Origin of the sequence: uncultured Tateyamaria sp. (assembly GCF_947503705.1) — a bacterium.
In the GTDB taxonomy this organism is placed as follows: domain Bacteria; phylum Pseudomonadota; class Alphaproteobacteria; order Rhodobacterales; family Rhodobacteraceae; genus Tateyamaria.
In genome coordinates this window covers 812,501-869,298 of the sequence record NZ_CANNES010000001.1, presented here as the reverse complement: position 1 = coordinate 869,298, position 56,798 = coordinate 812,501, and the positions used below count along the sequence as shown (strand labels likewise).

Genomic DNA, 56,798 nt, shown 5'->3' with positions numbered 1-56,798 from the left:
TCTCAAGCGCATCAAGGCAAATCTGGACCTCGTTCACACCAAGGCCGATGGCTTTGATCCGGCCCGCTGCGCGCAGCTCATCCAATGCGCGATAGCCGCCGTCAGCAAGGTCCTTGAAGTGTTTTGCATTGTCCGCGCCCAGGGTCATTTCGCCGATGTCGTGGACATAGAGGATATCGACCCGGTCAAGGCCAAGCCGTTGTAAGGAATGGTCAAACGACCGCATCACACCGTCATAGGTATAGTCGTGTACCGGGTGAAAGGGCAGCGCATCGGGCCACCCCATTTCAGCAGGATCGGGCACCGGGCCGGGCTCCAGCAACCGGCCTACTTTGGTCGAGATCAGATGGGGGCGGCCCCGCAATTGGTCGCCCACCCGCCGCTCCGACAGGCCAAAGCCATAAAATGGCGCGGTATCCACGTAACCCATGCCGGTGGCGAGTGCCTCGGCCAGCGTCAGCCCAGCCTCGGTCCCGTTCACTGCATCAAAAAGGCCGCCCAAGGGGGCCGTGCCAAAGCCCAGCGTGGGCAGCCGCAGGGATGTTTGCCCGACGGGCCGCGTGGTGAAGTGCATGGCCTAGTCCTCGTTTGCGTAAGGGTTGGTGCCACCATAGATCGCCGTAAGCTCATCGGCGAGGGCGCGGCACATCTCGACCACCTCGTCCAGCGATGGCACCTCAAGCGCGTCGGTGCGTTCCAGATAAGGGCAGCTTAGCGCGGCCACGACGGCACCCGAGGGGCTGAAGATCGGGAAGGCAATGTTGGTGACGCCGACCGTAGTGGCCGATGGCATCTGTTCAAAGCCGACGCGGCGGATGCGGGCCAGATCAGCCTCGAACGCGGCACGGTCAAGGGCTGGCTCGCCCAGCGCGGGACGGTGCCGGGCGATCAGGTCATCGACCTCTTGATCTGTGCGAAAGGCCGCCAAAACCCGGCCCGTCCCGGTGTTCCAAAGCCCCACCACAGTGCCCATTTTCAGGGCCAACCCCCAGTTGCCGGGCGATTCCGCCGTGGCCACGACCACGATATCCCCGTTGCTTTCCATGCCGATATGGCACGATTGCCAGGCTTGCCGGGTCAGCGCGCGCATGCGCGGCAGGGCCATCTCGATCACCCGGCCAATGGGTGGGTGCCGTTGACTGATCGAAAACATCTTGAGGCTGAGCGAATAGCGATCCCCAGAAGCCGAGCGCAGCACATATCCGCGCCGCACCAGGGTCGAGAGCATCCGGTAAATCTCGCTTGGCGAACGATCCAGTGCCTTGGCCACCTCGCCTTGGCTCAGCCCCTCGCCGCTATTGGCCAGCAACTCGATGATATCGAGGCCTTTTTCCAAAGCCGGGGCCCGGTATTTGCCGTTTGGATCGTCCATCTATCGTCCTTCAAAGCCGCGGTCTGCGTAACCTTTGGAGCAGAACCCAGCCCTGGGCACCAGTCTCGCCATGTTCCGGCTTATGTCAAGATTGATTTATAAATGAATAAATGATTTACATACGAACAGAACGGCCGACGATTTACGAGCCCGTTCTTCATCGCACCAAGGGAGGACACGATGAAAAAGATGAATGTTTTGGGAGCTTTGCTCGCCAGTTCAGCCCTCGTCGCATCGGCCGAATCATCAGCAGCGCAGGACTATGGCAGCTTTGATGGCGTGACCGTCGAGGCAAAATTGATCGGCGGCCAGCAATACGAGGCCCTTTATGGCCGCATTGCGGAGTGGGAGGCCGCGACCGGTGCCAGCGTCGAGATCATTTCAAAGAAGAGCCACTTTGAGATCGACAAGGAAATCAAGTCGGACATGGCCGCAGGCACGACCGACTGGTGCGTGGGGTCGAATCATTCGTCCTTTGCCCCGCAATACGAGGGGCTATACGCGGACCTGAGCGATCTGGTCCCTGCGGACGAGATTGCCGCCTTTGTACCCGGCAATATCGGGGCCTCGACCGTTGGCGGCGAACTCTTGATGCTGCCCCGCGCGCAGTTCGATGTGTCGGTTCTCTACTATCTGAAATCCAACTACGAAGACGCGGAAAGGGCCGCTGCGTTCGAGGCGGAATATGGCTATGCCCTCGCCGTGCCCGAAACCTGGGATCAGGTCCGTGATCAGGCGATCTTTTTTGCCGATCCGCCGAATTTCTATGGCACGCAATATGCGGGCAAGGACGAGGCCATCGTGGGCCGCTTCTATGAGATGGTGGTGGCTGAGGGCGGCAATTATTTGGACGAAGACAAGCGCCCGGTTTTCAATTCCGAGGCGGGCCAACGCGCGTTGCAGTGGTTTGTCGACCTTTATGAGGCCCAGGCCGTGCCCGCAGGCACCATCAGCTATGTCTGGGACGATCTGGGCCAGGGATTTGCCAGTGGCACGGTTGCGCTGAACCTGGATTGGCCCGGTTGGGCAGGGTTCTTTAACGATCCCGACAGCTCAAAGGCCGCGGGCAATGTGGGCGTCGCGATCCAGCCCATGGGGTCGGTTACGCGCACGGGTTGGTCCGGGCATCACGGCTTTTCCGTTACGAATGACTGCGTCAACCAGGATGCTGCCGTGTCCTTGGTCCGCTTTCTGACCAGCGAGGAAAGCCAACTGGCCGAAAGCTCTGGCGGGTCCCTGCCCACACGCAGCGCGGTGTGGGAGGCGAACGTGGCCGCCGCACAGGCGGGTGATGATCCGTTCCGGGCAGAGGCGCTGGCCGCCTTTGCGGCGGGGGCCGAATATGCCTTTGCCGTGCCACCCGTGCCGGAATGGGGCGAAAGCACCAACATCGTCTTCCCCGAGCTTCAGGCAGCCATCGTCGGTGACAAGACCGTCGAGCAGGCGCTGAACGATGCCGCCGAGGCGGTGGACGAGCTGATGCGCGAGTCCGGCTACTACTAAGAAAACCTTCCTGGGGGCGCGGCACCGCTCGCGCCCCCGACCTGCCCCAGAACCCCGAGAGGTGACCCATGTTCCGCCGCCGCTTGCCCGAGTGGTTGGTTCTCTTGCTGCCTGCTTTCATCGTGATTGCGGCCGTGGTGCTGATCCCCCTCATCTTCTCGCTGTATTCAAGCTTTACGCCCTACAAGCTGACCCGCCCCTCGACCCTGTGGCGCTGGATCGGAACGGCAAATTACGAACGCATTCTGACAGACGCCAAATTCTGGGCAGCCTTTGGGCGGACTGTTCTGTTCCTGACTATCGTGCTGAACCTCGAACTGATCCTGGGCCTGTGCATCGCCCTGATGATGAACAAGGTCACATGGGGGCAACGCACCCTGCGCACCATCCTGATGTTCCCGATGATGTTTTCGCCGATCCTGGTCGGTTTTCAGTTCAAGTTCATTTTCAACGACAATATCGGGCTGGTGAACAACGCGCTGCAATCCATGGGATTTGACGTAGCCCTGCCCTGGCTGGTGGATGGCAAGCTGGCGATGTTCTCCATCATCTTTGCCGAAGTGTGGATGAGCACGTCAGTCTTTGCCATTCTGATCCTTGCGGGCCTCTTTGCCATGCCCCGTGACCCGTTGGAGGCGGCCAAAGTCGATGGCTGCACCCCGTGGCAGACGTTTCGGCACATCACGCTGCCCTTCCTCATGCCGTTCATTTACATCGCCATGACCATCCGGTCGCTCGACGTGGCCCGCGCCTATGACATCGTGCAGATCATGACGGGGGGCGGACCCGCGCGGCGGACCGAACTGCTTTGGACCCTGATGAGCCGCACAGGCTATGTCGATGCCCGCATGGGGCTGGCCAATGCGATGGGCTATGTGTCGATCCTGCTGTCGATCGCCTTCACCGTCTATTTCTTCCGCAAGCTTAGCGCCGCGCGCGCCGAACTGGGCATGGGAGGGTAGCGCGATGGACCGCAATCAAGCACACCGCAACCGCAAACGGGGCCTGAAGGCTTTGCACTTTCTGGCGCTGTTCCTGACCATGTCGATCATCTGCATTCCGGGGCTGTGGATCGTGCTGAACTCGTTCCGCCCCACGGTCGAGATTATGGCCAAGCCTGCGGTCTGGATCCCTTCGTTCACCCTTGACCATTACCGCGCGATGTTTGGCGGTGCGGGCGAGGGCGGCGTGCCCGTCCTGTCCTATTTCCGCAACTCGCTGATCGTGTCGGTGGTGTCCACGGCCATCGCCATCCTGATCGGCATGTCGGGCGGATACGCCTTTGCCCGCTACCGGTTTCGGGGCAAATCGAGCTACTTCGTGGGCCTGATGCTGTTTCGGGCGGTGCCGGGCGTGGCGCTGTCGCTGCCCTTGTTCATCGTCTTTGCCAAAGTGGGGATCATCGACACCCATTTCGGCCTGATCCTCGTCTATGTGGCATTGAACGTGCCCTTTACCATCTGGCTAACCGACGGGTTTTTCCGTCAAATCCCAAAGGAATTGCACGAGGCCGCCGAAATTGACGGCTGCACCCGATGGCAGGCGTTTTGGAAGGTGGAATTTCCGGTCGCACGCTCTGGCGTGGCCTCGGCGGCGATCTTTGCCTTTCTCACCTCTTGGAACGAATTTGCGCTGGCCTCGCAACTGACCCGGTCGGTGGGGTCCAAGACGATGCCCGTGGGTCTGTTGGATTTCACGGCAGAGTTCACCATCAACTGGGGCGGGATGTGCGCGCTGGCGGTTCTGATGATCCTGCCCGCACTGATCCTCACCTTTATCGTACAGAAACACCTGATTGCCGGCCTCACCTTCGGCGGCGTCAAAGGATAAGTCCCATGAGCCAAGTCACCCTGTCCAACGTCGTCAAATATTACGGCAAATCGCGCGCGGTGCATGGCATCGGCCTCGACATTGCCGATGGCGAATTTGTGGTGCTGGTGGGCCCGTCCGGCTGCGGCAAATCCACAACCTTGCGGATGATCGCGGGGCTAGAGGCGATTTCGGATGGCGAGGTTCGCATCGGTGGCCGCGTCGTCAATGATCTGCCCCCGCGCGAGCGCAACATCTCGATGGTGTTTCAGAATTACGCCCTTTATCCGCACATGACCGTGCGCGAGAACCTTGGGTTTTCGTTGAAAGTGGCCAAGGTGGACGAGGCCGCGATTGTTCGCGCGGTGGACGAGGCGGCGGGCATCCTGGGACTGGCCGAGTTGATGGACCGCAAGCCAGCCGAACTGTCGGGTGGTCAGCGCCAGCGTGTCGCCATGGGCCGTGCCATTGTGCGCCAGCCGGATGTGTTTCTCTTTGACGAACCGCTGTCCAATCTGGATGCCAAGCTGCGCACGCAGATGCGCGTCGAGATCAAGAAGCTGCACCAGCGCGTCGGCAACACCATCATCTATGTGACCCATGATCAGGTCGAGGCGATGACTCTGGCCGACCGTATCGTGCTGATGCAGGACGGCCATATCGTGCAGGTGGGCACGCCGCTTGAGCTATTTAACACGCCCGTAAACACCTTTGTGGCGACGTTCATCGGCTCGCCCCCCATGAACCTGATTGATGGGGTGGTGGATGGTGAGACCATTGCGCTCGATGGCGGGCTGACGGTGCCGGTGCCCCTACAGGCGCAAGGCCGCGTGCAGGACGGCCAAATGGTCCACTTCGGATTTCGCGCTGACAACCTGATGCCCGAGGGGCACGGGGTGTTTGAGGGCGGCGCGGTGGCTACGCTGGAGCTGCCAGTGATCCTGACCGAGCCCTTGGGAACCGAGACGGTGCTCTTTACCGAGATGGCGGGCACCGAGGTGCAGGCCAAGATGCTGAACCCCCGCCCTGTGCGCCCGGGCGAGACCCTGAAGTTCCAACTGATGATCGACAAATGCCACGTCTTTGACGCGGCCACGTCCAACGCGATCCGGGTGTAGGACATGGCCCATATCACACGCATTGACCTGGCGATGGTCGACCTGGTGCCCGCGACCAAACGGGTCGACGCCATCCAGAGCTTTGTCTCGCAGGAAACCCCGATGGTGACGGTTCATGACAGCGACGGGGCCACCGGATTTGGCTATAGCTATACCATCGGCACCGGCGGGCCGTCGGTCATGGCGCTCTTGGAACACACGCTGGCCCCCGCCCTCATTGGCCGTGACCCTGCGCGGATCGACGGCATCTGGCGCGATCTGTTGTTCCTGACCCATGCCACGTCCGTGGGCGCAATCACCTCGCTGGCCTTGGCCGCCATCGACACGGCGCTCTGGGATCTGCACTGCAAAAAGGCGGGCCTGCCTCTTTGGAAGGCTGCGGGCGGCAGTCGCGACCGCATCCCGCTTTATACGACCGAGGGCGGTTGGCTGCACCTTGAGATCGGGGCGCTGGTCGATGACGCGCTGGCGATGCAGACCAAGGGGTTTCGCGGCTCCAAGATCAAAATCGGGTCGGAGCATATCAGCCAGGATGCCACTCGCCTGAGCGCGGTCAGGGACGCGGTGGGCGAAAGTTATGAGATCATGACCGACGCCAATCAGGGCTTTACCCTGTCAGAAGCGATCCGCCGGGCCCGCGTACTGGAAGAGCACAATATCGGATGGTTCGAAGAACCCCTGCCCGCTGACGACGTGGCCGGGCACACCGAACTGGCCCGGCGCACATCCGTGCCCATCGCGGTGGGGGAAAGCATGTATTCGCTGAGCCAGTTCAAGGACTACCTGCAAGCAGGCGCCGCCAGCGTCGTGCAGGTCGACGTGGCCCGGATCGGGGGGATCACCCCCTGGCTCAAGGTCGCGCATCTGGCCGAGGCGTTCAACGTCATGGTCTGCCCGCATTTCCTGATGGAACTGCACTTGCCGCTGGTCTGTGCGGTGCCCAACGCGAAATGGTTGGAATATATCCCACAGCTTGACACCATCACCGGCGCGCCCATGCGGATGGAGGGGGGCTTTGCCATCCCCTCTGATGTGCCGGGTCTGGGTATTGACTGGGACACAGACGCAATCACCGCCAAATCGGTCTTTTCCAAATCCATCACGGAGGGCGCTTAATGCAACGCATGGGCATGGTGATCGGGATCAAACCCGAGATGATCGACACGTATAAACGCCTGCACGCCGCCACCTGGCCCGAGGTTCTGGCCCAGATCAAGGGCAGCAATATTCGCAACTATTCGATCTTTCTGCGTGAGCCGGAAAACCTGCTGTTCGGCTATTGGGAATATCACGGAGACGACTTTGCCGCGGATATGGCGCGCATGGCCAAAGACCCGAAAACCCGCGAATGGTGGACCCATACGGACCCCTGCCAGACGCCGCTGGCGACACGGGCGGCGGGTGAACAGTGGTCGATGATGGAAGAGGTGTTTCATGCCGACTGAAACGGGCACACAGGCCATGGCCGCCCTATGACCAAAATCACCGACATCACCACCCACGATCTGCGCTTTCCCACCTCGCAAGCGCTGGATGGGTCAGACGCGATGAACCCGGATCCGGACTATTCGGCGGCCTATGTGGTGCTGCACACCGATGGCGCGCATCAGGGCCACGGGCTGACCTTTACCATCGGGCGCGGGACGGAAATTTGCGTGGCCGCGATCAAGGCGATGCGGCATCTGGTGGTGGGTCTTGATCTGGATTGGGTGCGCGCCGATCCGGGCCGGTTTTGGCGGCACATAACGGGCGACAGCCAACTGCGCTGGATCGGACCGGACAAGGGCGCAATCCATCTGGCAACGGGGGCCCTGGTCAATGCGGTCTGGGATCTGCTGGCCAAAGAGGCGGGAAAACCGGTCTGGCAATTGGTGGCAGATATGCCGCCGGAAGAGATCGTGCGCCTTGTCGATTTCCGCTATATGACCGACGTGCTGACCCACGATGAAGCGCTGGAGATTTTGCGGGCGGCAGAGCCGGGCAAGGCCCAGCGCATCGCGACGCTCAAGGCCGAAGGATACCCGTGCTACACCACCTCGGCCGGTTGGTTGGGCTACTCTGATGACAAACTGCGGCGGCTCTGCCGCGAGGCCAGAGCGGCCGGCTTTACCCACACCAAGTTCAAGGTGGGGCGTGATCTGGACGATGATATTCGCCGTTTGACCATCGCTCGCGAAGAACTTGGCGAAGATATGAACATCATGATCGACGCCAATCAGGTCTGGGAGGTGGATCAGGCGATTGCCTGGGTCAAGGCGCTCGCTTTTGCCCGGCCCCTGTTCATCGAAGAACCGACCAGCCCCGATGACGTGATCGGCCACCGCACCATCCGAGAGGCCGTTAAGCCAATCAAGGTCGCCACGGGCGAAATGTGTCAAAACCGCATTCTTTTCAAACAGTTCATCGCCAACGGGGCCATTGATGTTGTCCAAATCGACAGCTGCCGCCTAGGCGGATTAAACGAAGTGTTGGCGGTGCAGTTGATGGCCGCCAAATACGGATTGCCGGTCTGGCCCCATGCGGGCGGTGTGGGCCTGTGCGAATATGTGCAACACCTGTCGATGATCGACTTCGTCGCGATCACCGGCGAAAAGGACAGCAAGCGCATCGAATATGTGGATCACCTGCACGAACATTTCGTTGACCCCTGCATCGTCCAGAACGGTGCTTATCAGGTGCCCACGGCCCCCGGTTTCTCGATCGAGATGAAGGCGGCGACGCTGCGCGATTTCCGATTTGAGCCACTATAAGCGGGGTGCTAGACCGGCTCTACCCTTTGTGCGGTGAGAAGATGCCTAGCCAGATGGTCGTGGATTTTTTGCCGTGTCAGTGCCTCATCCCCTGCCATGGCGGCATCCAGAATCTGCTGATGATGCTTGATGTTTTCCGAGATGTAATCGAACGCGCGATCCTCGACCATCAGTTGCTGCCGGAAGCGGCAATAGACCTGGTGATGCGTCTCGATCAGCGCGTCAGAGCCGCAGGCAGAGATCAGGGTTTCGTGAAATTGCCGCTCTGCATTGAACCACAAGTCGACAAATGGCTCGGAATCGGTGGTCGTCTGCAGGCGCATCTCAAGATGGCTGAGTTGGTGGTGGGCGGCGGTCAATCGGGCCTCCCAGGCGACACCGCCGCGGCGAATCGACATGGCCGTGCCTTCGGCCTCTAGCAGAACGCGAAGATGCGTCAGGTCATGCACCATTTGGGCGGATTTTTCCGGCACACGAAAGCCGCGTTGTTCCTGAAACTGGACCAAACCGAGGGTCGACAAGCGAAACAGAACTTCGCGTATGGTACTGGCAGAACAGCCAAATTCGACGCGAAGATGTTCCGCCCGGACTTTGTCACCGTGGGAAAACCCATTGGTCATCAGGCGGTGGCGCAATGTCTCGAAAATGTCGGTGTCATAAGGCATCGGGGGCCATTCGGGTCTTGGGTTTTGTAAAATCAGTAGATCACAAAATCTCGAAATTCCATCATAATCACGAAATTCCGCATAATTTCATTTTTTTGTTGTCGTGTGGAACATCTGCGCCTAGCCTCAAATCACTTCGCGTCAAAGAAGGGTAAAAAGCCCCATCGACTTGTACGCCAATATGTCTGGGAGGATACTATGACATTCATGAAGAAGGCGGCATCCGTCGCCGTCGCTGCGACGCTTGCAGCAAGCACGGCGATGTCCGTGAGCGCGCAGGAAACAAAACTGCGCATCCAAACGCACTACGCCCCTGAAACCGTTTCCGGTCGTCTGGCAGCGCAATATGTCGAAGACATCCAAACAATGTCCGGCGGTGGCATCCAGGTCGAGATGTTCTACAGCTCGTCCGTTGTGAAGTCGGTGGAAACATTCGACGCGGCAGCCACGGGCATCCTGGACTGTGACATGACGGGTGGCGGTTATCAGACCGGCAAGAACTCGGCGTTCCAGTTCGTGGGCGACATCATGGGCGGCTACGAGACGCCGTATCAGCAGCTGAGCTGGCTGTACTTCGGTGGCGGTCGCGAAGCGGCGGCACCCCTGTACAACAAGTACGGCATGGAGCTGATCGGCTGGTGGGTCTACGGCCAGGAGTCGTTCGCCTCGTCCAAGCCCATCGAAAAGGTTGCCGACTTCAAGGACTGGAAATTCCGTTCGCCCCCCGGCATGGAAACCAAGATCTTTGAAAAGCTGGGCGCTTCGCCCATCGTGATGGACTTCACAGAGATCTTTACCGCCCTGGAAACTGGCATCATCGACGGCGCGGACGCATCGGGCCTGGCCAACAACGTCGGCCTGGGTCTGTATGACATCGTCAAATACGCCAACTTCCCCGGCTTCCACTCGATGCCTTCGGACCACCTGGCGTGCAACAAGGCCGTGTTTGACGCGATGCCAGAAGCACACCAGACCATCATGAAGGTCGCCATGGAAGCGCTGGCCCTACGCACCGCCCTGACGTTCGAGAAAAAGAACGCCGAAGCGGCTGCTCAGCTGCGTGCCGATGGTGTGACCCTGTCGCAGTGGGCGCCTGAGGAACTGCAGAAGTTCCGTGACGCGGCACAGGCCACATGGCCCGAGTTCGCCGACACGCCAGAAGCCAAGGCGCTGGTCGAAGCGCACCTGAGCTATCTGCGTCAGCTGGGCCTCGTGTCTCAGTAAGCTAACTTTGGGGCCCTGCACAGGCGGGGCCCCAACCACCCGGCGATGCGCAATTCACGCGCCCGGGACATTTCAAATTTTCGGAACATGGGGGATATGATGATGCAGGTGCGCTCCGGCTCTCCGGTGGAATGGCTTGTACCTTTGGCCTTCATCTTGTGTGCAGGTTGGGTGACCTGGCACTTGCCCGCCTTCACCCTCGACTTTGTTCCGCCCACCGACCCGTCACAATTCGACAAACTGTCGGCACTGTTCAAGCGCAATGATGTGAGCGCGGGCCTCAGCGGCCTCTTTGGCGGCTTTGCCGACATCATAGACTGGCTGGCCCTGATCGGGATGCCCGTCTTTGCCTTTATCGGCGTCCGCACCGTCCAACGCGCAGGGATGGAATTCGAAAGCTGGAAACCAGCCGACCGCCTTGCCGTTTTCATCGGCCGCGTCACCATGATGCTGATCGTCCTTTTGACCGGTGTGATGCTCTACGAGGTGCTGCTGCGCTACGTATTCGAAGCGCCAACGCTCTGGGCCAACGAAATGTCGCTCTGGCTGGCGGGGTTCGTCTTCCTCTGCGCGGGCCTCTACGCCATGCAACAGCGCAGCCACATCCGCATCGTCCTGCTTTACGACGCCGTGCCCCGCTGGGCGCAGCGCATCTTTGACGTGATCTCGACCTCGTGCATCTGCATCTTCGCCTTCTTCCTCTGCTATGGCGGCTATGGCGAGGCCTTTGACAAATTCTATCGGTGGGAAACCTTTGGCACGGCCTTTGACCCGCCGATCCCCGCCACAATGAAGCCCCTCGTGCTGATCATCGTGTCGCTGGTCGCGCTTCAGGCCGTGGTCAACCTGATCTCTGACTGGAGCAAGGAAGAAGTGCATTACGGCGGCGAGGACCTCGACCAAGAGGAAATCGAACGCATCAAGGCCCAGGTCGGAACCGAAGGCGTCAGCGATATCGACGTCACCGGCCAACACACGTCGACAAAGGACTAAGCACATGGATGTCGGAACGATTTCACTGGTCCTGATGCTTGGACTGATGCTGCTCCTGGCGATCGGGATGCCGCTGGGCTTTGCCTCTGCCTTTATGGCGGTCGTGGTGCTGTTCATGAAATTCGAGCCTGCCTTGCTCATGAACCCATCGCTTTGGGGTGAAGGGTTGCTGACCGGCAGGCCCGGATCGGGGCCGCTCAACATCCTGCCCCAGCGAATATACGGGGACGTTTTAACCAGTTACGTTCTCATATCCATTCCGCTTTTCATCTTCATGGCGGCCCTGCTGGAACGCTCCGGCATTGCCAAGGAAATGTATTCCTCGCTGAACGTCTGGCTGAACCGGACACGGGGCGGGATTGCCATCGTGACGTCCATCATGGCCGTGATCATGGCCGCCATGTCCGGCATCATCGGGGGCGAGGTGGTCCTTTTGGGCCTGATCGCGCTGCCGCAAATGCTGCGGCTGGGCTATAACCAGAACCTCGCCATCGGTGTGATCTGTGCCAGCGGCTCGCTTGGCACCATGATCCCGCCGTCCATCGTTTTGATCATCTACGGACTGATCACCGAAACCTCGATCAAGGCGCTCTTTACGGCGGCCTTTATCCCCGGCTTCATGCTGGCCTCGTTCATCATCATCTACATCATCATCCGCACGACCCTGAAACCCGAGGACGCGCCTCTGCCGGAAGAGCGCATTGCCAAGCGCATGGGCGAGTTGGACGCGATTGCAGAGTTGACGAGCGAAGAGACCGCAGAGCGGGACGCCCTGATCCTGGAACGCGACGATCTGGAATCCCAACCACGTGGCGGAGCGAAATGGATGCTCTTTGGGGCGTTCCTGAACGTGGTGCTGGCAGGCTTTACTGCCGCGCTGTTCCTGCGCGCGTCCTTCTTTGAATTCTCCGGCTCGAACGCGGCCAATACCGGGGCCGACGCCTTTTGGGGCACCGCCGAATTCATCGGCATCTTTGCCGGAATGTTTGCAGTGTCCATGGCCCTGATGTTCTTTGTCTTTGGCCGCGAACGCACCGCCACGGGCTGGTCCATGGGCAAGGGCCTTGTGCCGCCTATCGTGGTAATCGGTGTTGTCATGGGGTCCATCTATGGCGGGATCACCGGCATCACCGAGGCGGCGGGCATGGGGGCCATGGCGGTCTTTGTCATCGCTCTTTTGCGCGGCGAGGCGTCGCCCGAATTGGTCTGGGATTCGCTGATGCGGACGTTGAAATCCACCGGCACCATCGTCTGGGTGACCATCGGGGCCACGGCCCTTGCGGGTGCTTACACCATCGCGGGCGGGCCCAACTATGTGGCCGATTTCATTGTTGGCTCTGAACTGCCCACCATGGCCGTGATCCTCTTCATGATGCTGATCCTCTTGTTCATGGGCGCCTTCATGGATTGGGTGGGTATCGTGCTGCTGATCATCCCGGTGTTCCTGCCGATCGTGCTGAAGCTGCCCATCGACGAGATTGGCCTGCTGGGCGAACTGAACCCGCGTCATGTGGCGATCTGGTTTGGCGTTGTGTTCTGTATGAACATGCAGGTGTCGTTCCTGTCGCCCCCCTTTGGCCCTGCCGCCTTCTACCTCAAATCAGTGGCCCCGCCGCACATCTCGCTCACGGATATCTTCAAAGGGTTCCTGCCCTTTATCGGTATTCAGTTGATCGCTTTGTCGGTTCTGTTGATCTATCCGCCCATCATCTCGATCCTGCTGTAAAGGTGCGCCATGCTGACCGCAGACCAGGTTTCGGAGTTCCGAACGCAGGGCTATCTGGTTGTTGACGATGTTCTGCCCAGCGCCGTTCTGGACGGCGTCCGGGCAGAGTATGCGGGGCTGATGGACGACCTCTATGCCGATTGGCAGGCCGAGGGGCGTGTGTCCGATGGTACCGGCATGGATTTTTGGGCCAAGCTCGGCGCGTCTTATGCCGCCGGGTGCGACTGGTTCCAACCGATGGACATCAGCCTGCCCGGCGACGCGATTGCCCCCGATTGCCCGATGCATTTCGGCCCGGCTATCTTTGATCTGGTGGTGCATGAGCGGCTTTTGGACCTGATCGAGGTCTTGATCGGGCCAGAGATCACCTCGAACCCGATTCAGCATGTGCGCATCAAACCGCCCAGCACCCGACTGGCCGCGGATGAGGTGCGCGCCCATATCACCCGCACCGACTGGCATCAGGATCGCGGCGTAGGCCACGCCGACGCCGACCAGACCGACATGATCACCGCCTGGGTCGCGATCACCGATGCAACGGTTGAAAACGGCTGCTTGCAAGTGGTGCCGGGGATCGACGACGGCCTCTTGCCTCATTGCCCCCAAGTGCAGACGGCGATTGCGCCTGCGCATCTGGATACTGCGCGCGCCGTGCCACTGCCCGTCAAGGCGGGCGGCGTTGTGCTCTTTCATCCGTTGGTGCCGCACGCGTCTTTGCCGAACGTCTCTGACGGGTTCCGCTGGTCTTTTGATCTACGCTATAACGTAACGGGCCAGCCCACGGGTCGCGATCATTTCCCCAGCTTTGTCGCCCGCAGCCGTGCCGCGCCGGAAACCGAGCTACGCGATTGGCGGGGCTGGCGCGATGCGTGGTACGTTGCACGCGCGCGGTTATCGACTACGCCGCACATCCCAATCCACCGCTGGGCGTCCGACGCCCCCTTTTGCGCCTGAGGCCTCATGGATTTTCTGCGTCTTGACCCAACCGACACTGTCGTGACCGCCACCCGCGCCTTGCAAGCGGGTGTGCCGATTGAAGGTTTCAAAACCCGCGCCCTGATCCCCTCGGGCCACAAGATCGCTGCCTGCGACATGGCAGTGGGCGACGTGGTGCGTAAATACGCGCAAGTGATCGGCTATGCCGCAACACCAATTCTAGCAGGCGACCACGTCCACACGCACAACGTAGAGTTCCGCGCCACTGATGCGGCCTATGAATTCGCCACGAACCTGCGCCCTGTCCCCGCGGGGACAACCGACACCTTCATGGGCTACCGCCGCGAAAACGGGTCGGTTGGTACGCGCAATTACATCGCCATCGTCACTTCGGTGAACTGCTCTGCCACCGCCGCGCGAATGATTGCCGCGCATTTCACCCCCGACGTCCTCTCCGACTATCCCAATGTCGACGGCGTTGTCGCATTTGTTCACGGCACCGGCTGCGGCATGGCTGACAGCGGCGACGGGTTCGAGGCGCTGCAACGCGTCATGTGGGGCTATGCCCGGCATCCCAATCATGCGGGTGTTTTGATGGTGGGTCTGGGCTGTGAGATGAACCAGATTGACTGGTTGCTGGACGCCTGGGGGCTCAAGCAGGGGCCGCTTTTCCAAACAATGAACATCCAGTCTGTCGCGGGCCTGCGCCGGACGGTGGAAAAGGGTATCGAGAAGGTGGCGGCGATGCTGCCGCTGGCCAATGAATGCACCCGCGAACCCTGCCCCGCGTCCGAGTTGAAAGTGGCCCTGCAATGCGGCGGTTCGGATGCATGGTCAGGGATCACGGCGAACCCGGCCTTGGGTTACGCAACGGATCTTCTGGTGGCCCAAGGCGGCACCGGTGTACTGGCCGAAACACCCGAGATTTATGGTGCCGAACACCTTTTGACCGCCCGCGCCAAGGATCAAGCCACGGGCGAGCGTCTCATTGATCTCATCCGCTGGTGGGAGGACTATACCGCCCGCAACAAGGGGTCGATGGACAATAATCCGAGCCCCGGCAACAAGGCCGGGGGGCTGACAACGATCCTTGAGAAATCCCTCGGCGCTGCGGCCAAGGGGGGGACGACGCCCCTGACGGGTGTCTACAAATACGCAGAGATTGTGCGAGCGCGTGGCTTCACCTTTATGGACAGCCCCGGCTATGACCCGGCGTCGGTCACGGGCCAGATCGCGGGCGGGTGCAATCTGGTGTGCTTTACCACCGGGCGCGGCTCGGCATTTGGCTCAAAGCCCAGCCCAACGATCAAGGTCGCGACGAATACCGAAATGTACAATCGCATGACCGAAGACATGGACGTGAATGCAGGCGCCATGATGACTGACGGCGTCACGCTGGAGGAAAAGGGGCGCGAGATTTACGAACTGTTTTTGCGCGTGGCCTCGGGCGAGATGAGCAAGTCGGAAGCGCAGGGCCTTGGAGATTACGAATTCGTGCCCTGGCAGATCGGTGCGGTCATGTGATGGAAACCCTTAGTCCGGCGCAAAAGGCGCATTTCGACGAACACGGATATCTGCTGATCGAAAACCAGGTTCCGGCCGATTGGTTGACCAAAATCCGGGACGAGATCGCGCGGTTCGAGGGCGAGGCCGCGACCATGACCGCCAGCAACGACCGCCTGGATCTGGAGGACAGCCATAGCGCCGAAGACCCACGCCTGCGCCGGATCAAGCTGCCGCACATGATTTCGGATGTGATGCGCGAATTGATGTATTCGGACCATGTTCTGGCCCCGGCCCGCGATCTGATTGGGCCAAACCTGCGCCTGCACACCACCAAGCTGAACATGAAATCAGCCGGGTACGGGGCCGCCGTCGAGTGGCATCAGGACTATGCGTTTTACCCGCATACCAATGACGACATTCTGGCCATCGGGATTTGCATCGACGATATGGCCCCGGAAAACGGACCGCTGATGGTTTATCCCGGCAGTCACAAAGGGCCGGTGTTTGACCACCATGTCGATGGTGTCTTTGCCGGCGCACTGTTGCCCGAAGAAAATGGGCTCGACCCCGCTGATGCAGTGCAACTGACTGGCCCTGCGGGTTCGATCAGCATTCACCATGGGCGGATCGTGCATGGCTCTGCCCTTAACACCAGCGACCGTGCGCGGCGCATCCTGTTCTATGAGATGATGGCGGCAGATGCCTTTCCCATCATGGGTAGCATGACGAAATGGGACGGGATCGCAGATTACAACTCGCGGATGTTGTGCGGTGAGCCGACCCTGACGCCCCGCCTTAAGGACATTCCCATTCGCATCCCGCAACCGCAACCGGATGTACCGATCTCGATCTACGAAATTCAGAAGGGCCTGAAAAAGCGCGCCTTTGACACCATTCCCTTGAAGGAGACATAACATGAGTAAACCAACAATCGGATTTATTGGCCTGGGGCTAATGGGCGGTGCCATGGTCGGCCGCTTGCAGGATCAGGGCTATGACCTGACCGTGATTGCAAATCGCACCCGGACCTATGTGGATCAGGCCGTCGCGCGCGGTGCGACCGAGGTGACATCGGCCAAGGCCGTGGCCGAAGCGTCGGACATCGTGATGCTGTGCATGGATACGTCCGCGAATGTTGAGGCACGGATGCATGGGGATGAGGGCGTGATCGCCGGGCTGAAACCCGGCGCGATTGTCGTTGATTTTGGCACATCGCTGCCCGGTTCCACCCGCGCTTTGGGTGATGCGGTTGCGACGGCAGGTGGCCGTTATCTCGATGCGCCTTTGGGACGGACACCCGCCCATGCGGTAGACGGCTTGCTGAACATCATGTGTTCGGGCGATGAAGGTGCGTTCGCTACCGTACGGCCCGTCCTGGATGATCTGGGCGAAAACGTGTTCCATCTGGGCGCGCTTGGGTCGGGCCACACCATCAAGCTGATCAATAACTTTTTCGGGATGACAGTGGCCAATGCGATGGCCGAAGCCTTTGCCATGGCCGACGTGGCGGGCGTGGACCGCAAGGACCTTTACGACGTTATGGCGGCCGGACCGCTGAAATCGGGAATGATGGATTTCGTCAAGGGCTATGGCGTGGACGGCGATCCGAACCAATTGGCCTTTGCCATCAAGAATGCGGCCAAAGACGTGGGTTATTATTCGCAAATGGCATCAGACGCGGGCATCACGTCGATCATGTCAAAATGCGCGCTGGCGGCCCTGACCGAAGCCCGCGACGCGGGCCGGGGTGACGACATGGTCTCGCAAATGGTCGACTTCTACGCCGACAAGTTCAAAGGGTAAGACATTGGCCATCGCAGCCCAAGCCACGCAAGATCGCGCCTCGCTTGGGATTGCGATGACATTGGCCGCTTATGCGTTCTTTTCGCTGGTCGATACGTCGGTCAAGTGGCTGGTTCTGGCGGGGCTGCCGGCGTTTCAATTGGCGTTTATGCGGTATCTGCCGCATTTCATCATCTCGACCGTGCTGCTTTTGCGCAAGGGCGACGGCTGGAACAGCTTTCAATCGGCGCATATGGGGCTGGTCCTGTTTCGGGCCTTTTTGCTGGCCTCGGCCACGCTGTTCAACTTTATCACCTTGAATTATCTGTCTCTGACGGTCACCGGGTCGATCATGTTCTCGACGCCTATCATCGTCTGCGCCTTGTCCTGGCCTCTGCTGGGTGAGCGGGTGGGGCCGTGGCGGTGGTTTGCGATTATCTTGGGGTTCATGGGGGTTTTGGTGGTCATCCGGCCCTTTGACGCGGACTTTCATTGGATTGCCTTGCTCAACGTCTACAACGCGTTTTCGCTGGCGCTCTATTCGATCATCACGCGCAAAATCTCGGGCGTGGTGGCTGCGGAGACGATGCAGTTTTACATGGGGGCCTTTGGGGCGATCACGTTGTTTCCCTTTGCCTTTTGGGTCTGGATCCCACCCGCGAACGGGCTGGAGTGGTCGCTGATGATTGCGCTTGGCGTCTGGGGTTGGGCCGGTCACGAGGTATTCTCGCGGGCGCATTCCTATGCTCCGGCCAACACACTTATGCCTTACACGTATAGCTTTTTGCTCTACCTCGCGGTGGCCAGCTATATCGTTTTCAACGACGTGCCGGATGGCTGGACCCTGATTGGGGCAAGTATCATCGTGGTGTCGGGTTTGATCATTTGGCGGCGCACCGCCAGGAAGGAAACACCATGAAAGTTGCCGCCATAGGCGAGGCGATGATCGAATTGTCCATAGACGGCGACAGCGCTTCTGTCGGCGTTGCCGGGGACACGTTGAACACCGCCATTTACTTGAAACGCTGCGCGCCCGATCTGCACGTCGATTATGTGACCCGTTTGGGGGTTGAGCCGTTTTCCAACAAGATCGCAGACTTCATTGCCGCCCAAGGTGTCGGGACCGCCGCGATTGAGCGTGATCCGGATGGCACGCCTGGCCTTTACGCCATCACCACGGATGCCGAAGGCGAGCGGTCATTCACCTATTGGCGCGATGCGGCGGCGGCGCGGTCAGTATTTATGGGTGATGATGCGCCTGATTTTTCGGGACTTGCCGGATATGACGTTTTGTATCTGTCGGGCATTTCGCTGGCCATTCTGCCTCACGCGACGCGGCTGGCCTTGATTGAGTGGCTGGCAGAGTTCCGGGGCGGCGGCGGGCGCGTGGTTTATGACAGCAATTATCGCCCCCGGTTATGGGAGGATGCCGCCACCGCCCGTGCCGTGAATGCTCAGCTGTGGGCGCTCAGCGATATTGCCCTGCCCTCGATTGATGATGAACAGGCGATGACGGGTGAAACTGGCGAAGAGGTGGCCCAACGCTTCGGCGCGATAGGCAGGACTGGCGCGTTGAAGCGGGGGCCGGTTGGCCCGCTGTGTTTGCAGACGGGTACGTCTGGCCAATACGCTGCCGCAACCCGTGTGGTGGATACGACCGCGGCGGGGGATAGTTTCAACGGCGCCTATCTGGGCGCAGTGTTGACCGGTCAGGATCAGGCGACCGCTTTGCGTGCAGGCCATGACCTGGCGGCCCGAGTGATCGGGCACAAGGGCGCGATCCTGCCTGCCTAGTTTGCGCCGATGAGCACGCGCAGGGCTGTTTCTGGATCATCTGTTGCGCACGCGCTGGCCAGCGCATCGACCATCGGATCATCAAGTTGCCTGCCGGCCGCAACCTCTGCCTGGACAAAGTGCAACCAGGCATCAACGGCAGCGTTCAGCGCCGGGCTGGCCTGGCCCTTGCGGTCCGCCATTGTGGCAAGGATGCGGATGGGGAGCTTTTGGCTCCCGTCCATGGCAATCTGGCGCAGGCGGTGATTCAGGTTGGGGTTCTCGAACCGGGTGATGAGGGCGTCGGCATAGTCGGCGGCCTGCGTCTGGACTTGTTCGGGCAGGGTCGTCGCCGCCTCTGCCATGATCCCGCGCGCACCCGCCCGCAGGACGGGATCAGCAATCGCCTCGTGCACAAATTCATGGCCCCGCAACGTGCCTGCATAGGCCAGATAGGAATGCGCCCCGTTCAGCATCCGCAGCTTGCGCATCTCGTGCGGGGCCACGTTCTGTACCCATTGCACGCCGGGCCAGTTGGGGCGGGGGCCTGCAAATTCATCTTCGATCACCCATTCGGTGAAAGCCTCGGTGGGGACGGCCATCGGGTCTTGGGCTTCGGCCCGGATGTCGTCTGTCGTGGCGGGCGTGATCCGGTCAACCATGCAAGAAGGAAACGCCACGTCGGGCGGAATGGTGAGGCTCGCGGCATCGGCAAATGCAGCGACCGCCTGTCCCAGCTTGCGCCCGTTATCCGGCAAGTTATCGCAGGACAGAACCGTCACGGGCGTTCTGCGCATCGCTAGGCCGCGGGCCAAAGCGCCTACGGGCGTGACCGCACCACCGCGCAAGTCATCTTGGATCGCCCGGTCGGACATGTCCAACGTGCCGTCTGGCCCCAAGCGATATCCTTTCTCGGTCACGGTGAGCGTGATAACCGAGATGGCCGCATCCGCAATCTCGGCCAGGAGAGCGCCCGGGTTCTCGGCCACGACAAGCATCCGGTCCATGCACGTGATCCGGTTGATTTGCGTGCCTGCGGCGTCCTTGATCACCAGAGCGTAGTTATAGCCGCGCGCAGACAGACGGTCTCGTATGTCAGGCGATCGGAAACTGACACCAGTGATCCGCCAGCCCGGGCACGATTGCGTGTACCAAGCGTGATGGGCGCGAAAGAAGTTGCCGACACCGAGGTGCAAGATGCGCTGGGTCATGCGCCCAACCGATATGTTGTACGAGCCAGATCGGTGGCGAGCAGGTGCGCCAATTCTTCGGCCGTGGTGACCGAGAAATACCCGCGCCCCACCTGCTCTGCCAAATGAAGGCCAACGGCGCGCCGCCACAGATCGTGCCGCGCAGGAATTGACAAAAAGGCACGCGTGTCATCGTTGAAACCCGCCAGATTCCAATACCCCGCCGTCTCGACGACCTGATCAAAATAGCGCGCAATGCCCGCAGCACTGTCATGGAACCACCAGGGAGGCCCAATGCGCAGGCACGGCCAATGCCCGGCCATTGGGGCCAGTTCGCGGGCGTAAGTGGTCTCGTCCAAAGTAAAGAGGATGAGGGTTAGCGCAGGGTTGTTACCCACCCGGTTCAACAACGGTTCAAGCCCCCTGACCCAGTCGACGGCGATGGGAATGTCGGCCCCTTTGTCGCGGCCAAACCCATCCAAAACGGCATGGTTCGTGTTCCGCCTGCTGCCTGCATGAAGCTGCATGACCAGCCCGTCCTCGATCGACATTTGAGCCATCTCGATCAGCATATGGCCATGAAAGGCATCCGCGTGTGTCATATCCCCGGCAACGAGTTGGTCGTAAACTGCGGCGGGCGCGTCGAGCCAGCAGGTATTTGGTACTTCGATGGCGTGATCCGTAGCGGTGGCCCCCATTGCCTTGAAAGCGGCACGCCGGATGCGCAGCGCCTCAAGATAGCCCGCGAAACCCTGCACATCCTGCCCGGTGATCCGGCCCATTTGCGCAACCGCATCGCCCCAGTCGGGGCTGTTGGGATCAAGGACGGCATCGGGCCGGAAAGTGGGCACGACCCTGCCCTGCCAGCCGGATTGACGGATGGTTTCATGGTCATTCAACGGATCAAGCGCGCCATCCGTGGTCGCCAGAACGTCAATGTTAAACCGATCAAAGAGTGCGCGGGGGCAATGCGCGGGGTCTTTGAGCCAATCGTCGATATGATCATAGATGGCGGGGGCCGTATCAGGCCCAAGCGGGATGTCGCACCCAATCGTGTTTTCAAGAACATAGGTCATCCAACCGTGACTGGGCGTGCCCAGAAACAAGTGCCAGTGATCCGCAAAAATCTGGAAGATGCGGCGCGCGTCACGCTCTGCCGTCGGCACGCCAATGCCCAGATCGCGCAAGCTGATCCCTTGGGAATAGAGCATCCGAAATACATAGTGATCTGGGATCACCAACAGCTCTGCCGGGTCGGAGAAAGCAGCATTATGCGCGAACCATGCCGGGTCGCAATGACCGTGTGGTGACACGATGGGTGCATCCTTGACTGCCTCGTAAAGCGTCGCCGCAACCCCTGATAATTGCCTGACCATATCTGCCCCCGTGATTTGCCGCCAACCTAGCACGAATGCCCCTTGGCGCATCTGTAAAATACCGCCAAGCTGGCGCTTGGGAGGACAGTGATGAACGTGCTGATGATCGGGATGGGGATGGTGGCCCAGACCCACGTGATGGCCTTGCGCGACAACACGTCCAGCCTGCGCCTTGGCGCCGTTTTGGGACGGGATGCGGCGCGGACTGAAGCGTTTTGTGATGAGGCTGGCCTCATGTTGGGTTATGACGTCGCAGCACATGTGTCGTTGGATGATGCCTTGGTGGCGCGCCCTGATCTGGCCCTCGTTCTGACCCCACCCAATGCCCGGCTCGACTACGCCCGAAGTTTGGCCACCGCCGGTATTCCAACCCTGTTCGAGAAACCGCTGGAGCGGACGATGGACGGCGCGCGCGCGGTTCTGACCTGCTTTGAAACGGCGGGCGTTCCAATGGCACTGTGCTTTCAACATCGCACTCGAGCAGCGGCACAGGCGCTGAAGGCGCAACTGGATTCAGGGGCGCTTGGCGAGGTTGTGCATGTCGAAATGCGCGTGCCGTGGTGGCGTGACCAGAGTTACTATGACGTGCCCGGTCGCGGAACTTTTGCCCGAGACGGCGGTGGGGTGATGATCAATCAGGCGATCCATACCCTTGATCTGGGGCTTTGGCTGGTTGGGTCGGTGGTGCAGGTGCAAGCGCTGATGCGCACCAGCCCGTTGCACCGGATGGAGGCCGAGGATATCGCCGTCGGCCTTTTGGAATTTGCCTGCGGAGCGTCGGGGGTGTTGAGCGCGTCGACGGTGGCCTATCCCGGCGGCGCCGAGAGCATCAGCATCACGACGACGCGCGCGCAAGTGACCCTGGCCGGTGATGACCTGACGATTGCCTGGATGGATGGGCGCGTCAGTACGCATACGGATGGCAAAGGTGCCGCGACTGGCGGTGGCGCGGATCCCATGGCCTTTACTCACGCTTGGCATCAGGCCGTGATCGAAGGTTTTGCACAGGCTGTGAGAGCGGGCACTGCTCCCTTGGCTACCGGGCACGAGGCACTCCATGTCCACGCCGTCATAGGCGCGATGGAACGCGCCGCCCGCACTGGAACCAAAGCGGAGGTCGGATCATGAGCATCGCCTTTGTAGCCCTTGGTCTGGATCACCGGCATATCTATGGGATGACTGAAAACATGGTGCGGATCGGTGCTTGCTGCCTTGGATATTGGACCGAAGGAAGCCCGCAGCCCCTTGAAGGGTATGTGAAAAGGTTCCCTGATCTGCACCGGTTTGAAACCCTGGACGCTGCTTTGGCGGCGGGGGCAAACCTTGCGCTGGTCTCGGCCATTCCCGCAGATCGGGCCGCACTGGCGATCCGCGCGATGCACGCCGGGCATGATATTATGACGGACAAGCCGGGGTGTACTGACCTTGCACAACTGACGGCCATCCGGGCCGCGGTGGCGGAAACAGGGCGCATCTGGTCCATCAATTTTTCTGAGCGGTTTGAGGTGCCTTGTGTGACGCTCGCTGACGACCTGATCGCGGACGGGGCCATTGGTCGCGTTATTCACACAACCGGCCTTGGGCCGCATCGGTTGAACCGTGCAACCCGCCCGGACTGGTTCTTCGAACGCGACAGGTACGGTGGCGTATTGGCCGATATCGGAGTGCACCAAATTGACCAGTTTTTGCACTTCACCGGGTCAAAGACAGCACAGATTACCATGGCTCATGTGGCCAATCATGCCAATCCAAGCGATCCCGGCTTGCAGGATTTTGGCGAGATCGCGCTGCGCTCTGACACGGCGTCGGGGTACATTCGGGTGGACTGGTATACGCCGGAAGCGCTGCCCAATTGGGGCGATGGGCGACTGACCTTGTTGGGGACGGACGGCTATATAGAGCTGCGCAAATATGTCGATGTGGGCGGGCGCGCGGGTACGGATCATCTGGTGTTGGTGAACGGATCGCGCTGTGAAACCATTGACGCGCGGGATGCGGGCCTGCCCTATTTCGACCGATTGGCCCACGATATTGCGCACCGGACAGAGACGGCGATGCGGCAAAGCCATTGCTTTGAGGTGATGGAACTGGCCCTGCGGGCGCAGGCCATGGCAGAGGGGCGGTCCACATGATCCGGGTGGCGGTTTTGGGCGGCGGGATCGGGGCGCAGCATCTGGACGCTTATCGGGCACTGCCCGGATTCGAAGTCAGCATGTTGGTTGATCAGGATCCTGCCCGGCTGGCCGCGCTAGCGGTGGATGGCATCCGCGGCGAGACGGACCTTGAGGCCGCATTGAACGCGGATGTGGACCTCATCGATATTTGCCTGCCGCCGCACCTGCATGCCCCCGTGACCATTGCTGCCCTCAAGGCAGGCAAACACGTCATATGCGAGAAACCTTTGGCCACATCGCTGGCCCAGATTGATGCGATCCGTGGCGCAATGGATGCCGCCGACCGGCATGTTTTTCCCGTGTTTCAGTACCGGTTCGGGACTGGCTCTTCCCAATTGCAGGCGTTGCGCGAAGCAGGGCTATGCGGTGCGCCGCGTATGGCGGCGCTTGAGACGCACTGGAATCGTGGCGCAGAGTATTATGCAGTGCCGTGGCGTGGAACATGGGCAGGTGAGCAAGGCGGTGCAATTCTGGGCCATGCGATCCACAGCCACGATCTGCTGTCGCACTTCATGGCGCCAATCTGCGCCGTGACCGCCCGGCTCGGGACCCTGATCAACCCGATTGAAACCGATGACAGTGCGGCACTGATCTTTGACCTTGAGGGCGGTGGATTGGCGACGAGTTCGGTCACGCTGGGTGCGGCACGGGATGAAACGCGACTGCGTTTTGTCTATGAAGACCTGACGGCGACGTCGGGTACGCTCCCGTATGCTCCGGCGGAGGGGAAATGGACATTCACAGCGCGCGACCCCGAAAAACAGAAGGCCGTGGATGCAGTGGTTGCGGGTACTGTGCCCCGATTGTCTGGTTTCGCCGGGTTTCTGGATGAGGTTGCAAGGGCCCTGACAGACCAACCCAACCGGGCGGTGGGTTTGGACGATGGCGCGGCATCCATAGCGCTGGTCACAGCCATCTATCAGTCGCATCGCAGCGGCGCGCGCGTCGTCCTGCCGCTGTCTGCAAACAGCCCGCTTGGGCAAGGATGGCAACCATGATCGAATGCTGGCGCTGGTTTGGCCCTGATGACCCGACACATTTGTCGGACCTGCCGCAAGTGGGTGCAACTGGCGTCGTCACGGCGCTGCATCAGCACGCACCCGGTTTGCCTTGGACCGACGCGGACATCTCTGAGCGCAAGGCGATGATCGAGGCGGCTGGGTTGAGCTGGGAGGTTGTCGAAAGCTTGCCCGTTTCGGAGGCCATCAAGACCCAAGGCCCTGAGATGGCCGACCATTTGCGCCACTACGTGGCAAGCATGGAGGCGTTGGCGCGACACGGGGTTTCGACGATATGCTATAACTTCATGCCGATCCTCGATTGGACACGAACGCAAACCCATGCACCTCAGCCTCATGGGGGCACGGCGATGCGCTTTGATTTGACCGATTTCGCAGCCTTTGATCTGCATATCCTGCAACGCCCGGGCGCGGTCGACGACTATGCGGCGGCGCTTCAAGACGCAGCAGCAATGGCTTTTGCGGACATGAATGATACGGCACGGGATCGTCTGACCCGGACCGTCATTGCGGGCCTGCCCGGTGCCAATGACGGATGGACATTGGATGATGTGCGTGCGCGCTTGAAGACCTATGACGGCATCAACGCAGCGCGCCTGCGTCAGAATCTGATCGACTTCCTGAGCGAGGTGACTCCGGTTGCCGAACGGCTGGATATGCGTCTGTGTTGCCACCCGGACGACCCGCCCTTTTCCCTATTGGGCCTGCCGCGCGTGATGTCATCGGCCGATGATTACGGCCACGTTCTTGACGCGGTAGATACAGTCGCGAATGGAGCGACCCTGTGTACCGGATCGCTGGGCGTGGATGCCAGTTTCGACGCGCCTGGTTTCGTCCGCAGCTTTGGCCCGCGCATTCATTTTGCCCACTTGCGAAATACCAAGCGGCTGCCGTCGCCCGATCCGGCCCGCCCCGGATTCCTGGAGGCCCCGCATTTGGAGGGAGACACAGATATGGTTGCCACGATCGCCGCCTTGATGGACGAAGAGGCCCGCCGGCGCGCAGAAGGTCGCGCCGATCATGCCATCCCGATGCGCCCCGATCATGGTCAAGAGTTGCTGGGCGATCGCGACCGCGAGAGCTTGCCAGGCTATCCCCTGATCGGGCGGATGCGCGGGTTGGCCGAGCTGCGCGGTATCATGGCCGCCGTTGAGGCGCGGGCATGATGCGCATCGGTGTTGCAGGAGCCGGGTTGATCGGCAAGCGCCACATAAAGGCGATTGGCCGCGTGCCGGGCGTTCAGTTGTCTGGCGTACTGGACCCCGCCGTTACAGCGCCAAGCGACCTACCCATGGTGGCCGATATCGAGGCGTTGGCAGCCTGTTCTGATGGCGTAATCCTCGCCGTGCCAAACGCGTTGCACAGGCCCATGGCTGTTGCGTTGGTCAAGGCACATTGCCCCGTGTTGGTCGAAAAGCCATTGGCAGGGACAGCCGCCGAGGGGGCCGAGATGGTGAGCGCGGCCGACCGCGTTGGGGTCCCGTTGCTCGTTGGGCATCACCGCCGCCACAACCCGTTGATTGCCAAGGCCAAAGAGATCATTGACAGCGGTTCGCTCGGGCCCATCACAGCCGTTCATGGCCACTGTTGGCTGCCCAAGCCGGATCGCTATTATGCCAATGCCTGGCGGCAGGGCGCGGGGGCCGGGCCGCTCTTTATCAACCTCATTCACGACGTGGATGTTTTGATGCATCTGTGCGGACCGATTACCGAAGTACAGGCCTTTGAAAGTAATGCCATCCGGGGCGCGGAAGCCGAAGAGGTCAGCGTGGCCATCCTGCGCTTTGCAAGCGGTGCGCTGGGAACCGTGAACCTGAGCGACGTGTCATTGGGCCCGTGGAGTTGGGAGCTGACCGCCGGCGAAAACCCGGCCTATCCGGCAACCGATCAAAGCAGCTATGTGATCGGGGGCCGCAACGGATCGCTGGCCTTGCCGAACCTGACGCTGTGGCATCAGGAGGATGGTCCGGATTGGTGGGCCCCGATGTCGACCACCCGCGTGCCTTTGGATCAGGTCGATCCGCTGGAAGCGCAGATCGCCCACTTTGCGGATGTGATAAGGGGCGATGCACAGCCTATCGTGACCGGTCAGGACGGGCTGCGCGCGGTGCAGGTGGTCGAGGCCATCAAGCAAGCCGCCCAAACCGGGCAGGCCGTCGCAATCGACACCTGATTTTTCCCTCTCGCCCCATTTTAAACCTGTGCTAGCCTTTTGCTGCGTCATCCGTCGGGGTGCGCCGCGATACGGCAGGGGGTGTCTTTTGGACCTGCCGGGCGCCCGCGTATGGTGTGAAACCCCGTCAATGACCGTAACACGAGAGAGGAGCAGCTGATGACGTCAGTTGGTGTTGTAGGATTGGGGGACATGGGCAGCGGGATTGCCAGGAACCTGATTGCAAATGGGTTTGAAACCTGGGGCCGTGACCTGATCGCAGACCGTCACCGGGCCTTTGGCGAGATGGGTGGCCAAATGGCCGCGAGCACGGCCGAGGTGGGCCGGAATGCGCAATACGTCTTTGTTATGGTGATGAAAGGGACCGAAGCGCATGAGGTGATCCTGGGTGAGGGTGGCCTAGCAGAAACGATGGCCCCCGGGGGGACCATTCTGCTGACCTCGACCATCAAACCGGCCGAAGCGCGGACAATAGGGGACGGATTGCGCGGTTCTGGCCTGCATCTGATCGACAGCCCGGTGTCGGGGGGCTACCCCGGCGCACAGGGCGGAACGCTGACGTTGATGGCGGCCGCCTCCGATAACGTGCTGGGCGACGCAAAACCGGTGATGGAGGCGGTGTCGTCCTCGATCCACCATGTGGGCACCGCACCTGGCGATGGGCAGGTTGTGAAGGCCTGTCTGCAATCACTCATCGGTTCAATCTTTTCCGCCACGTTTGAGGCGGCAGCCCTGGCCGCCAAGGCGGGGGTGCCGGGTCAAGTCATTCTGGACGTGTTTTCAACCTCGTCCGCCGGATCTGGCATCACCAATAACGCGCTGGAAAAGATCATTGATCGCCAGTTTGAGGGCACCGGCAGTCACATCAACACAATGCACAAGGATCTCACCATTTCGATGGCTTTGGGCGAGGAATTGGGCGTGCCCCTACACACTGCCGCCGCAGCGATGCAGATTTTTCATGCAGGCCGTACCCGCCATCCGGAGGGTGACAATTGGGTCGCGACCCGCGTGATCGAAGAGATCGTAGGCGCAGAACTGCACCGCGACGCGGCCAAGGTGACGCGATGAAATTGGGTGTGATCTGTGATGGGATCAGCCGCGATCTGCGCCATGCCGTTGATGTGATGGATGACTTTGGCCTCGACTATGCCGAGTTGCAATTTGTGGGCGACACCGAGGTGGGCGATCACAGCGCGCAGGAGGTGCGAGAGATTGACGCCCTCCTGCGGGATCGGGGCAAGCCCGTCAGTTGCCTCAGCCGCCATGTCTTTGCCGGGATGACTGTTGCCAACCGCCCGGGTGATGCCTTGCATCAACGGCATATGGACGCGCTGAGGCGCGTCATTGACATGGCCCATGTGGTAGGCAGCCCTTTGGTGCGCATCATGACCCCGAAGAAGGAGCAGATCCTTTGGGGCGCGGGCGGGGCGGAAAAGTGGAATGTGGCCCATGGGGCCTGGGACAGCATCCTGCCCCTGATCGCACCCGCAGTCGAATTGGCCCGGACTGAGGGCATCACTTTGGTGGTTGAGACGGGCAATGGCACGATGGTCAATTCCAACGCGACGGCCCGGCGGTTGATTGATGACCTCGACGCCAGGGATGCCCTGAAGGTTCTGTGGGATCCTGCCAACAATTGCTGGTGTCACGAATTGGCGTACCCTGACGGTTATGAAGCCGTACAAGGCGGCTATCTGGGGCATGTCCACATCAAGGATGTGAAGGTCGATACGCCGCGCGCCACGCTGGAGGTACGCGAGATGGGCGAGGGGCAATTGGGGCCGCTGTTTCAGCCAATCGCGGACGCCTTGCGCACGGATGGCTATAACGCCGTGGTGTCACTCGAGAGCGTTTATCACCCCGGCAACGGTAATTTTGAGGCCGGATTTCGCGCGTGCATTGACCGATTCAAAACCATCTTTGGGCCCTGAACCAACACGAGACTGTGCTCACGGGGTGCAATCGCGGGCACCCACCCTCATATTGCGCTTGATCGCCCGGCTGGTTAGGCACGTTGGCATCCACCTTTAAGGACCAAGCCCATGACCACGCCCGCCCTTTTGCCTGCTTTGGAAGACCTGCGCGTTGCCGTGATTGGCCTGGGCTATGTCGGGCTGCCGCTGACGGTCGAGTTTGGCAAGAAACGTGACACTGTGGGCTTTGACCTAAACGCGGGTCGTGTTGCCGAGTTGCAGGCGGGACGTGACAGCACGGGCGAGGTCGAGGATGCCGCATTAGCCGCCGCTCAACACGTGCGGTACACAACGGACCTGGCCGATATTGCCGACTGCAACGTCTATATCGTGGCGGTGCCGACGCCGATTGACCAACACCGCCAACCCAATCTGGAGCCGCTGTTGTCCGCGTCGCGGATGATCGGGTCAGTCCTCAAACGCGGCGATATCGTCGTTTTTGAAAGCACGGTTTATCCGGGTGCCACCGAGGAGGATTGCCTGCCTTTGGTCGCCGCAGGCTCTGGCCTGATCCTGAACACGGATTTCTACGCGGGCTACAGCCCCGAGCGGATCAATCCGGGCGACAAGACGCGCCCCCTGCCCAAGATCGTCAAAGTCACGTCCGGATCGACCCCAGAGGCGGCCCAGCTAATCGACGCGCTTTATGGCACGATCATCACGGCCGGCACCCATCTGGCCCCGTCAATCCGCGTGGCCGAAGCATCAAAGGTGATTGAGAACACCCAACGAGACGTGTCCATCGCCCTGATCAACGAGTTGTCTATCATCTTTTCCCATCTGGATATCGACACAAACGCAGTGCTGGACGCCGCGGCCACCAAGTGGAACTTCAACCGCTTGTCGCCCGGTCTGGTGGGCGGCCACTGTATCGGTGTTGACCCCTATTATCTGGTGCACAAATCCATCGCCGCAGGCCATATCCCCGACATCATACGTATGGCCCGCGAGATCAATGATGGGATGGCCCGTCACGCGGTGACCCTTTTGATCAAGAAGATGATCCAGAAAGAGGCGCGGGTGAAAGGGGGGCGCGTGCTGCTCTTGGGCCTGACGTTCAAGGAGAACTGCGCCGACACCCGCAACACCAAAGTGCTCGACATGCTGGACGACCTGCAAAGCTATGGTTTGAGCGTGGATATGTTTGACCCGTGGGCGGATCATGGCGAAGTGCGAGACGTCTATGGCGTTGAAATGACGGTGGATATGCCCGCACCTGCTGGCGATTACGATGCCGTTGTTCTGGCGGTGTCTCATGATCGTCTGGTGGCGCTGGGGGCCAATGGGTTGCGTGCCTATCTTGCGCCCAACGGCGTATTTTTCGACATGAAGGCGGTGTTTGATCAGAGCGAAAGCGATTTGCGTCTCTGATGGCCTAGGTGTTTGCCAGCTGCACGGCCTTGTCTGCGGCAATCATCCCCGATTGGATCGCCCCCTCGATCAGACCACCATGGGATTGCGCGACCTCCGCCCCGGCAAAAAGAACACGAGCATGGACTGTTTGAGACAGTTCAGGTGCGCCGTACGGGGGATGCCCCGCAGGCGGAACTTGGTCGGCAAGGGTCGCCGTAAATGGCTCTTGCGCCCAATCCATGATCCTCAGCGCTTTGACATTTGCGGCTTGTGGGCCAAAGAGCCGGATTAGTTGCGCAAGCGCAGCCTCGCGCAAGGCACTTGTGTCTTTGCGTTGATCAGCGGGCCATCCCACAAAACCGAAAAGGGCGTATTGGCCCTTTTCGGGGTCGCTTTGGTCGGCAACCTCGACCAGCGGCCCGAGTTGGCTGACGGCGCTGCCCGAGAACCCCGCGTCGCGCCAAAAGGCACTGTCGTAAACGGCCACCACTTTGGCATGGGCCGCCATCCAGGTCGGCCAGCGCGTCATGGCTTGCGTCAATGCGAGGGGCCATGGCGGCGTAACGTTCCAAGTGGCGGCGACGGGCGGCGGCGCGGCGCAGATCATCGCCTGTGACGTCCAGGTGTCGCCAGTTTGTGTGGTGACCGTTACCGTATCCGTGATGTCGGCTGTATGCACGGCCTGGCCCAGTCGTACCGTGCCCGGAGGCAGTTCTGCCGCGATGGCCTGAGCCAGCGCGCAAATTCCGCCCCGCACGCGAGCCGCGTCGCCATAGCGCGCCGGAAATAGGCCTCGTTGAATACCCTCTGCTGCCTCATAGACAAATGCACCCTCCTCGGATTGCGGCAGCGTTTCGAGACCCAGATCGCTGATGAGAGCCATCACCTGCGGCTGTACCGCGGGCCAAATCCACGCGGGGCCCAGATCGACGGCGCCTTGCCCCGCTGGCAGGACGAGCGCCCGCCCTCCGATGCGGTCGCGCGCCTCGAGCACGGTTACATCTGTGCCGAGGGCAACAAGGCGGCGCGCAGCTGTCAGGCCCGCGAGACCCGCGCCGATGACATTGATCCTGGCTGTGCTCACGCTGTGATCATTTGCGCCAAGTGACCGGTTTTCACCCAAATCCTTGCACCGTTTGGTCCAGCGGTGAGCGATGTTCTGGTACCCGGCGGCATGCGCAACCAATCGCGCGGCCCAAGGACTTGTTCCGCCTCGGTGATCGTGCCCTCAAGCACCAGTATTTCCGCGCCACCCTCGACGCTGAGCGTATGCGTGACGTCACGCTCCCACCGTTCCGTCAATACGGTCTCTGTCGCATCCCGAAACAGGAGGCCCGTTGCGACCCCAGAACGCGCCGGATCGGCCTTGAGAACAAGTGAGTTCATGTCGATACGCACGTGGGTGCGATCTTCGGGAGCGAACTGCCACAGTTTGACAAAGATCGTGGCCCCTGGCTCAGACTTGGGCGTGTGTCGAGAGGTCGGCGGATTGCGCACATATGTGCCGACGGGAAAGTCGCCGGCCTCGTCCTGAAACACACCTTCGAGCACTATGTATTCTTCGCCGCCATCGTGGGTGTGCGGGGCAAAGGCGCTGTTTGGCGCGAACCGCACGATGGTTGTGGCGCGTGCCACCTCTTCACCGATCCGGTCGAGCATTTTGCGTTCCACCCCTGCGCTAGGGGAAGCGCGCCAAGGATTGTCTTGATCCACCACACGAACTTTTTGGGTGAAATCGGCGTTGAGCTGCATTGGTGCTGACCCTTCCTTTTGCGTTGCCTACCATTAGATAGGTAAATAGCATTGAATCGCAATCCTGTTATTGAATTTATACGCATGAACTTTATTTATAACAACAAATGATAAACACCCGACTGGAAGGTATAATGAGGCAAGATACCCGAGCGACCCTCCTGAACAGTGCCGAAGACCTTGTTCGACGGCGCGGATTTGACGGTGTCAGTTTTGCAGATCTGGCTGATGGGATCGGCATTCGCAAGGCGTCCATCCACTACCATTTCGCGACCAAAGGAGATTTGTCCTTGGCCCTGATTGACCGCTATCGGGTTGTGTTTCTGGACCGGCTCGCAGCCATTAACGCCAACACGACTTCCGCCTCTGCGCGTTTGCTGGCGTTCCTCGACCTTTATCGTATCGCAGCCGAAGCGGGGCGGTCGCTCTGCCTGTGCGTGGCACTTAGCGTCACGCAACAAGCCTTGCCCGCAGAGACGCGGAACCTCCTGGCGCAGTTTCACCGGGATGTTGCCGCATGGCTGGAAACCGTTTTTCGTCTGGCACAGTCCGACGGCACGGTGCGCGCTGTCACGGACCCAAGAGCCGAGGCGCAGGCGGCTCTGGCACAGGTGGAAGGGGCGCAAATCATGGCGCGTTCCGCCGCTGACCCTGCCCGCTTTGAAGCGGCCATTGATACATTGCGCAATCGTGCCCTCTGAGTGGGTGTCCAGCCCAGCGCGAGAATTGTGATGTGCGTCGCGCATCCCCTTGTGCCAAAGTGGCGAAAACACTGACTTTGGGACGTTTGAATGCAGAAAGAAATTGTGGCGCAGCTCTCGACGCTCGCCGACCGCGCGCCAGCCTATGCACTGGTGGGCGAAGTGGACCTTGTTGTTGTGCGGTTCGACGATGAGGTGTCCGTTTTTTACGGGCGATGCCTGCACCGCGGTGCGCTGATGTCCGACGGGTTTGTGCGTGGCGACAACCTGATTTGCGGATTGCATGATTGGGACTATCGCCTCGACAGCGGCGTATCGGAATATGCCAATGACGAGGCGCTGCCCAAGTTCAAATCCTGGATTGATGGCGACGATATCTGTGTCGACGCGGATGAAATCAACGAGTGGGGCTATGCCAATCCGCAACCTTTCAATCGCGACAGCTATCTGGGCCTTTATGCGGACACCTCCCATGGCACCGCGGAAGAACCCTATGCCGGGTTGATCGCAGGCTATGCAAAAGACGGGCTGAGCAAGACCGGTCATCACGGCGTGGTCGATGCGATGGGCGTGCCACGCCATACGCTGCCGGATTGGGACGACATTCAGTTGATCACGGCGCAATTGCACAAGGCCCCGCTGCTGGACGATGACCCGGTTGGGACCGAAGTTGTCATCGGCCCCAATGCGCAAAAACCCTTGCGCCTCGATATCCCACTGATTGTGTCTGACATGTCCTATGGTGCGCTGTCCGAACCTGCCAAGATTGCCTTGGCCCGAGGAGCCGAGATTGCGGGCACCGGCATTTGTTCGGGAGAGGGCGGCATGCTGCCCGAAGAGCAAGAGGCCAATTCCCGCTATTTCTACGAGCTTGCCTCGGCCCGGTTTGGGTTTTCCTGGGACAAACTGGACAAGGTGCAAGCCTTTCACTTCAAAGGCGGTCAGGGGGCCAAGACCGGCACCGGTGGCCACCTGCCCGGCAACAAGGTGCACGGCAAAATTGCCGAAGTGCGGGGCTTGGACGAAGGGCAAGACGCCATTTCGCCCGCCCGCTTTCCCGACTGGACGGACCCCGCCCAGATCAAGGATTTCGCCGACGAAGTTCGTGATCGCACCGGCGGTATTCCCATCGGTTACAAGCTAAGTGCACAACATATCGAAAAGGACATCGACGCGGCCCTGGCCGTCGGCGTGGATTACATCATTCTCGACGGGCGTGGCGGCGGCACAGGTGCCGCGCCGATCATCTTCCGCGATAATATCTCCGTCCCGACGATCCCTGCGCTGGCGCGGGCGCGGGCGCATCTGGACCGCTTGAACCGGCCTGATGTGAGCCTTGTGATCACTGGCGGCCTGCGTAAACCGGCGGACTTTATCAAGGCACTGGCGCTGGGGGCGGATGCCATCGCCCTGTCGAACTCGGCCATGCAGGCCATTGGCTGCATCGCGATGCGAGCCTGTCACACCAACAACTGTCCGGTGGGTATCGCCAGCCAGAAACCACATCTGGTCAGCCGTCTGGTCATTGAGAAATCGGCCCGCCAACTGGCCAACTTCTTTGAGGCCAGCACCGAGCTGATGCAGGTCATGGCGCGCGCTTGCGGCCACGACCATCTGTCGAAATTCAACCACGATGACCTGACGACCTGGAAAAAAGATATGTCGGAAATCTCGGGCGTAACATTTGGAGGTGTCGCATGACCGATCAACTGGACTGGATCAGCGTGGGCCATACCGGCGACCTGCCCGAGGGACGGGTCAAGTCGGTCACGGCTCGCACCACGTCGATCTGTTTGTCGCATTTCGATGGGCAGTGGGCCGCGATGAACAACCATTGCCCGCATCAACGCGGGCCTCTTGGCGAGGGGTCGATCGAGCGGGGCGAGGATGACAAATGCTGGATCCGCTGCCCCTGGCACGGGTGGGATTTTGACCCGTTGACGGGCAAGCCGCCCGGGGGGCATGAGGACAGCGGACAGGACATTTACCCGGTCAAGATCGAGGGTGACGAGATTTTTGTGGGGCTCGAGCCGGAGCCGCCCCACACCCGAACCGTCAGCGATCAAATGGCTGAAAGCATGGTCAACTGGGGTATCCGCCATGTCTTTGGCATGGTGGGCCATTCGAACCTTGGACTGGCCGACGCCATACGCATGCGTGTTGAGGCAGGCGAGATGAAATATGTAGGCATCCGCCACGAGGGGGCGGCCGCCTTTGCCGCCTCAGCCTATGGCAAGCTAACTGGTAAGCCGGCCGCATGCCTGACCATCGCGGGGCCAGGCGCCACCAACCTGCTGACAGGTCTGTGGGACGCCAAGGTAGACCGCGCGCCGGTTCTGGCGTTGACCGGTCAGGTGCAAACGCAGGTCTTTGGCCCGGGCGCATTTCAGGACATTGATCTTGCCTCGGCCTTTGCAGCGGTCAGCAGGTTCAGCCAGACGGTGCTGAGCACATCGAAGCACTCGGAACTCGTATCGCTGGCGATGAAGAACGCGCTGGTGGAACGGGATGTGTCGCACTTGATCTTCCCCGATGATATGCAGACCAACCCGTCTGATGCACCAGCCAGCACGCCCGACGGGCGTATGGGCGGCGCAGTCGTGAAGCCGTCTGACGCGGATGTGTCTGAGGCCGCCAAGATGATGAGCGCCGCCAAGCGCCCGATTTTTGTCATCGGGCACGGGGCGTGGGATCACGCAGACACGATCGCCAAACTGGCCGAAGACATGGGTGCGCCGGTGCTGACCACGTTCAAAGGCAAGGGGTTGATCGCGGATGATCATCCGAATGCGGCAGGTGTATTGGGCCGGTCGGGCACGCCGATTGCTTCGTGGTTCATGAACGAGGCCGATCTGATCATCTCGCTGGGCACGTCGTTTTCGAACCACACGGGGATCACGCCATCGAAACCCATCATTCAGGTCGATTTTGAGCGGATGCAACTGGGCAAATTCCATCCGGTGGCCCTCCCCATCTGGGGCGAGATTGGCGCGTTTTGCGCGGCAGTCGGACCGCACCTGTCCCGGCCCTCGGATGCGCCCGATCAGGTGGCCGAACTGGCCGAACGCTGGGACATCTGGCGCAGCGAAAAACGGACCCGTATGTCAGAAGAGACAAGCAAGGGCATCCACGCCTTTGCCATCTTTGACGCACTCAGCCGTGTCGCCCCGGCGGACGCGGTGATTGCCGTGGATGTCGGAAACAACACCTATTCCTTCGGACGGTATTTCGAGACCAAGGGCCAGCGGGTTCTGATGTCGGGCTATCTCGGCTCGATCGGCTTTGGGTTTCCGGCGGCCATGGGCGCCTGGGCCGCCTGCCAGGATTTCGAGTGGCTGAAGGGGCGCAAGATCATCTCGATCTCGGGTGATGGCGGCTTTGGGCAATACCCGATGGAACTGACGACGGCTGTAAAGTACGGGATGGATATCACCCATGTGCTCTTGCACAACGGAGAGCTTGGCAAGATTTCCAAGGAGCAGCGTTCCGGCGAATGGCCCGTGTGGGAGACGACCCTGCACAACCCGTCCTTTGCCGCCTTTGCCAAGATTTGCGGGGCGCATGGCGAAAAGGTCGTGAACTCGGATCAGATCGAGGCAGCGTTGCAAAAGGCGCTGGATGTGGATGGCCCGGCCTTGGTCGAGATCATGACCGACGCCGAATTGGTTTGACCGCGCCGCGGCTGAATACCCGCCACAACGGAATATTTGCAGAACGACGACTGGACTAACCCGAGAGGGCAGAGCTGTCTTCCGCCCTAGCCTGTCCGCCCCTGGAAGGTTTGGACAGTGATGCCTGCCGCCTCCAATGTGCGCCGGACAGACGCGGCAATCTCCACCGCTTCGGGCGTGTCGCCATGACAGCAAATGCTGTCGATGGGCGTGTCGATCCGCTTGCCGCTCTCGGTGATGATAGCCTGGGCCTGCACCATGTCGACCATCCGCTGGCCCGCCAGTTCGGCGTCATGGATCACGGCACCCGGCGTGCGGCGATCCACCAAAGTCGCATCATCATTATACGCACGGTCCGCGAAAATTTCGCAAGCAAAGCGGGCACCAAGGCTGCGCGCCGCGCGTTCCTGAGCGGTTGCGGCCAACACCATCAGGATCGCATCCGGATGCGCAGACAGGGCCGCCTCATAACACCCTCGGGCCATGTCTTCGTCCTCGGACGTCATGTTGCCCAGCGCCCCATGCAGTTTCACATGCCGCACCGTCGCGCCCAGCGCATTGGCCATACCAAGCGTCGCCCCGACCTGCACGCGGATCGAGTTTTGCAGCGATTCCAAAGGCATGGTGATACGGCGGCGACCAAACCCCTGGATGTCGTTAAAGCCGGGATGCGATCCGATGCCAACGCCTTGCGCCAGTGCAATGCCCATGGTCTTGGCCATGACGTCGGGGTCCCCCGCATGTGCGCCACAGGCGATATTGGCCGAGGTGACCGTCTCCAACAGAGCCGCATCATCGCCCATTTTCCAGGGGCCAAAGCTTTCGCCCATATCTGCGTTCAGGTCGACCTGCATTGGTTTCATCCTTCGTCCAGGGGGGTGTCTGTGGCGGAGACAACACCGCCAACCAGTTGATAGCTCAGCAAATCCTTGATGTCATGCGGATCGCGGACCAAGGGCGTCACCGATTGCCCCATCCTGCGCAGATCAGCATCGGCGCGCGCTTGAATGGCGGCCCCCTCTGCCAGACTGACAAAGGTAAAGCGCAGAGGCGCGCCCGCTGGGGCCTGTGCCACCCGAGGCAGGTCGCAGGGCAAGACGGTGCCAATGCGTGGATAGCCTCCGGTCGTCTGACACTCTGCCATCAAAACAAAAGGCGTGCCGTCACCAGTGATCTGGATATCGCCAGGCACGATGACCTCGCTCACGATGCTGAGCTGTTTGGGGTTCGAAAAACCATCGCCATCGCTATCAAGCCTTACACCCTGACGGTTTGCACGGGGATCGCGGCGAAAGGCTGTCTCTTCAAAACGGTCGCGTATTGTGGGCTCAAAATCCTCGGTCTGCATGCTCGGAACGATACGCAAGTCTCCACCGCTAAAGCGCGGATCGCGCGCCAGCGTCATGCCCACATCCCGGCCTTTGTCCGGCCCAACCGGCAAGATCATTCCGGCGCTGACCAAGTCCCCCAAACCGACGGATTGGTGCGTGGCCCGCGCACCCAACACCGCGTCCGTGTCAAAGCCTCCGCCGACATGCAGATAACCGTAGGTTCCGTCACGGCTGGGTCCGATCACCAGTTTGGCACCGGCTGGCATCATATGGCTTGCGTTCCACGCAACGGTTTCACCATCAACAGCCACCGTCATGGCCGCACCCGTCAGTGCAATGCGCAGCGGCTCTTTCGCCTCGAATGTGCCACCCGTACCGACCATTTCTAGTACAGCCAAATCAGCGCTTTGCCGCAACAGCGCCGCCCCCTCATACACCGCGCGAAGGTCAGCCGCGCCACCACGCGTCAAGCCTTTGGCCAGGAAACCTGGCCGCCCCATATCCTGTACAGCGACGCCTGGTCCGACCTGATGAACGACCAGGGCCCTCATTCCAGCACCTCGCGGATCGCCGCCCCAGCCCCTTCGTCGTTATGTGCCTCGATGCGCGCCAGTTCTTTGGCGGAGATGTCGGTGAATTGTACTTCATCCCCAGGTGAGAGTGGAAAAGGCGTGCCACCCTTGGGGCGAAAGCAGTGAAAGGCGGATTGGCCAACATGGCGCCAGCCTGTTGGGGTGTCTTTGGCAAAGAGGCAGATTTGGCGCACGGCAGCCACCAACGCGCCAGCAGGCACGTTCGGTGACAGGCCCACCTGGCGCGGAATATCCCAATGCTCACCCAATGTGCCCAGATAGGGTTGCCCCGGCGCAAATCCCAATGTCAGAACGCGCAGCCGCGCCGTCGTCAGTTCCTGCAATGCTGCGGCTTGCGACAACCCTGCCGCCTCTGCCGCTTCGGCCAATTGCGGCGCCCGATCAGAACCAAATACCGCCGGGATCGTCCAGAGTGTCCGGCCAGACGGCAGGCGCGCGTTTGCCCAATCCTGCTCTGCCAAAACGCCTTGCATGCGGTCATGGATCTTGTCGAAGCGATGCGCTGCCAGATCGACACGGAAAAATGCAGAGACCAGCGTGCTGCTGCTTTCCTCAACCTCTGCCCAGTGCTGCGTATCGACGGCGGTGCGAAAGGCGATGGCGGCACGGTTGGCGGCATCTGTGGCCTTTTCGCCAAAGGTCACAAGGACGCCATTCAACCCGACGGATCGGATTTTGGGCTCGAATTTCTGTTGCTCAGACATGCCGCGACCCTAGCGTTTCTACAACCAAGCGCAATCTGTCACCCGCCCTATTTTGGATCGCGCAACCAGCCATCGTCAAAGGCAATGTCAGACACATCTGCCAATCGGCGGACACGGTCCAGCTCTGCCTCAAAAGCTGCGTGCCGTCCTTTGCCCCAGCGCACGCCACGTTCCGGCCAAAGCGCGCGCACGCGCATCACATCGTCACCGCGGAATGCCTTGACGTCCACACGGCCCACGAGCCGATCACCTTCCATCAGGGGAAAAACGTAGTACCCGTATTTGCGCTTTGGCTCGGGCACGAAAATCTCGATCCGATAGTCAAAGCCAAAGAGCCGTTCGGCCCTTTTGCGATCGCGCAAGGCCGGATCAAAGGGGCTGAGAATACGCAGGCGCGACGTTGGTTCAATCCCCAACGCGGGATCATCAGCGATGTCGGGCCAGGCATAGGCCGATCGCGCAACGCCATCGACACCTGTAACCAGCACATCGACAATATCGCCCCGTGCCACAGCGGCGGCGCACCAGGCCTTGGCCTCTACCGGAGTGACATGCGCCCAGAACGCGGCCAATTCGCCATGGGTGGCGAATCCCAAACGGTTCATCGCCTCGCGGCAACACCAATCAATGGTCTCGTCCGTATCGGGTGCATTGGCGGGGTCGGTTACTGACGATTCCAGCACCCGTTCTGTCAGGTCGTAATGCTTTTGAAACCCTTCGCGCTTAACCACGCAGAGCGCGCCACTGCGCCATAAATATTCCAGGGCAGTCTTCGACGGATGCCAATCCCACCAGCCGCCACTGCCGCGCTTTTCGCCCTCGCCGACTTGCGCAGAACACAATGGCCCCCGTTCGCGGATCATGTCGAGTACGGGTTGAAACTGCGCCTCGAATCCGTCGCGCCGCCAATCCCGCCAGCGATTGCGCAGCAACTCGGCGTCACGCGTGCGGCGCAGATGCCAATGCGGATAAAACTTGACTGGAATAACAGCGGCGTCATGTGTCCAGTGTTCGAACAGGACTCTGTCGTGATCATAAAGTCGCTTGAGCGCTTTGGGCCGATACTGCGGTTTGCGCGAAAACAGGATCAGGTCGTGGGCGCGAGCCACGGTATTGATGCTGTCGAGCTGAACAAAGCCCAAGCGTTCGATCAATTGGAGGAGGTCCGCACCCTTTGCTGGACCTCTGGGTGTGTCTGACAACGCATGACGCTCCAGAAAGACGCGCCGCGCCGCCTGATTTGTCAGCGTGAAGGGCGTCACGTCCGCATATTGCGGCGCAACGTGTCGCCGTATGAAATCTTGGGGCTGAGCGTGATGTGCTGGGGGCTTTTTTCTGTGTCGGATTTGGACTGATCCAGAATGATTTCTGCGGCTGCGCGCCCAATCTCAAGCCGACAGGCATCTGTTGTCGCCAGTTGGCGTGGCAAACCTTGCAGCAATTCAACGCCGTTAAAGCCCGCCAAACCAATTTGCCCAGGTACGTCGATGCCTTCGTCCAGAAGGTAAAGCAAGCCTCCGGCGCCGATCATGTCATTGGAATAATAAAGGAAATCAAGATCCGGATTTTCCTTCAACATCGCGGCTGTCATTTCGCGCCCCTTTGCCAAGGCCGATCCGCCCGAATAAAAGTCGCGTGCTTCAATCTCGACACCTGCTTTGGCGAGGCCTTCGGTCAGTCCTTCGAACCGTTTACGCGCTCGGTGGTCCCGGGGCATCGATGTCCCCATAAATCCAATCCGCGAATAGCCTTGCTTGAGGATCGCGCGCGCCATATCAAGGCCCGCCTGGCGATGCGAAATGCCGACCATGTTATCGACGGGCCGCCCGTCCGTGTCCATAATCTCAACCACCGGGATGCCAGCGTTGCGCAGCATCGCCTCAGCTGCATCCGAATGCTCCAGCCCCGCGATTATGACGCCAGATGGGCGCCAGGACAGCATCTCGTAGAGCACCCGCTCTTCTTTGTCGCGCATGTAGTCGGTGACACCAAACACAGGCTGAAGCGGCGTGTTTTCAAGCACTTGGTTGATACCCGTCAGCACCTCTGGAAACACCATGTTGCTAAGCGACGGGATGATAACGGCGACCAGATTGACATGCTGAGAGGCAAGGGAGCCTGCGATCTGGTTGGGCACATAGCCGAGCGTTTTGGCGGCTTCGAGAACCTTCTTTCGCGTCGCTTCCGAGACATCGCCCCGATTGCGCAAAACCCGGCTCACCGTCATTTCGGAAACACCGGAAGCCGCGGAAACATCACGAAGCGTCAGCGGGCGTTGGGTGCGATCGGTCAAAGGCAATCCTCTTTTGAATGGGTGATCTGAGTTACCGACAAAACCGCACGGATTTCAAGCACTGCCGGTCATTTGAGCGGTTTGAAATAGGTGACAATCGGGTTTTGCGTAAGTAGACAAAAGACGCGCGGCCCCGTGGCTCAACTGGATAGAGCAGCCCCCTCCTAAGGGGCAGGTTGCAGGTTCGAATCCTGCCGGGGTCGCCAAAACCGCCTGAAAAATATGGCTTATTTGCAAGGAGTTCTGCCGAAGCGTGCAGAAACGCCCGTTTCGTTTTCCGCCGAATTCTCCGAAAACGACCGAAATCTCGTACAAAACCTGTACAAAATTCGCACGTCCGTGCGGCTTTTGAGGCCATCCGATGAGCTGGCGGGTGGCAAACGCTTGTGCGGAGCGGAAGTTTGGGAGTGCGACGCGCAAGCAGATCATCATGTTTCTGGCGGACAAGGCCTCGGACGATGGCTCCGGCATCTGGTGTTCAAAGGGGACGATCCAGAGGCACACAGAGCTTGGCGGGACCACGGTCAAGAGGACGATCCGGGACTTCCTGAAGGAAGGCATTTTGGTCGAGACAGGTGCGCGTGGATGCAAGAACGGATTCACCGTCGTTTACCGCATCGATCTGGCTCAAATCGAGGCGCTCGAACTCACCGCCGAACCCGATATCGAGACGGGGGCCACAGTGAACCCCGTCCAGACTAGACCCGGAACGGGGGCCACAGTGGCCGGGGTACCGGGGCCACCACGGCCCCCAAACCATCCTAAAACCATCCATAAACCACCTTCGCGCGAGCGCGTGGTGGCCGAGGATGAAGAGGTTGAGAGGATTTTGGCAGCGTATCCGCCCGACCGGTTGCGCGGAAAGACTGAGTGCCTTGGGCGGATCAGGGACATCCTGGACGCCGGGACAGAGGCCGAAGACCTGTTACAGGCCGTGAAGGCCTACGCGACTGAAAGCGCGGACTTCACCCGGTCCAAGGTCTGTTTCTCTGACAACTGGCTCAAGTCGGGACGCTGGCGAGCTTACGTCGAGGACATCACCAAATGCCGCGCCGAGACGAAGGCCAAGGAAGCCGAGATGCTGGTAGGCTTGGCGAATTGGGTCACGGATCGCCACCCTCTTTGCCGCCACATCACGCCCGGCCAGATCGATGCACTATTGGCCGCAGAGCTGGTGACACAGGCCCAAATCCAGGCGGCAGGCCTCAGATCATGAGCACCACCGATCCAACCAAAGCGCAAACAGCAAGGCGACCCATGTCATACGGCTGCGCCGATGACACGGGACCTTGCGAGGGGTGGCACGCCTCCCCTTCGAGCCCCACCGGCGCGCGCAAAGCCCCCGCCCCAAAAGCAGCCAAAGAGCCGCTGACCGAGACCTTCGTCTTCCGCTGCACCGCGTCTGAGAAGGCCCAGCTGCGCGCCAAGGCTGAGGCCGCTGGCCTGCCTGCCTCGACCCTGCTGCGCGAGGCGCTTGGCCTTACTGAGGCGCGCCGCCGCAAGCCCATGCCGAGCGTCGATCCGGCGCTGGTCCTTGCGATCGGACGCATTGGCGGCAACCTCAACCAGATCGCCCGTTGGCTGAACCACGCCATGAAGGTCGGGCGCACCGATCTTGACAGCCTGACCGTTGCGCGCCGCCTCGTGGTGATCGAACGCCAGCTGGCCGCGCTCCTAGATGAGGCGCGGCGGTGCTGATCAAGTTCTTCCCCAACGGCAAAGGCGCGGGCGCAGGGCCGGTCGGGTACCTCGTCGCGGAGCACGTGCTGGCCTATGACGGGAACCGCGACCTGATCCGTGATGCGGACGGTCAGCCGGTTACAGTCACCCGCGATCCTTTGCCCGAGGTGCTACGGGGCAACCCCCAGCGCACCGAAGGCCTAATCGATGCCAGCCGCCATCAGTGGACCTACCGCGCAGGCGTGATCAGCTTTGCCGACACTGACGATCCAACCGAGGACGAGCAAGCCGAGGTCATGGACGGGTTCGAGCGGCTGGCCTTCGCGGGGCTGGACCCCGAGCAATATGAGGTGCTCTGGGTCCGCCATCGCCACGAAGGCCGGGTCGAGCTGCACTTCTGCACCCCGCGCCTGGAGCTGACGACGGGCAAGAGCCTCAACATCGCGCCGCCCGGATATCAGGACGCCTACGACAGTCTTCGGGACGTGATGAACCAGCGCCACGGCTGGGCCGACCCGATGGATGTGGAGCGCGCCCAAGAGGTCCGCGACACGGTCGAAGCCCCAACTCGCGCCCAAGGCCGGGACGAGTTGCACGCCTGGATACAGGACCAGATCGATATGGGGCTGATCACAGACCGCGCGAGCATGGTCGAGGCGCTCACAGACGCGGGCTTCGACCTACCGCGCACCGGCAAGGCCTACATCACGGCCCGCGACCCGGAGACCGGCGAACGCTGGCGGCTGAAAGGAGAGATTTTCCATGAAGACTGGCAAGCCGACCCGGCTGAGCGAGAAGCTGAACGCGGAACTCGACACGGTGCGCGCGGAACACGTCGCCTCGATCTCGTCCCAGCTCAAGAACTTCAGGATCGATTTGAAGAATATTGTGGGCGCCGCGCAGCATACCATCGCGAGCGATACGCGCCGCTTTCAGACCGAGACGGCGAGCATCTTCGAGACGCGGCTGAGATCGATCCGCCTCTGGCTGACGATCTCGCCCTGGCTGATCGCTTTGATGGTGCTGACGGGCATCGCCTCGATGATTGCCGCGAGCTTTTTCTGGACGGTGCATCTGACGCGTTCGGAACTAACGGAACTGGGCCTGACACGGATCGAGCGGCCCGAGGGGACCTGGCTGATCCTGGACCCATCGAAGACGCGGCTCAGGACCTGCACGATGGACGGACGACACGTCACCTGCATCAAGATCGAGGAGGACTAGATGACCCAACTGACAGCCTTGGAACGCGACTTGCTCGCCTGCGTCGAGCGGTTGGTGACGGCCTCAGAGGCCTCCGCGAAGGGCTTGACCGCCTTGGAGACACGCTCGACCAGCAGGATCGAGAAGGAACTGGGTGGCTTGAAAGACTGCGTGACGTTGCTCATTCGCTCACAAGCCGCATCCATGAAGGCCTTGAACGGATTGCTGAACGACGAGTCGAGCTACAAGACGCTGGACGAGAGCTTGCAGCAGAGCTTGACCTTAGCGAGGGCCGCCGCCGAGAGATTGAGGGACAGCTAGACAGCCAGGAGGCGCATGCGGAAAGGGGGTTGAGGCATTGAGGGATGTGTCTGAAAAGCCGGTCGAAGTTGACAACGCAACTATAAGACACAAAAAAGCGCGGCATATTCTGCCGCGCTCACGCGTTCAATTTACGGCCTTGGTTAGATAGCTGTGCCGCCGTCTCCAAGGAAACGATTCTGCCGAGTCATTGTTTTCTCCTTTGCCTGTACAACATGGGCCATTTTGCTCAACCCTGTACACTATATATGGCCACTTAAGCCCAAGGAATCAAGGGCATTTCATCATCGGCCACCAGACTACAAAAACCTTAACGTTCGTTCAACTAGGCGTTCTTCAAAAACAAGAAACAAACTGTCAAGTAACCTTTGACCACATTACCACATAGCCTTGATACGGGAGCATTGGCCGGTTGAAGGTCCAGCGTTTGAAGTCCTCACCACCGTCGGGAGTTTCAGTCAAAGCTCCTCGATGCAGGCTGATAGCCTTGATGTCGAGATCGGACACATAACTATGGACGGAAAAACTACCTTTCAAGGTTGGTGACAGAAAAGTCAGAATCTCATTATCTGACATATCCTTGACCAGTTGTAGCTCTAGTTCAACGCGGACAACACCTCCTCCTTGAACCTTTACTGTTGGGAAGGTGTAGATCGTTTCTGCGCCGCTTGAGCTAGGTTCAACACTGGGAACGGCTGGATCGCATGCGGGCGCTGTTTCGGGACTGTTGTCCTCCTCAGGTTCAGCCTGCCTAACATAAGGATAGGTGTCAGGGATTTCGTTTTTCTCGCCTTTTTCGCTGGTAATGGCCAGTTGAGTAAACTGATTCAGGTCGCCATCAGCGTTGCGTGTGTTGGGCAAGTAAAACCTCTGGTTTGAAGACTTTATGTTCTTCGTCACATTTTTTACTGTGTACGTCTGTTTGACTTTCATAAGAACGATGTCGTCTCTGTCTGCGACCGGCTCTAAGACGATACTCCTGTGATGCTCTTCCCGAATGAAGTCAGCGGTGAAAATCGAGTCCACGACCTCTTCGAACACCGCAGGGTCTACAGCGTTCTTGTAGACACCCTCGAACACGCTTTCTTGAGCCTTGTCGATGGAATCCTGTGTGAGCTTTTCTACACTTTCCTTGAACTCCGCCATTAGCTCTACTTGTTCGTCATTCGATGCTACTTCAACGACAACAATAATAATGAGTGCAATGAACGCCGCAAAGAACAGCTCTTTTGTAACCGCCAGCCAAGTCTTAGGAGATGTCAAAAAGCTTCCGATGGTTTCCGATGAGCCTGCCAGAAAAAGCAGATCAACCGTGACTGCCACGGCGAGGCAAACGAGAGCAAAAACTAATAGTGACAAGAAGGGAACCGACAGCACGACCTTTTTGATCGAATTGGTTTCTGCGCCGTGCGTGGGTTTGCCGTAGACGTGAAAAACGATCATCCCAAAAAAAATTGACAAAACCGTTCCGGCCAAAAGGCCAAATAAAAAAAGCATTGATGCACGACTCCCGGAGTAATTGTACGCACAAATCCAGTTAGATCACGGACGTGATTATGCAGCAACCAACGGTTCAATATCAGAAACGTCGATATCCTTAGCGGCGAGCGCCATGTCATAATTCGTTTGCAAGTTCACCCAGTAGGTTGGAGTCGTGTTGAACACGCGGGCGAGGCGCAGTGCCGTGTCAGGCGTGATCCCGGTCGTGCCCTTGATCAACCGCTCGATCCGCGTCCGAGGCACGCCCAGACGTCGTGCAAGTGCGATAGCCCCAATCTCCAGGGGATCGAGGTAAAGCTCTTTCAGGACTTCACCTGGGTGCATCGGGTCCTCGAGCAAGCTCATCAGCGTATCCTCTCAATGGTAGTCCACAATCTCGACGTCGGCAGGGCCGTTCGGCGTCCAGACAAAGCAGATGCGCCATTGCCCGTTGATCCGCACAGAGTGTTGCCCGGCCCGATCCCCCTTCAGTTCTTCCAGGTGGTTGCCGGGCGGGAACCGCAAATCCTCGACAACCACCGCAGCATCCAGCGCCGAAAGCATCGCCCGCGTGCGCTTCACCAAGTCACCCGGGAAGCCTTTGCCGTACTTGCCTTTGACGGCGAGTTTGCCCTTGGTGCTTTGGATCATGATGAAGATGTATCACTCAGAGATACATGTGTCAACAATTGATACACCGGGCGGCAAGCCGACTTCTGCTGCGGTGGCCGCGAATGTCGTTTTGGCCATGCAGTTCTCCTATGATGAGCCACCAGGTGCGCTGAGCTACAACCCGAACAGCGTTTGTCAGGCTGCTTTCGATTGCACCCGCCTTTGCTTCTCTTAAGTATAGTGCCCCTACAGCCCAGCATAATCGCCGCGGCGGGTAGTTGTATCTTTCACTTGATCCGATCGCCTTGTATCCTCGGAAGGCGCGAGAGTTTTTGTTGGTATTTCAAAGAAAGAATTAGTTAATGGCCAAGCAATCAGCAGCAACCAAACCAACATCGGTAGTAGATCAGTTCGAATCAACCGCACCGGCTGAAGACATCTCACGGCCAACTGAAGAGCTAGTGATTGGGATGGTTGGAGCCGTTGGTGCTGGTGTTTCAAGAAGCGCATTGGAACTAAAGAGCATCTTGGAAACAGACTACGGCTACAGCGTTGAAATATTAAAGGCTAGCGATCTGATCCGCGAAAATGCCGCTAAGACCTCCAAAGGCTCTCCTTCTCTATCGGGCTCAGACAGGATCAAGGACCTACAGGCCGTCGGCACTTATTTAAGGGATAGTTTTGGAGAAGATTACATAGCAGCAAAAGCAATAGAGAAGATCGCGATTCAAAGAAAAGTTGGAGGCGGTTACGACGAAGAAAAGCAAGTGCCGCAACCCAAACGTCTACGCCAAGCAACGATCATCGATTCCTTGAAGCACCCGAAAGAGACAAAACTCTTACGGAGGGTTTACGGTGGAATTTATTGGCAATTCACGGTCTTCGCGCCTGAGGTAGTCCGCGAGGCTCGGCTACGGTCTCAAGGGATTGAGAAGGACGAACTGTCAGGGATTTTTACGAGAGATGAGAACGATAAAGAAGGTGATCATGGTCAGAAAGTTAGCAAAACAGCCTATCTCTCTGACTTCTTCGTCAGAAACGACGGAGAAAATGATACACGTCTAAAGTCCGTGATCGAGCGATATTTAGAGATTGTTTTCAATATCTCTGTGCACACGCCAACTACTGACGAAGCGGGAATGTACGCGGCTGTCTCAGCAGCCAGCAAGTCTGCGTGTCTCTCAAGACAAGTCGGCGCGGCCATTTATTCCGAAGATGGCGAACTGATTAGTGTTGGGTGGAATGATGTACCGAAAGCACTTGGCGGGCTGTATTCTGTTGAGGACGGTGAGGACGACCATCGGTGCTACTTGTGGGGCGGCAAGCTCTGCCACAATGACAGAAAGAAGGAAGAACTATACGAGAAAATTTTCAAGAAGCTCTCGGATAACGGATTGCTTGTAAAGGGCGCTAACAAGAACGGTCTACGGGCTGCACTGATTGAGACACCGGTGAAAGACTTAATTGAGTACAGCCGCTCTATTCACGCTGAAATGGAAGCGATTGTGTCGGCTGGTCGTGCCGGAAAAACCGGTATGGTTGGCGGCACTTTGTACACGACTACATTCCCGTGCCACAACTGTGCTCGCCACATTGTGGCGGCAGGAATAGCGACGGTTTACTACGTTGAACCGTACGCCAAGAGCCTCGCCCTAGATCTCCACAGCGATTCCATAGGTACAACGACTGACGGGAAGAGCAAGAAGGTTGCATTTCTACAGTACGAGGGTGTCGGCCCAGACAGTGTGTTGAAGCTGTTTCACCACGGAATCGAACGTAAGATCGATGGAAGGGCAAGCGTGGCGGACAAGAAAAACGCACTTCCAGTCCTTCCGCCCCCAATGGATGGATTCACAACGCACGAAAAACGCGTTATACATCACATAGAGAGCGTCGAGCAGCGACCGGATGACAAACAGGCGGGATGATAAAGATGGCAAAAAAACAACCTGTACGCCGAGATCAGCCTGAATTCATGTTTGTCTTCAACACGACTCAAGGCAACTGTGAAGGACGCGCTCAAACTACCCAATTGGAGAGTAGTCAGCCTAACCAACGTTCAAACCTTGATGCTGACGAAGCAAAACTGGTCCGGCGAAAACTGATTGATGAACTACGCGAACTTGGATGCTAACCAAAGCATATTTGACCTCATCGCTTCTTAGACCGCTCCAATGATCTGACTAGTGGTTTCCGCACATTCTATTTGACTACACGCAGATGCCTCGAAGTACCTGGGATAGGATGAAGTGTTCGCAGGTCATTTTCTGTCGAGTGTAAAGCGTTGGCCAAGTCAGAAAGGCCGTATCCTAGGTCTTCCAAGTGGAGCCTGATGATTTCAGGTAATACACTGGGTTCCTCTGCCAGAAACTCAAGTTCGGGAGGTTCCGAGCGACGGTATCCCATCGAACTCATTTGCCTCCAAAGATACTGACTTTGGTTAGAAGTTATCGCACCGATAGTCTTTGCCCGAACGAGCAGCGCGGCCATTGATGTCCGCCAAACTGGCTTCAACCCAGCGAGCCGTTGAATTGTAAGACGGCGGCCAGATAGATGCGGGCGGATGTCACGTGCGGGCATCAATAAAGCAGCTGCAAAATCGTTCGCCTCATCCTCCATTTCCGGTGATGGTACGCGGTGCATTACAACATGTCCAAGCTCATGCGCGAGACTGAACCGTTGGCGGTCGGCCGGCTGATTTCGGTTCAGGAAAATGCAGGGAGGCATGTCGGAAATCTGGACAGTGAAGCCATCCACTTTCAAAGCGGCGAAGTCGCAGTGGACAACGATGCATCCAGCCCGTTCTACCCAAGCGACAAGATCCCGGATTGGACCGCTTGGCGCCAGCCAAGTCCGCCGAACAAGTTCTGCGATCTGCTCCGGATCGCCTCCGTATTCGTCAACGTCCAGTCGCGGCAGCGGTAGTTCTGGCTCAAGTTCAGCCGCGTCTAGTAGGCGCCGGATGTGTAAAATTCTGATGTTTAGCTCTGCTTCTAGGCGTTCAATGGCTTTCTGACCAACACTCGCTCGCTTCCGGTATTGAACGCTCATAGGCAACCCAATGACTCGATCGTTCTGGAAAAAGAAGTTTTGAGGAAAACCAAGCGCATCGCTAACGTTTTCAAGAACATCTTCGGTCGGCCCAATGAGGCCATTTTCGAGCTTCGAGATATTTGCCTGTGATACGTGAGAGCGACGCGAAAGTTCGGACTGACTCCATCCACGTGCCTGCCGCGCGATCCGCAGCAGGTCTTGATTAAACTCCCCAGACATTACTTGTCGCGCTTTTTGCGTTCGTCAGATACGCCTTTGAGTTTGACGATCTTGGCAGCGGACCGAACGGGTTCCGGTTCGGGCACGGGCAACGGCGCGACCACACTTTCGGCGTCGAGAAGGCTGTATTCCCAAGTCACGGCATCGCCATTGCGGGCCACAACACAGATGTCGGCAATCGCTGTCTCTAGCTTGTTCAGTTTGTAGACTACTTCGACGCGCTGAACTTCCGGCAGTCCAAACAAGTCTTGATCGTGGTCGTGGAAGGCCATCGCCATTTGGGTGGCCACGTTTGCGGTGCGGCCTGCTTCGTCAGCCTTCTTGAACCGAAAAAGAACCTGATCGTGGATCAGAAATTTCATCGTTTCAGTCGCCTCGATGATGTGAACATTTTCAAAGTTCATCAGTGCGGCGTGCGCCCGGTCGACGATCTGTTCCCAAACGAAGTTTGCTCGGCTGCGCTTGCAACGCCAGACAGCAACATAATCACTGGCCATCCAGTCGTCCCATGCCTCATGAATAGCAGCGACGATCTCGTCGCGAATTTCGTCAATGATCGGCTTGACGACAGCCTGATTCGGAATCGGCATGCTCTGCCCCATATTGGTTTTGGCCAACGTATCGATCCTAATTTACAAAAGCAACCCCAAATTATTCACACAACCATTCAATCTGGGCCGGTGTTGATGCTTTGACTGGCAGCTATGTCTACGTCCACAAGGCCAAGATACCCGTTGGCTAACTGAGCCCTCTCTGTTTCAAAGGTGGCAGCTATAATTCATCACCATCATTGGAGTTTTGGGCAATCGATCTGCCGGCCAAAACCTCGTAGGCAGCTGCCTGTCGGTCGCGTAGTGAACCAGGCTTTGGGGAGCCTTTCCGTATTCTTCTCGCCAACCAAAGAAGTACCCTGGCTTCGATACCAGCAGCTTCAGATGTGTTTGGAGCCGGATACTGCTCTTCAAGAGCAGCCACGATCTCTTGTGACAGGCTGCGCCTATTCAAAGAGGCCATCTCTTCGACCCGGATTTTTAGGTCCGCGGGTATCATCAGCTTGAACTGAATCGGCGTTTTTTCACTCATAGGGCCACCATGGACATAATTTGTCCTTGGATAAACGGACATTTTATGTCCTGATGTTCCAGTAGACTGGAGGGACGTCATGCAAGCCAAACAGTTCAAACTAATCATTCCAGCAGATGTGAAAGCGTGGCTAGAAGCTGAGGCCAAGAAGAACCTTCGTTCACAGAGCGCTCAGATTGTCAGTTGCCTTCGCGCTGAGATGTCCAAGGGGGAACAGGCCCAGACCCCGCAAAGAGGCGCTTGATATGGCTGACAACGCGAAATCGGAATGTTCGCAAATCCTGGCGCAGGGCAAGACGCCCGCCCAATGGGTCGAAGTCATGTCCGGTTTGGGCATCGACATCTCAGAGAGGACATTGCGTGAGCGGGCCAACGACACCGGTGCATTCTACCGTCTTGGGCGGACCATGCTGATCACACCCGCGCAGATCGACAAGATTTTTGAAGGAGGCCAGGCATGCCGCTCCAAATCTACAAGAGGGGTCGCTTCTACTGGGCTAAGGGCTGGGTCGAGTACAACGGCAGGCCAATCGCAGGCCCATACAGGCGAAGCACTAAGGCATCTACAGAAGCAGGCGCACGGGACTGGATAAACCGCGAGACCGAGCTTCAGATACGCCGCCATGTTGTTGGTGATGAACCGAGCAAGACGTTCTCGGATGCAATCATGCTCTACAATGCCTCCCCGAAGACGGCGAAGCAGTTGATCCCGATTGTCGAAGAGATTGGCGACATGCCTTTAGGTGCGATCTCTGGTGCGCTTCTGAAGGGACTTGGCCCTAAACTTAAGCCCAAGGCCTCGACCGATACTTGGTGGCGCGAAATCGTGACGCCAGCGAGTGCGGTCATCAACAACGCGCACGAGTTGGAAGGAACACCGCTGATCCGGGTTAAGCCCTATGACAAATTCGAGCGCATTGCCCAGGATAAGCGGCGAGGAAAAACCAGCCGTGTTGAACGTAAGCCCGCCGACAAGGAATGGATCGAGGCGTTCTGTCGAGCTGCTGATCCATACAACGCCGCTTTGGTCAGGTTCATGTTCGAAACGGCGGCGCGGATCGATCAGGCTGTCTCAATAGAGCCTGACGATCTGCGACCCGCTGAGAACAAGGTTCGAGTGAAAGCACAGAAAGGCCATCCCGAAGGCTGGATCACCGTTTCGCCTCAGATGATGGACGAGCTTCTGGCGCTACCGCCGAAGCGTCCTAAGAACCGCAAGACCGGCAAATTCATGAAGCCGCGTGTTTTCGGTTACGGAAGCTCGACGGGTTACAACACGCGCTGGAAGACGATTTGCAAGAGTGCAGGCATCCCATACCTTTCGGCACATCCGGCAGGAAGGCACGGGTTCTTTACTGAATTGGTGGTCAGACAGGGAGTCGATCCAGTCACCGCAGCCAAGGCTGGCCGCTGGTCAGACCCCAATTTGCCCATGCGCATCTATGCTCATGCCGAGACGGATGAGGCCGATGTCAGGGCTCGTTTTCGTACAAACCATGTACAGACGGACGCTGTACAAACACCCAAGAATAAGAAATCACAGAAGGAATAGCGCTATGAACGGTTCCCTCCTAAGGGGCAGGTTGCAGGTTCGAATCCTGCCGGGGTCGCCAAAATCATCAGTAGAGCGCTCAAATTTTCCGTGGACAGGTTGAGTTTGTACGATGAAATCACTGAAGGGGCCGGGTCACACGCGACCAAGTTCAGATATCGCTAGCGGCACGATATCAACAGGCTCCGCGGAGGTCGGTCCGAGCTCACGTTCGAAACTCTTGTTGAGATCGGATGAGATGCAATTCGACAGCCATCCATTAGATAGACAATCAATGGATGCAAGTCAGATTTTTGGTGAAGTATCGTCAGAGAGATACATGTAGAGGATTTTTTAGGTTTGGCAGTGACCTACTCTCCCACGCCTTAAGACGCAGTACCATCGGCGCAACAGCACTTAACTGCCGGGTTCGGGATGGGACCGGGTGTTTTGCTTGCGCTATGACCACCAAACCGAAAAAATCCTCTATTCCTCAACAATTGTTGTCCAAGCCGTGTACGACTTTCAGTCTGTGTATGCTTTTGATTTATCGGTCATTGCGAGAAATCTCGCTTTTACTGGATCAAATCAAGCCTATCGAGCAATTAGTACCAGTCAACTGAATGCATTACTGCACTTACATCTCTGGCCTATCGACGAGGTGGTCTACCTCGGCTCTCAGGGATACCTTGTTTTGAGGGGGGCTTCCCGCTTAGATGCCTTCAGCGGTTATCCTGTCCGATCATAGCTACCCAGCACTGCCGTTGGCACGACAACTGGTCCACCAGTGGATCGTTCACCCCGGTCCTCTCGTACTAGGGGCAACTCCTCTCAAGTATCCTACACCCACGGAAGATAGGGACCGAACTGTCTCACGACGTTCTAAACCCAGCTCACGTACCTCTTTAAACGGCGAACAGCCGTACCCTTGGGACCTGCTCCAGCCCCAGGATGAGATGAGCCGACATCGAGGTGCCAAACACTGCCGTCGATATGGACTCTTGGGCAGTATCAGCCTGTTATCCCCGGCGTACCTTTTATCCGTTGAGCGATGGCCCTTCCACTCGGGACCACCGGATCACTATGGCCGTCTTTCGACTCTGCTCGACTTGTCAGTCTCGCAGTCAGGCTGGCTTCTGCCATTGCACTCAACGAGCGATTTCCGACCGCTCTGAGCCAACCTTCGCGCGCCTCCGTTACGCTTTAGGAGGCGACCGCCCCAGTCAAACTACCCGCCACACAGGGTCCCGGATCCGGATAACGGACCGCGGTTAGACATCAAGCAAAGCAAGGGTGGTATCTCAAGGGAGGCTCCACAAAGACTAGCGTCTCTGCTTCAAAGCCCACCACCTATCCTGCACATGCTTGGCCTGATGCCAGTGTGAAGCTGTAGTAAAGGTGCACGGGGTCTTTCCGTCTAACCGCGGGAAACCTGCATCTTGACAGGTAATTCAATTTCGCTGAGTCTATGTTGGAGACAGCGGGGAAGTCGTTACGCCATTCGTGCAGGTCGGAACTTACCCGACAAGGAATTTCGCTACCTTAGGACCGTTATAGTTACGGCCGCCGTTTACCTGGGCTTCAATTCAGAGCTCTCACCCCTCCTTTTAACCTTCAGGCACCGGGCAGGCGTCAGACCCTATACGTCGTCTTGCGACTTCGCAGAGCCCTGTGTTTTTAATAAACAGTCGCCACCCCCTGGTTTGTGCCCCCAGCCCCTAGTTGCCTAGGAACCGGGCCTCCTTCTCGCGAACTTACGGAGGTATTTTGCCGAGTTCCTTCAACATAGTTCTCTCAAGCGCCTTGGTATTCTCTACCAGTCCACCTGTGTCGGTTTAGGGTACGATCTTATAGGAGGGCTATTTCCAGGAACCTCTAAGCAGCCCATTCAATCCAATAAGGATGAACTACCCTCGAGATCCGTCACCACTCCACGGCCCAGGAATATTAACCTGGTTCCCATCGACTACGCCTTTCGGCCTCGCCTTAGGGGTCGGCTTACCCTGCTCAGATTAGCTTTAAGCAGGAACCCTTGGACTTTCGGCGAGAGTGTCTCTCACACTCTTTGTCGCTACTCATGTCATCATTCTCACTAGTGATCTCTCCACCGGATCGCTCACGCGCCGACTTCACAGAAAACTCCTCGTCTCCAATCCCACCGAAGTGGGTAAGGAGACATGGAGTTATGTCACACTACGCTCTGCTACCATGCACTATGTGCATCCTAAGCTTCGGCTCATGGCTTGAGCCCCGTTACATCTTCGCCGCAGGACAACTTATTTAGACCAGTGAGCTGTTACGCTATCTTTAAAGGATGGCTGCTTCTAAGCCAACCTCCTGGTTGTTTTGGTCGTCCCACCTGCTTTCCCACTTAGCCATGAATTAGGGGCCTTAGCTGTAGGTCAGGGTTGTTTCCCTCTTCACGACGGACGTTAGCATTCGCCGTGTGTCTGCCATCTAGTACTCCCCGGTATTCGGAGTTTGGTTAGGATCAGTAAGCCTGTGGGGCCCCATTACCCATCCAGTGCTCTACCCCCGGGGGTATTCGGATGACGCTCTACCTAAATAGATTTCGCAGAGAACCAGCTATCTCCGAGTTTGATTGGCCTTTCACCCCTAGGCACAGCTCATCCCGATCCTTTTCAACGGATGTGGGTTCGGTCCTCCAGTACATGTTACTGTACCTTCAACCTGGCCATGCCTAGATCACTCGGTTTCGGGTCTGATCCACCTAACTCATTCGCCCTATTAAGACTCGCTTTCGCTGCGCCTACACCTAACGGCTTAAGCTTGCTAGATAGACCAAGTCGATGACCCATTATACAAAAGGTACGCTGTCAGGCCGCAAGGACCCTCCAACTGATTGTAGGCGTTCGGTTTCAGGTACTGTTTCACTCCCCTCGTCGGGGTGCTTTTCACCTTTCCCTCACGGTACTGGTTCACTATCGGTCAGTAAGGAGTACTTAGCCTTCGAAGGTGGTCCTCCGATCTTCAGACAGAATTTCACGTGTTCCGCCCTACTTAATACGTCCAATCGTGCTTCCTATACGGGGCTGTCACCCGCTATGGCCGACCTTTCCAGGTCGTTCTAGTCACATTCATGGCTCGGCTGGTCCCCGTTCGCTCGCCGCTACTAGGGGAGTATCAATTGATTTCCTTTCCTCCGGGTACTTAGATGTTTCAGTTCCCCGGGTTTGCTCTTAAAACCCTATGTATTCAGGTTAAAAGTACCTGTTTCAGCGACATATTGAGTGCTTGCGCAACAATATGAAACTGTCAGGTGGGTTGCCCCATTCAGAGATCCATGGATCAAAGCTTATTCTCAGCTCCCCATGGCTTATCGCAGAGTATCACGTCTTTCATCGCCTCTTACTGCCAAGGCATTCACCAAACGCCCTTTTCGCGCTTGATTTGATCCAGAAAAAGAAAGACTTGCGTCTAACGCGGATGCACAGCTGGTAACTAAATGCATCCATTCTTCCGGTATCAAAAGCATACTTTCCCGCCAGCATGTTTGTGGCATGCTGACAATTGAGCAGTCACCATTGTCCGTAATCCGTGCGGGATACGAACGATGCTGCTCTGGTTAGTGTACTTGACTTGGACAACTCTGTTTGTTTCAGCAGGGATACGTCAGATCGAACGAGGAAGCATTCGATGAGTCGCCTTCTTTATCTGCCTTTCGCCTTGCGGCTACTAAACAAGATGCAGAACCAAACTGAGATCATCGCCACACTCGGCGAGATCAAACAGTGTTGATTGTTACTTGGAGATTTCTCTCAAAGTAACTTGTATCTCTCTATACGATGTCAATTGGATTGATCTCGGATCAATCAAAGCGTCCAGATTGGACGAGTAAAAGCGCGGTAGCGCTCTTACTGATCTAATCCATCAGTTGTCTTTGAACCAGTCGGGCAGTTCGGTGCGGCAGATGTAAGGTATGCCAGGTGACCGCAGCACGCCGTCATCTTCACTGAATTTCATGTCCGTTAGGATTTCTATTCGAGCCTGTTCGATGGCTTCGTCCCAAGCTGTTAGCTTCATACCAGAGGCAGTTTCGAAAAAGCGTCTCGCATGGCTTTCAGCTTTGCGCCAACCCAACCCGGGCATGCCGGGCAGATCACTGCGCGCTAATGATTTCCGCGTTTCGTTT

At 58.8% G+C, this 56,798-nt stretch carries 52 protein-coding genes, 1 tRNA gene and 2 rRNA genes (2 of these 55 running past the window's edge); 34 read left to right on the top strand and 21 right to left on the bottom strand.

The features are described 5' to 3' along the window. Together Q1A44_RS04300 and Q1A44_RS04295 are read right to left on the bottom strand one after the other, a co-directional pair. On the bottom strand, window positions 1–574 hold the 5' portion of the coding sequence (locus Q1A44_RS04300; protein ID WP_299620167.1) for an aldo/keto reductase. The gene continues 446 nt to the left of window position 1, outside the view; only the first 574 of its 1,020 coding nucleotides appear in the window; it begins with the start codon at window positions 572–574; the stop codon falls past the left edge of the window. Window positions 575–577: 3 nt separating this feature from the next. Then, complete coding sequence (locus Q1A44_RS04295) at window positions 578–1,372, bottom strand: IclR family transcriptional regulator (protein ID WP_299620164.1); 795 nt, start codon at window positions 1,370–1,372, stop codon at window positions 578–580. Between the two features lie 180 nt (window positions 1,373–1,552). On the opposite strand from Q1A44_RS04295, the gene Q1A44_RS04290 reads away from it, so the two are divergent. The 7 genes from Q1A44_RS04290 to Q1A44_RS04260 all read left to right on the top strand — a co-directional run bounded on the left by Q1A44_RS04290 (window position 1,553) and on the right by Q1A44_RS04260 (window position 8,552). After that, window positions 1,553–2,875 (top strand): extracellular solute-binding protein, encoded by a 1,323-nt coding sequence (locus Q1A44_RS04290; protein ID WP_299620161.1) that lies wholly within the window; start codon window positions 1,553–1,555, stop codon window positions 2,873–2,875. 68 nt (window positions 2,876–2,943) lie between these two features. Continuing rightward, window positions 2,944–3,837 carry a carbohydrate ABC transporter permease gene (locus Q1A44_RS04285; protein ID WP_299620159.1) on the top strand — a complete coding sequence of 298 codons (894 nt, stop codon included), beginning with the start codon at window positions 2,944–2,946 and terminating at the stop codon, window positions 3,835–3,837. 4 nt (window positions 3,838–3,841) lie between these two features. Next, window positions 3,842–4,705 (top strand): carbohydrate ABC transporter permease, encoded by an 864-nt coding sequence (locus Q1A44_RS04280; protein WP_299620157.1) that lies wholly within the window; start codon window positions 3,842–3,844, stop codon window positions 4,703–4,705. Window positions 4,706–4,710: 5 nt separating this feature from the next. Next, entirely contained in the window at window positions 4,711–5,802 is a 1,092-nt protein-coding gene (ugpC, locus tag Q1A44_RS04275; protein WP_299620155.1) for a sn-glycerol-3-phosphate ABC transporter ATP-binding protein UgpC, read from the top strand. Window positions 5,803–5,805: 3 nt separating this feature from the next. Beyond that, window positions 5,806–6,918 (top strand): mandelate racemase/muconate lactonizing enzyme family protein, encoded by a 1,113-nt coding sequence (locus tag Q1A44_RS04270; protein WP_299620153.1) that lies wholly within the window; start codon window positions 5,806–5,808, stop codon window positions 6,916–6,918. Then, window positions 6,918–7,247, top strand: coding sequence for an L-rhamnose mutarotase (locus tag Q1A44_RS04265; protein WP_299620151.1), 330 nt, complete (start codon window positions 6,918–6,920; stop codon window positions 7,245–7,247). The genes Q1A44_RS04270 and Q1A44_RS04265 overlap by 1 nt, the downstream gene beginning before the upstream one ends. 27 nt (window positions 7,248–7,274) lie before the next feature. Continuing rightward, window positions 7,275–8,552, top strand: coding sequence for an L-fuconate dehydratase (locus Q1A44_RS04260; protein WP_299620148.1), 1,278 nt, complete (start codon window positions 7,275–7,277; stop codon window positions 8,550–8,552). An 8-nt stretch (window positions 8,553–8,560) separates the two neighbouring features. Here Q1A44_RS04260 and Q1A44_RS04255 read toward each other — a convergent pair whose 3' ends face one another. Next, a complete protein-coding gene (locus Q1A44_RS04255) occupies window positions 8,561–9,217 on the bottom strand; it encodes a GntR family transcriptional regulator (RefSeq protein WP_299620145.1) in 657 nt (218 codons plus the stop codon). A gap of 198 nt (window positions 9,218–9,415) precedes the next feature. Here Q1A44_RS04255 and Q1A44_RS04250 point away from each other — a divergent pair, with 198 nt between their 5' ends. The 9 genes from Q1A44_RS04250 to Q1A44_RS04210 all read left to right on the top strand — a co-directional run bounded on the left by Q1A44_RS04250 (window position 9,416) and on the right by Q1A44_RS04210 (window position 19,178). After that, entirely contained in the window at window positions 9,416–10,441 is a 1,026-nt protein-coding gene (locus Q1A44_RS04250; protein WP_299620142.1) for a TRAP transporter substrate-binding protein, read from the top strand. A gap of 87 nt (window positions 10,442–10,528) precedes the next feature. Continuing rightward, a complete protein-coding gene (locus Q1A44_RS04245; protein ID WP_299620139.1) occupies window positions 10,529–11,434 on the top strand; it encodes a TRAP transporter small permease subunit in 906 nt (301 codons plus the stop codon). A 4-nt stretch (window positions 11,435–11,438) separates the two neighbouring features. Beyond that, a complete protein-coding gene (locus Q1A44_RS04240) occupies window positions 11,439–13,160 on the top strand; it encodes a TRAP transporter large permease subunit (protein WP_299620136.1) in 1,722 nt (573 codons plus the stop codon). A 9-nt stretch (window positions 13,161–13,169) separates the two neighbouring features. After that, window positions 13,170–14,114, top strand: a complete 945-nt coding sequence (locus tag Q1A44_RS04235) for a phytanoyl-CoA dioxygenase family protein (protein WP_299620133.1) — start codon at window positions 13,170–13,172, stop codon at window positions 14,112–14,114. 6 nt (window positions 14,115–14,120) lie between these two features. Further along, window positions 14,121–15,620: a UxaA family hydrolase gene (locus Q1A44_RS04230; protein ID WP_299620130.1), complete on the top strand. Its 1,500-nt coding sequence runs from the start codon at window positions 14,121–14,123 to the stop codon at window positions 15,618–15,620. Further along, window positions 15,620–16,516: a phytanoyl-CoA dioxygenase family protein gene (locus Q1A44_RS04225; RefSeq protein WP_299620127.1), complete on the top strand. Its 897-nt coding sequence runs from the start codon at window positions 15,620–15,622 to the stop codon at window positions 16,514–16,516. Before Q1A44_RS04230 ends, Q1A44_RS04225 begins: the two co-directional genes overlap by 1 nt. A gap of 1 nt (window position 16,517) precedes the next feature. Then, window positions 16,518–17,405, top strand: coding sequence for an NAD(P)-dependent oxidoreductase (locus tag Q1A44_RS04220; RefSeq protein ID WP_299620124.1), 888 nt, complete (start codon window positions 16,518–16,520; stop codon window positions 17,403–17,405). 4 nt (window positions 17,406–17,409) lie between these two features. Further along, window positions 17,410–18,303 carry a DMT family transporter gene (locus Q1A44_RS04215; RefSeq protein WP_299620121.1) on the top strand — a complete coding sequence of 298 codons (894 nt, stop codon included), beginning with the start codon at window positions 17,410–17,412 and terminating at the stop codon, window positions 18,301–18,303. Then, window positions 18,300–19,178: a sugar kinase gene (locus tag Q1A44_RS04210; protein WP_299620118.1), complete on the top strand. Its 879-nt coding sequence runs from the start codon at window positions 18,300–18,302 to the stop codon at window positions 19,176–19,178. Before Q1A44_RS04215 ends, Q1A44_RS04210 begins: the two co-directional genes overlap by 4 nt. Here Q1A44_RS04210 and Q1A44_RS04205 read toward each other — a convergent pair. Continuing rightward, window positions 19,175–20,368: a mannitol dehydrogenase family protein gene (locus Q1A44_RS04205; RefSeq protein ID WP_299620115.1), complete on the bottom strand. Its 1,194-nt coding sequence runs from the start codon at window positions 20,366–20,368 to the stop codon at window positions 19,175–19,177. The genes Q1A44_RS04210 and Q1A44_RS04205 overlap by 4 nt on opposite strands. Then, window positions 20,365–21,723, bottom strand: a complete 1,359-nt coding sequence (gene uxaC / locus Q1A44_RS04200) for a glucuronate isomerase (RefSeq protein ID WP_299620112.1) — start codon at window positions 21,721–21,723, stop codon at window positions 20,365–20,367. The genes Q1A44_RS04205 and uxaC overlap by 4 nt, the downstream gene beginning before the upstream one ends. Window positions 21,724–21,813: 90 nt before the next feature. On the opposite strand from uxaC, the gene Q1A44_RS04195 reads away from it, so the two are divergent. From Q1A44_RS04195 to Q1A44_RS04160, 8 genes are all read left to right on the top strand, one after another. Then, window positions 21,814–22,851: a Gfo/Idh/MocA family oxidoreductase gene (locus tag Q1A44_RS04195; protein WP_299620109.1), complete on the top strand. Its 1,038-nt coding sequence runs from the start codon at window positions 21,814–21,816 to the stop codon at window positions 22,849–22,851. Beyond that, window positions 22,848–23,855, top strand: coding sequence for a Gfo/Idh/MocA family oxidoreductase (locus Q1A44_RS04190; protein ID WP_299620106.1), 1,008 nt, complete (start codon window positions 22,848–22,850; stop codon window positions 23,853–23,855). The genes Q1A44_RS04195 and Q1A44_RS04190 overlap by 4 nt, the downstream gene beginning before the upstream one ends. Beyond that, the gene (locus Q1A44_RS04185; protein ID WP_299620103.1) at window positions 23,852–24,895 is read left to right on the top strand and encodes a Gfo/Idh/MocA family oxidoreductase; all 1,044 of its coding nucleotides are present in this window, start codon (window positions 23,852–23,854) and stop codon (window positions 24,893–24,895) included. The genes Q1A44_RS04190 and Q1A44_RS04185 overlap by 4 nt, the downstream gene beginning before the upstream one ends. Then, window positions 24,892–26,082: a mannonate dehydratase gene (uxuA, locus tag Q1A44_RS04180; protein ID WP_299620100.1), complete on the top strand. Its 1,191-nt coding sequence runs from the start codon at window positions 24,892–24,894 to the stop codon at window positions 26,080–26,082. Before Q1A44_RS04185 ends, uxuA begins: the two co-directional genes overlap by 4 nt. Then, window positions 26,079–27,089: a Gfo/Idh/MocA family oxidoreductase gene (locus Q1A44_RS04175; protein WP_299620098.1), complete on the top strand. Its 1,011-nt coding sequence runs from the start codon at window positions 26,079–26,081 to the stop codon at window positions 27,087–27,089. Before uxuA ends, Q1A44_RS04175 begins: the two co-directional genes overlap by 4 nt. Before the next feature lie 159 nt (window positions 27,090–27,248). Continuing rightward, the gene (locus Q1A44_RS04170; RefSeq protein ID WP_299620094.1) at window positions 27,249–28,160 is read left to right on the top strand and encodes an NAD(P)-dependent oxidoreductase; all 912 of its coding nucleotides are present in this window, start codon (window positions 27,249–27,251) and stop codon (window positions 28,158–28,160) included. After that, the gene (locus tag Q1A44_RS04165; protein ID WP_299620091.1) at window positions 28,157–29,023 is read left to right on the top strand and encodes a sugar phosphate isomerase/epimerase; all 867 of its coding nucleotides are present in this window, start codon (window positions 28,157–28,159) and stop codon (window positions 29,021–29,023) included. The genes Q1A44_RS04170 and Q1A44_RS04165 overlap by 4 nt, the downstream gene beginning before the upstream one ends. Before the next feature lie 111 nt (window positions 29,024–29,134). Then, entirely contained in the window at window positions 29,135–30,436 is a 1,302-nt protein-coding gene (locus Q1A44_RS04160) for a nucleotide sugar dehydrogenase (protein ID WP_299620088.1), read from the top strand. A gap of 4 nt (window positions 30,437–30,440) precedes the next feature. On the opposite strand, the gene Q1A44_RS04155 is transcribed toward Q1A44_RS04160, so the two are convergent. Next, window positions 30,441–31,502, bottom strand: coding sequence for an NAD(P)/FAD-dependent oxidoreductase (locus Q1A44_RS04155; RefSeq protein ID WP_299620085.1), 1,062 nt, complete (start codon window positions 31,500–31,502; stop codon window positions 30,441–30,443). After that, window positions 31,499–32,170: a cupin domain-containing protein gene (locus Q1A44_RS04150; RefSeq protein ID WP_299620082.1), complete on the bottom strand. Its 672-nt coding sequence runs from the start codon at window positions 32,168–32,170 to the stop codon at window positions 31,499–31,501. The genes Q1A44_RS04155 and Q1A44_RS04150 overlap by 4 nt, the downstream gene beginning before the upstream one ends. Before the next feature lie 134 nt (window positions 32,171–32,304). Here Q1A44_RS04150 and Q1A44_RS04145 point away from each other — a divergent pair, with 134 nt between their 5' ends. The 3 genes from Q1A44_RS04145 (at window position 32,305) to Q1A44_RS04135 (ending at window position 36,542) form a co-directional block, all read left to right on the top strand. Further along, the gene (locus Q1A44_RS04145; RefSeq protein ID WP_299620079.1) at window positions 32,305–32,871 is read left to right on the top strand and encodes a TetR/AcrR family transcriptional regulator; all 567 of its coding nucleotides are present in this window, start codon (window positions 32,305–32,307) and stop codon (window positions 32,869–32,871) included. A gap of 90 nt (window positions 32,872–32,961) precedes the next feature. Next, window positions 32,962–34,572, top strand: a complete 1,611-nt coding sequence (locus tag Q1A44_RS04140; RefSeq protein WP_299620076.1) for a glutamate synthase-related protein — start codon at window positions 32,962–32,964, stop codon at window positions 34,570–34,572. Continuing rightward, a complete protein-coding gene (locus tag Q1A44_RS04135) occupies window positions 34,569–36,542 on the top strand; it encodes a thiamine pyrophosphate-binding protein (RefSeq protein WP_299620073.1) in 1,974 nt (657 codons plus the stop codon). Before Q1A44_RS04140 ends, Q1A44_RS04135 begins: the two co-directional genes overlap by 4 nt. An 86-nt stretch (window positions 36,543–36,628) precedes the next feature. On the opposite strand, the gene Q1A44_RS04130 is transcribed toward Q1A44_RS04135, so the two are convergent. From Q1A44_RS04130 to Q1A44_RS04110, 5 genes are read right to left on the bottom strand one after another with little or no spacing between them, the layout of a single operon-like run. Continuing rightward, window positions 36,629–37,405 carry a 5-oxoprolinase subunit PxpA gene (locus Q1A44_RS04130; RefSeq protein ID WP_299620070.1) on the bottom strand — a complete coding sequence of 259 codons (777 nt, stop codon included), beginning with the start codon at window positions 37,403–37,405 and terminating at the stop codon, window positions 36,629–36,631. After that, window positions 37,402–38,424, bottom strand: coding sequence for an urea amidolyase (locus Q1A44_RS04125; protein ID WP_299620067.1), 1,023 nt, complete (start codon window positions 38,422–38,424; stop codon window positions 37,402–37,404). The genes Q1A44_RS04130 and Q1A44_RS04125 overlap by 4 nt, the downstream gene beginning before the upstream one ends. After that, window positions 38,421–39,170 carry a carboxyltransferase domain-containing protein gene (locus Q1A44_RS04120; RefSeq protein ID WP_299620064.1) on the bottom strand — a complete coding sequence of 250 codons (750 nt, stop codon included), beginning with the start codon at window positions 39,168–39,170 and terminating at the stop codon, window positions 38,421–38,423. Before Q1A44_RS04120 ends, Q1A44_RS04125 begins: the two co-directional genes overlap by 4 nt. Before the next feature lie 47 nt (window positions 39,171–39,217). Then, on the bottom strand, window positions 39,218–40,432 hold the full coding sequence (locus tag Q1A44_RS04115; RefSeq protein WP_299620061.1) for a crosslink repair DNA glycosylase YcaQ family protein: 1,215 nt from the start codon (window positions 40,430–40,432) through the stop codon (window positions 39,218–39,220). Beyond that, window positions 40,429–41,463, bottom strand: a complete 1,035-nt coding sequence (locus Q1A44_RS04110; RefSeq protein WP_299620057.1) for a LacI family DNA-binding transcriptional regulator — start codon at window positions 41,461–41,463, stop codon at window positions 40,429–40,431. The genes Q1A44_RS04115 and Q1A44_RS04110 overlap by 4 nt, the downstream gene beginning before the upstream one ends. A gap of 129 nt (window positions 41,464–41,592) precedes the next feature. On the opposite strand from Q1A44_RS04110, the gene Q1A44_RS04105 reads away from it, so the two are divergent. The 4 genes from Q1A44_RS04105 to Q1A44_RS04090 all read left to right on the top strand — a co-directional run bounded on the left by Q1A44_RS04105 (window position 41,593) and on the right by Q1A44_RS04090 (window position 44,708). Continuing rightward, window positions 41,593–41,669 (top strand) — tRNA-Arg (locus Q1A44_RS04105). A gap of 155 nt (window positions 41,670–41,824) precedes the next feature. Continuing rightward, the gene (locus Q1A44_RS04100; protein WP_299620054.1) at window positions 41,825–42,679 is read left to right on the top strand and encodes a hypothetical protein; all 855 of its coding nucleotides are present in this window, start codon (window positions 41,825–41,827) and stop codon (window positions 42,677–42,679) included. A 41-nt stretch (window positions 42,680–42,720) separates the two neighbouring features. Further along, window positions 42,721–43,161, top strand: coding sequence for a plasmid mobilization relaxosome protein MobC (gene mobC, locus Q1A44_RS04095; protein ID WP_299620051.1), 441 nt, complete (start codon window positions 42,721–42,723; stop codon window positions 43,159–43,161). Next, entirely contained in the window at window positions 43,155–44,708 is a 1,554-nt protein-coding gene (locus Q1A44_RS04090; protein WP_299620048.1) for a relaxase/mobilization nuclease domain-containing protein, read from the top strand. Before mobC ends, Q1A44_RS04090 begins: the two co-directional genes overlap by 7 nt. Window positions 44,709–45,024: 316 nt before the next feature. On the opposite strand, the gene Q1A44_RS04085 is transcribed toward Q1A44_RS04090, so the two are convergent. The 3 genes from Q1A44_RS04085 to Q1A44_RS04075 are packed head-to-tail and all read right to left on the bottom strand — an operon-like array spanning window position 45,025 to window position 46,797. Then, a complete protein-coding gene (locus Q1A44_RS04085; RefSeq protein ID WP_299620045.1) occupies window positions 45,025–46,164 on the bottom strand; it encodes a hypothetical protein in 1,140 nt (379 codons plus the stop codon). 57 nt (window positions 46,165–46,221) lie between these two features. Then, window positions 46,222–46,512 carry a HigA family addiction module antitoxin gene (locus tag Q1A44_RS04080; protein ID WP_299620042.1) on the bottom strand — a complete coding sequence of 97 codons (291 nt, stop codon included), beginning with the start codon at window positions 46,510–46,512 and terminating at the stop codon, window positions 46,222–46,224. 12 nt (window positions 46,513–46,524) lie between these two features. Continuing rightward, entirely contained in the window at window positions 46,525–46,797 is a 273-nt protein-coding gene (locus Q1A44_RS04075) for a type II toxin-antitoxin system RelE/ParE family toxin (protein WP_299620039.1), read from the bottom strand. On the opposite strand from Q1A44_RS04075, the gene Q1A44_RS04070 reads away from it, so the two are divergent. Both Q1A44_RS04070 and Q1A44_RS04065 read left to right on the top strand, forming a co-directional pair. Beyond that, window positions 46,796–46,993 (top strand): hypothetical protein, encoded by a 198-nt coding sequence (locus tag Q1A44_RS04070; RefSeq protein WP_299620036.1) that lies wholly within the window; start codon window positions 46,796–46,798, stop codon window positions 46,991–46,993. The genes Q1A44_RS04075 and Q1A44_RS04070 overlap by 2 nt on opposite strands. 127 nt (window positions 46,994–47,120) lie before the next feature. Continuing rightward, a complete protein-coding gene (locus tag Q1A44_RS04065; protein ID WP_299620033.1) occupies window positions 47,121–48,686 on the top strand; it encodes an anti-phage dCTP deaminase in 1,566 nt (521 codons plus the stop codon). A gap of 274 nt (window positions 48,687–48,960) precedes the next feature. Here Q1A44_RS04065 and Q1A44_RS04060 read toward each other — a convergent pair whose 3' ends face one another. From Q1A44_RS04060 to Q1A44_RS04050, 3 genes are all read right to left on the bottom strand, one after another. Continuing rightward, window positions 48,961–50,031, bottom strand: a complete 1,071-nt coding sequence (locus tag Q1A44_RS04060; RefSeq protein ID WP_299620030.1) for an XRE family transcriptional regulator — start codon at window positions 50,029–50,031, stop codon at window positions 48,961–48,963. Further along, the gene (locus Q1A44_RS04055; RefSeq protein ID WP_299620027.1) at window positions 50,031–50,648 is read right to left on the bottom strand and encodes a hypothetical protein; all 618 of its coding nucleotides are present in this window, start codon (window positions 50,646–50,648) and stop codon (window positions 50,031–50,033) included. Before Q1A44_RS04055 ends, Q1A44_RS04060 begins: the two co-directional genes overlap by 1 nt. Before the next feature lie 154 nt (window positions 50,649–50,802). Then, window positions 50,803–51,114, bottom strand: coding sequence for a hypothetical protein (locus Q1A44_RS04050; protein ID WP_299620024.1), 312 nt, complete (start codon window positions 51,112–51,114; stop codon window positions 50,803–50,805). A gap of 457 nt (window positions 51,115–51,571) precedes the next feature. Here Q1A44_RS04050 and Q1A44_RS04045 point away from each other — a divergent pair, with 457 nt between their 5' ends. Then, window positions 51,572–52,666, top strand: coding sequence for a tyrosine-type recombinase/integrase (locus tag Q1A44_RS04045; protein ID WP_299620021.1), 1,095 nt, complete (start codon window positions 51,572–51,574; stop codon window positions 52,664–52,666). 337 nt (window positions 52,667–53,003) lie between these two features. Here the strand turns inward: Q1A44_RS04045 and rrf are convergent. The 3 genes from rrf to Q1A44_RS04030 all read right to left on the bottom strand — a co-directional run. Beyond that, window positions 53,004–53,118, bottom strand: a 5S ribosomal RNA gene (gene rrf, locus Q1A44_RS04040). Window positions 53,119–53,229: 111 nt separating this feature from the next. Then, a 23S ribosomal RNA gene (locus Q1A44_RS04035) occupies window positions 53,230–56,057 on the bottom strand. 479 nt (window positions 56,058–56,536) lie between these two features. Further along, window positions 56,537–56,798, bottom strand: the 3' end of a protein-coding gene (locus Q1A44_RS04030) for a glycosyltransferase family 2 protein (protein WP_299620018.1). It continues 641 nt past the right edge of the window; the window shows 262 of its 903 coding nt (coding positions 642–903); its start codon lies off the right edge, out of view; its stop codon occupies window positions 56,537–56,539.

Excerpts from the sequence above, each read along its gene's own strand:
- Q1A44_RS04050 (WP_299620024.1), bottom strand. The coding sequence starts at position 51,114 with ATGAGTGAAAAAACGCCGATTCAGTTCAAGCTGATGATACCCGCGGAC.
- Q1A44_RS04160 (WP_299620088.1), top strand. The coding sequence starts at position 29,135 with ATGACCACGCCCGCCCTTTTGCCTGCTTTGGAAGACCTGCGCGTTGCC.
- Q1A44_RS04145 (WP_299620079.1), top strand. The coding sequence starts at position 32,305 with ATGAGGCAAGATACCCGAGCGACCCTCCTGAACAGTGCCGAAGACCTT.
- Q1A44_RS04280 (WP_299620157.1), top strand. The coding sequence starts at position 3,842 with ATGGACCGCAATCAAGCACACCGCAACCGCAAACGGGGCCTGAAGGCT.
- Q1A44_RS04260 (WP_299620148.1), top strand. The coding sequence starts at position 7,275 with ATGACCAAAATCACCGACATCACCACCCACGATCTGCGCTTTCCCACC.
- Q1A44_RS04245 (WP_299620139.1), top strand. The coding sequence starts at position 10,529 with ATGGGGGATATGATGATGCAGGTGCGCTCCGGCTCTCCGGTGGAATGG.
- Q1A44_RS04225 (WP_299620127.1), top strand. The coding sequence starts at position 15,620 with ATGGAAACCCTTAGTCCGGCGCAAAAGGCGCATTTCGACGAACACGGA.
- Q1A44_RS04125 (WP_299620067.1), bottom strand. The coding sequence starts at position 38,424 with ATGAGGGCCCTGGTCGTTCATCAGGTCGGACCAGGCGTCGCTGTACAG.
- Q1A44_RS04080 (WP_299620042.1), bottom strand. The coding sequence starts at position 46,512 with ATGAGCTTGCTCGAGGACCCGATGCACCCAGGTGAAGTCCTGAAAGAG.
- Q1A44_RS04070 (WP_299620036.1), top strand. The coding sequence starts at position 46,796 with ATGATGAAGATGTATCACTCAGAGATACATGTGTCAACAATTGATACA.
- Q1A44_RS04045 (WP_299620021.1), top strand. The coding sequence starts at position 51,572 with ATGCCGCTCCAAATCTACAAGAGGGGTCGCTTCTACTGGGCTAAGGGC.
- uxaC (WP_299620112.1), bottom strand. The coding sequence starts at position 21,723 with ATGGTCAGGCAATTATCAGGGGTTGCGGCGACGCTTTACGAGGCAGTC.
- uxuA (WP_299620100.1), top strand. The coding sequence starts at position 24,892 with ATGATCGAATGCTGGCGCTGGTTTGGCCCTGATGACCCGACACATTTG.
- Q1A44_RS04065 (WP_299620033.1), top strand. The coding sequence starts at position 47,121 with ATGGCCAAGCAATCAGCAGCAACCAAACCAACATCGGTAGTAGATCAG.
- Q1A44_RS04295 (WP_299620164.1), bottom strand. The coding sequence starts at position 1,372 with ATGGACGATCCAAACGGCAAATACCGGGCCCCGGCTTTGGAAAAAGGC.
- ugpC (WP_299620155.1), top strand. The coding sequence starts at position 4,711 with ATGAGCCAAGTCACCCTGTCCAACGTCGTCAAATATTACGGCAAATCG.
- Q1A44_RS04175 (WP_299620098.1), top strand. The coding sequence starts at position 26,079 with ATGATGCGCATCGGTGTTGCAGGAGCCGGGTTGATCGGCAAGCGCCAC.
- Q1A44_RS04240 (WP_299620136.1), top strand. The coding sequence starts at position 11,439 with ATGGATGTCGGAACGATTTCACTGGTCCTGATGCTTGGACTGATGCTG.
- Q1A44_RS04185 (WP_299620103.1), top strand. The coding sequence starts at position 23,852 with ATGATCCGGGTGGCGGTTTTGGGCGGCGGGATCGGGGCGCAGCATCTG.
- Q1A44_RS04165 (WP_299620091.1), top strand. The coding sequence starts at position 28,157 with ATGAAATTGGGTGTGATCTGTGATGGGATCAGCCGCGATCTGCGCCAT.
- Q1A44_RS04265 (WP_299620151.1), top strand. The coding sequence starts at position 6,918 with ATGCAACGCATGGGCATGGTGATCGGGATCAAACCCGAGATGATCGAC.
- Q1A44_RS04060 (WP_299620030.1), bottom strand. The coding sequence starts at position 50,031 with ATGTCTGGGGAGTTTAATCAAGACCTGCTGCGGATCGCGCGGCAGGCA.
- Q1A44_RS04085 (WP_299620045.1), bottom strand. The coding sequence starts at position 46,164 with ATGCTTTTTTTATTTGGCCTTTTGGCCGGAACGGTTTTGTCAATTTTT.
- Q1A44_RS04170 (WP_299620094.1), top strand. The coding sequence starts at position 27,249 with ATGACGTCAGTTGGTGTTGTAGGATTGGGGGACATGGGCAGCGGGATT.
- Q1A44_RS04130 (WP_299620070.1), bottom strand. The coding sequence starts at position 37,405 with ATGAAACCAATGCAGGTCGACCTGAACGCAGATATGGGCGAAAGCTTT.
- Q1A44_RS04220 (WP_299620124.1), top strand. The coding sequence starts at position 16,518 with ATGAGTAAACCAACAATCGGATTTATTGGCCTGGGGCTAATGGGCGGT.
- Q1A44_RS04150 (WP_299620082.1), bottom strand. The coding sequence starts at position 32,170 with ATGCAGCTCAACGCCGATTTCACCCAAAAAGTTCGTGTGGTGGATCAA.
- Q1A44_RS04290 (WP_299620161.1), top strand. The coding sequence starts at position 1,553 with ATGAAAAAGATGAATGTTTTGGGAGCTTTGCTCGCCAGTTCAGCCCTC.
- Q1A44_RS04255 (WP_299620145.1), bottom strand. The coding sequence starts at position 9,217 with ATGCCTTATGACACCGACATTTTCGAGACATTGCGCCACCGCCTGATG.
- Q1A44_RS04235 (WP_299620133.1), top strand. The coding sequence starts at position 13,170 with ATGCTGACCGCAGACCAGGTTTCGGAGTTCCGAACGCAGGGCTATCTG.
- mobC (WP_299620051.1), top strand. The coding sequence starts at position 42,721 with ATGTCATACGGCTGCGCCGATGACACGGGACCTTGCGAGGGGTGGCAC.
- Q1A44_RS04230 (WP_299620130.1), top strand. The coding sequence starts at position 14,121 with ATGGATTTTCTGCGTCTTGACCCAACCGACACTGTCGTGACCGCCACC.
- Q1A44_RS04285 (WP_299620159.1), top strand. The coding sequence starts at position 2,944 with ATGTTCCGCCGCCGCTTGCCCGAGTGGTTGGTTCTCTTGCTGCCTGCT.
- Q1A44_RS04140 (WP_299620076.1), top strand. The coding sequence starts at position 32,962 with ATGCAGAAAGAAATTGTGGCGCAGCTCTCGACGCTCGCCGACCGCGCG.
- Q1A44_RS04100 (WP_299620054.1), top strand. The coding sequence starts at position 41,825 with ATGAGCTGGCGGGTGGCAAACGCTTGTGCGGAGCGGAAGTTTGGGAGT.
- Q1A44_RS04270 (WP_299620153.1), top strand. The coding sequence starts at position 5,806 with ATGGCCCATATCACACGCATTGACCTGGCGATGGTCGACCTGGTGCCC.
- Q1A44_RS04210 (WP_299620118.1), top strand. The coding sequence starts at position 18,300 with ATGAAAGTTGCCGCCATAGGCGAGGCGATGATCGAATTGTCCATAGAC.
- Q1A44_RS04250 (WP_299620142.1), top strand. The coding sequence starts at position 9,416 with ATGACATTCATGAAGAAGGCGGCATCCGTCGCCGTCGCTGCGACGCTT.
- Q1A44_RS04205 (WP_299620115.1), bottom strand. The coding sequence starts at position 20,368 with ATGACCCAGCGCATCTTGCACCTCGGTGTCGGCAACTTCTTTCGCGCC.
- Q1A44_RS04190 (WP_299620106.1), top strand. The coding sequence starts at position 22,848 with ATGAGCATCGCCTTTGTAGCCCTTGGTCTGGATCACCGGCATATCTAT.
- Q1A44_RS04075 (WP_299620039.1), bottom strand. The coding sequence starts at position 46,797 with ATGATCCAAAGCACCAAGGGCAAACTCGCCGTCAAAGGCAAGTACGGC.
- Q1A44_RS04120 (WP_299620064.1), bottom strand. The coding sequence starts at position 39,170 with ATGTCTGAGCAACAGAAATTCGAGCCCAAAATCCGATCCGTCGGGTTG.
- Q1A44_RS04135 (WP_299620073.1), top strand. The coding sequence starts at position 34,569 with ATGACCGATCAACTGGACTGGATCAGCGTGGGCCATACCGGCGACCTG.
- Q1A44_RS04195 (WP_299620109.1), top strand. The coding sequence starts at position 21,814 with ATGAACGTGCTGATGATCGGGATGGGGATGGTGGCCCAGACCCACGTG.